This is a genomic window from Streptomyces sp. CA-210063 (assembly GCF_024612015.1).
Classification (GTDB): domain Bacteria; phylum Actinomycetota; class Actinomycetes; order Streptomycetales; family Streptomycetaceae; genus Streptomyces.
This window is the reverse complement of sequence record NZ_CP102512.1, coordinates 1,263,401-1,321,071: the sequence shown is the minus strand read 5'-3', so window position 1 is coordinate 1,321,071 and position 57,671 is coordinate 1,263,401. Positions and strand designations below refer to the sequence as shown.

Below are 57,671 nucleotides of genomic sequence, written 5' to 3'. Positions count from 1 at the left end.
CCAGTCCCAGTAGCGGGCGGGCAGCGGCTCGTCGAGGCCGAGCTGCTTGTCGATCGCCGCCACCTGGGCCGGGCTGGCGTTGGCGCCGAGGATGGTGCGGCCGGGGTCGCCCGGGACCAGGCTGGTCAGGACGAACGTCAGGGCGGAGACGCCGAACACCACAGGGAGGGCGCCGATGAGCCAGCGGAAGACGATCCTGTGCATCTCACCTCACTCCTTTCCGGAGCCGGGCGGCCCCCTGGTCAGGCTGGCCGGGCAGGGGGCCGCCCGGAGCGCTACTTGGTGGCGTAGAAGGCCAGCGGGCTGGCGAAGGGCGCGCCCGCGCTGACCTTCACCCCGCCGATACCGGGACGGACGTAGTAGTTGACGGGAGTGAACGCGACCGGGGCGAACCAGGCGTTCTTCACCAGGTACTCCTGCATCTGCCGGTCGAGGTCGGCGCGGGCGGCGGGCTCGGCGGCGGCCGCCTTGTCGAACAGCTCGGTCAGTTCCGGGGAGGTGCTGCCGAAGCCGTTGAAGACCTTCGAGCCGGGCATGAACAGGTCCAGGCCCTGCAAGTACATCGGCGCCTCGGTGAAACCGCCGGAGACCGCCGGGTACTTGCGGTTGGTCTGGTTCTCCACGAAGGAGGTGATGCTGGTGACGGCGGTGACCTTCACCTTGATGCCGACTTTTTCGAGCTGTCCGGCGATGGCCTGGGCCATCGTGTCGAACCCGACGAACGTCGCCGCCAGGACGGGAAGTTCGAAGCCGTCCGCGTAACCGGCCTCCTTCAGCAGCTCCTTCGCCTTCGTGGGGTTGTAGGCGTAGTGGTCCGCCAGGTCCTCCGAATAGCCGTCACCACCCTTGATCACGGTCTGCACGGTCGGTGTGCCGCTGGATCCGAGCAGGGCCTTGGTGACCGCCTCCCGGTCGATGGCGTAGTTGATCGCCTGCCGGACCCGCACGTCACCGAGAGGCTTGGACACCTCGCCGCCGCGGTCGATCAGGCTCAGCCCCTGAAGGATCACCGGCAGACCGACGGTGCTCATGCCCGCGGACTTGGCGGAGGAGGCGGAGGTGTAGTCACCCTTGTAGACGTCGACCTGGCCGGTCTTCATGGCGTTGATCGCCGTCTGGCCGTTCTGCACGATCTTGATGACGATCTTCTTGTAGTTCTGTTTGGCCTTGTCGTAGTAGTTCGGGTTGGCCGTGTACGTGTAGTGGTCGCCGGCCACGCTGTCGGACGGCTCGTAGATGTAGGGGCCCGCGCCCTGGCTCGTGGCGGTCGGGGTGAGCTTGGACGCGGCGGCCAGGCCCTTGGGGCTGATGATCTGGCCGATGCCGTACGACTGGGTCAGCAAGGTCGGCAGGATCGGGTTCGCCTTGGCGAGCTTGATGATCAGGCCCAGGTCACCCGAGGTCGTGATCGTGGCGTCCGTCAGGTAATGGGCCTGGTTGCCCTGGGCCTTCTTCGCGTACTCCAGGGAGGCTTTCACCGCGTCGGCGGTCACGGGTGTGCCGTCGGCGAACTTCACCCCGGAGCGGAGCGTGACCGACAGTTCTGTGTTGCCCGTGCCGACGTACTTCCAGGACTTCGCTAGCGCCGGCTCCACCTTGCCCTCGGGAGAGAGGTAGAACAGCGACTCGTACGACAGCATCGTGAAGTCGACGAACCCGAGGTCGAGACGGCCGGGGTTCATCGACGGCGGTGACTGCTGCTCGGCGACGGTGAGGGTGTCGCCGGCTACCTTCGTGCCGCTGCTGCTTCCGGAGCCCGCGGCGGTGCCGCCGGTCCCCCCGCCGCAGGCCGCCACCGTGAGCGACAGCACGGTGGTCAGGGCGGCGAGGCCGAGGCGGGATACGCGGGAAATCCTGTGGAGGCCTCTTGGGGCGGCCGGGCGCGCTGAGGCATTGTGGGACGTCATTGTCTCTCCTTGCTCTGAGCTCGGCGGGAGCGCGGCCGAGGGCTCGGCCGGCCGGGACGGGGTCCGGCCGGCCCGGAGGTCGGCTGCGCGCACCACGGCACGACGGCCGTGAGGGGCAGGGGACGAACGGCCCGAGCGGTGTGTGCCGATGCGGACGACCGGAGTCATCCGTGCCGGCGGCGGCCTGTGGGGGTGCCCGCCTGCGCCTGTTCGCGGGAGTGGGGGAGTCGGCCGACGAGCCGATGAGGGAAGCGTTGCGTCGCGGGAACCGTCGCGCCATCACCGGCGGGGCCGTGTGGGGCGGACGGTTACGGATGAGCGGCGACGAACCGGAGGTGCTCCCGCTGCTCGCGAGCATCGTGTTCGGGGTTACTGCCGCACCGGGGGCTGGCCGGTGAACCGGGACGGATGCCGACCCGGTGCTGTAACCCTGCTGAAACGGTGCGGCGATGTCTACCGGTCGTACAAGGTGAAAACGGTGATAAGTCCGCAAGATAAGCATGCGGATCGCGTGATGTGCGACGGATTGTCGTCCTGCAGGGGCGAAGAGATGCCCAGTCAGCTCAGAAGACCGTCAGCCCAGCAGACCGTGCAGCGCGTCCGCTGTCGTGCGGATCAGGTCGGTCCAGCCCAGGAGTGTCTCGCGGGACTCCAGGTATGTGATGGACGAGATGCTGACGCCGCCCACGATGGCGCCCTTGGCATCGCGGACCGGGGCGCCGAGGCAGCGTACGCCGATCTCGTTCTCCTCCTCGTCGAGGGCGAAGCCCTGGGCGCGCACCCGGTCGAGCTCCGCGCGCAGGGCATCGAGGCCGGTGATGGTGTGCTCGGTGCGGGCCGGCATGCCCACCCGGTCCATCAGCACGGTCAACTCGTCGTCGCTCAGGCCGGACAGGATGCACTTACCGATCGAGGTCGCGTGCAGCGGAAGGTGCATACCCACGCGCGAGGCGGTCTGCACCGGCCTCGGGCTGGTCACCTTGATCAGGCAGGTTGCGGTGTCCCCGGTGCGCACACCCAGGTGCACGGTGTTGGCGACCCGACGGCCGAGCACCTCCAGCTCGGCGCGCATCACCTGGTCCTCCTCGCAGCCCTGGGTGACCCGGGCGGCGAGGGCGCGCAGCCGCGGCCCCGGGCCGTAGCAGCCGTTGCCGTCGGAGGCCAGGAACGAGGTCGTGACCAGGTTCTGCAGGATGCGGTGCGCGCTGGCCTTGGGCACCCCGGCGGCTGCCGCGATGTCGCCCAGTCGGTGCGGGTGGCCGGGGGCGACGGCGGCCTCCAGCAGGTTCAGGGCCTTGTCGGTGGCGTTGCCCGCGAGCGAGCTGCGGCCCCCGCGGCCCGCCGTCTGTGAGTCCTCTGAAGTTTCGATCCCGGCCATTGACAGGCTCCCGTCGCAGGGTTTCACTGATGGCGTTCCAGCGTTCCACTACAGGATATATCATTCCACGTAATAGAACGCCGCTCGGATGGGCGAGGCCGGAGGGCTGCCGGCGCCCGCCTCGGAGGATCCCGGGCCACATCTGAGAACCCACCGATTGGACACAGCACCGTGGTTGAGAAGGTTCACAAGGTACGCACAACGCCGGAGCAGATGGCAGAGATCGAACAGCAGTGGATCGACGAGGTCCGTGAGGACCAGGAGCTGACCACGTTCGGTCTCTACCCGCAGCCCTCACGCGGAAGCGCGGACGCCCAGGGCAGCTACCAGCTCTATCTTCCGCCCCAGTACGAGACCGAGCCGGAGCGACGCTTTCCCGTCATTTACTGGCTGCACGGCGGGTTCGGCAATGCCCGCCAAGGTTCCGAAATGGTTGCGCGGATCGACAAGGCGATTCGGAACGAGGTGATTCCGCCGACGATCGTCGTCGTTCCGCAGATCCTGCCGATCGGCTGGTACGTCGACTCCAAGGACGGCGCCCGCCCCCTCGCCCAGATCACCGCCTTCGATCTGGTCCAGCACATGGACGACACCTACCGGACGATTCCCGAGGCAGCCGCCCGCACCGTCGAGGGCTTCTCGATGGGTGGCTTCGGCGCCCTGCACCTCGGCCTGAAGTACCCGAAGGTCTTCGGCAAGGTGTCGGCGGTCGCCCCCGCGATCCTGCGCGACCTCAAGGACGAGCCCGAGGACCGGGTCAACAACACCTACTTCGGCGACCAGGAGTACTATGACCTCTGCCACCCCTGGAGCCTGGTCCTCGCCAACGCCCCCGAACTGCGGCGCACCAGCCAGGTCCGCCTGCTGTCCGGCCGGCTCGACACCCGGCTGGCGCCCACCATCCGCGACCTGGACGCACGCTTCACCGACCTCGACGTGGCGCACGACTTCTTCGAGTTCCCGGATGCCGACCACGAGTACGCGGACATCATGGACGGCTACGGCGACAAGTACTACGCCTGGTGGCGCACCGCCTGACGGCACCTCGACGAGGGGCCGAGCGCACGACGTCGTCCCCTGTTCCGCCGACGGGCCGGTACCCGTCGGGGCGGAGTCCGAGTGCGGCGCCGCACGCATGCCGCCGTCGAGGCGACCCTCGCCGGAGCCGGCCGACGTGCCCGGCCAGCTGCGTGCACGCCTCCTCGCCACCTGGCCTTGCAGTCCCCGATCAGGCCCGGGCCGTCGGCCCCTCCCGCGTTCCGCGGGGCGGACAACCCACCGCCCTGTGCCGGATCCGGGTATGGCTCGTGCTCGCACTCCGCCCAACTCCCTCGCGCGTCCCGTGTACTGCGTCATCGGTCTGAGCCGAGACGCGCGGGTTCTCCGACGCGCCGTCTCCTGTCGCCACGGTCTGCCGTGCCCGGAGCGCTTCCCCGATCCCCCTGGAAGGAACCACCGCATGACCTCTCCGCGCCCCACGGCGCGCACGGAGTACGGCCTCGTCTCCGGGACGGTAGCCCTGCTGCCCGGCGTCACCGTGTACAAGCGGGTCCCCTACGGGGCGAGCACCGAGGGCCCACGCCGCTGGCGCCCCCCGGTACCGCCCGCTCCGTGGGCGGGGACACGGCCCGCCGACACCTTCGGCCCCATCTGTCCGCAGCCGCCCTCCGAACTCGCCGACCCGGGCCTCGCCCGCGGTGAGGACTGTCTGAACCTCACCATCTGGACCGCCGGGCAGCCGGACGAGCGCCTCCCCGTCCTGGTCTGGCTACACGGCGGTCGCTTTCTCTACGGCTCCGGCGCCGACCCGCAGTACGACGGCTCCGCCCTCGCGGCAGGCGGCCTGGTCGTGGTCACCGTCAACAGCCGTCTCGGCACCCTTGGTTACCTCGCGACCCCCGAACTCAGCGCGGAATCGGCGGACGGCTCCTCCGGCAACTACGGCCTGCTCGACCAGATCGCCGCCCTGCACTGGGTCCGCCGCAACATCTCGGCGTTCGGCGGCGATCCGGGCCGGGTGACGATCGCCGGGCAGTCGTCGGGTGCCGCGTCCGTGATGGACCTGGTGTACTCGCCGCTCGCGGCCGGTCTGTTCCACGCGGCGATCGCGGAGAGCGCCGTACTCCACCCCAAGGACCCGGCGATCGCCACCCTCGCCCCCTCCCACCGCACCCTCTCCCAGGCCGAGTCCGACGGCTCCGCCTATGCCCGCGAGCGAGGCGCCACCACGCCGGACGAACTCCGCGCCCTCCCGGTCGACGTACTGGTGGCGGGCAGCACGGCGAAAGACCCCTATATCCCCGGGGACCCGCCGCCCCCGCTGTTCCGGCCGGTCGTCGACGGCTGGGTGCTGCCCCGCACCTACGCCGAGACACTGGCCGCCGGCACGCAGAACGACGTCCCGCTCATCGTCGGCAACAACCGTGACGAGAGCGGCGCGGGACCGGGAACCCGGCTGACCCTGGCGACGTACGAACGCAGCGCTACCCAGCGCTACGGGGACTTCGCCAAGGAGTTCCTGTCCCTGTATCCGGCGACGACCGACGCCGAAGCGACCGCACAACACAACCTGGCCCGCAGTGACGCGGCGCGCACCAGCACCCATCTCTGGGCCGGCGAATGGGCGAACCACGCCAGGAGTCCCGTCTTCACCCACTTCTGGACCCGCACCCCGCCCGGCCCCGAAGGTGAGCAGCGCGGCGCCTTCCACGGCTCCGAAATCCCCTACCTGCTCGGCTCGTTGCACGCGCTGAACCGACCCTGGACCGAGGAGGACCGGCACACCGCCGCCCTCCTCACCGGCTGCGTCAGCCGTTTCGCGGCAGTCGGCGACCCGAACGGCCCGGGACTGCCCGCCTGGCATCCGACCCGCCCCCAAGTGCGGCAGGTCTTCGAGACCGGCAACGGCTGGGCGCCGATCCCGCTCGCCGAACCGGCGCGAGCCGACTTCCACCAACGGTTCCTCCAAGCGCAGACCACTGCCTGGTGAACCACCTCCGAAAGGAACCATGCTCATGCGACTGACCCCGCTGACCAGCCTCACCTCCGAGCAGACCGAACTCCTCGAAACCATCGTCGGCCCCGGAGTCGAACCCCCGCCGCCCTTCCTCGTCTGGGCCCGCAACATGGAACTGGCCCAGTGGGTCGAAAACCTCGGCCGCTACTGCCGGGGCGAGTCCCGGTTCCCGCAGCGCCTGCGCGAGTTGAGTGTGCTGATCTGCGCCCGCCACTTCGACAGCCAGTCCGCCTGGAACGCCCACATCCAGCAGGCTGTGGAGGAAGGTGTCCCGGCCGAGTGCCTGGACCGCCTCGCCCTCGGTGAGGACCCCGACTTCAAGGCCGAGGACGAGCGCGTCTTCCACGCCTTCGCCCACGAGATGCTCTACAACCACTTCGTCACGGACGAGACCTACGCCGCCGCCCTCTCGCTGTTCGACGAGGAGGGTGTGCTGGACCTGATCGGCTGCATCGGCAGCTTCAGCATGTCCGCGATGATGCTCAACACCTTCCACGTCCCGCTCCGGCCGCATCTGCCCCGGCCGTTCACTGATGTCGACGGCTTCCGACGGGTCTCGAACGGGAAGGGCGTGGCCTGATGCCGCATTCCCCCCTGCAGTTGCTGGAGGGCCTCTTCGACCAGGAGGACATGCGGGCGGCGGCGCACCGTTTCGTCCTCGGCGGACCCTTCGGCGCGGAGCCGGCCGAAGCCTCCGCCGAGCGACTGGCCCACTTCGCCGATGTCGGCGGCCTGCTGATCGAGACCTCGCACAGCTACGCCGGCGGCCGGGCCGAGGCGGCGGTCGGCGAGTGGCTGCGCAGGAACCCGGGCGTTCTCGGGGTGGCCACCAAGGTCGGCCACGACACCACCGGCGGGGACATCCCGCTGAGCCGCGCCACCGTGCACGAGCACGTACGGTCCGCGCTGGAGAACCTCGCCGTCGAGACCATCGACGTCCTCCTCTACCACTGCGACGACCCCTCCCGACCCATCGCCGAACTCGCCGACACCCTCGTGAGCCTTGTGGAGGCCGGATACGCCCGCCGCGTCGGGGCCTCCAACTGGCAGGCGGAACGGCTCTCGGCTCTCGCCGTCGAGCTCGCCGGGCGGGGCCACATCCCCGTCGCCAGCTACCAGTTCAGCCTCGCCGAACCCGACCCGGCGCTGCTGGGCGGCAGCCTGCACGCCGACAGCGCCGTACTCGACGTCGTACGCGAACACGGCCTGCCCCTGTTTGGCTGGTCCTCGCAGGCCCGCGGCTACTTCGCCCGCACCGAGCGGCGGCAGGTCAACGGCAGACCGGACCCGTACGACACCGAGGACAACCGCGCCCGACGCCGCCGCTGCGTGGAACTCGCCGAACAACTCGGCTCGCGGCCCGAGACGGTGGCCCTGGCCTGGACCCTGCACCACCCCGAGGTGTGGCCGTCCATCGGCCCGCGGACAACCGAGCAGATCGACAACTCGCTCCAGGCACGCCGCCTCGCCCTTACCGGCGAGCAGGTCAACTGGCTGCGACACGGCGGCCGGTGAGCTCCGGGCACCCGACCGTCAGCGCACGGACCCACTTCCCGGCATCGACGCTGTCGTCAGTGTGACGTGACGTCCGTGCGCCGACGGTCGGGTTTGAAGGGCAGCGCGGTGACGGTTGCCCTGATCTCGCGCTGGGGTGTGCCCGGACCGCCCCAGAGCACGGCCACCTCGGTTCCCGGGGCGGCGGACGCCTGCTCGATGACGCAGAGCGAGATGGTCTGCCGCAGGTTCGCGCTGATCGTCCGTCCTGTGGCCACCCCTACGGGAGAGCCGTCCCTGAGGACCTGGTCGAAGTGAGGACCGCGCCCCCGAGGGATCTCCATCTGGTCGGGCACTTCACCCTCCTCCAGGAGCGAGGTGAGTACCCCGGCCACGTCCCGCTTATCCCAGACCAGACCCATGAGAGTGCGCCCGGGACCGCCGTCGCGGGCGTCCTTCACCAGTGCGTCCCGCCCGAGAAAGTCACGCTCGGGAACACCCTTGCGGAATCCCCATCCCAGTTCGGCCGGCTTGCGGAAGTAGTCGGTGACACCGTTCGTGGGTACGAAGCTCCCTGTGGGCATGCCCCTGCGGAACTGCCGGGGTGCGCCGGGCGAGAGGATGGCGGCGGGCAGATAGTCGAGACCGTTGGTCGCGATGCCGGCTTCGATGTGCTGCACCGGCTGCGAGCGCAGGCCCAGTTGCCTGATCCCGAACTGCAGGCCGCTCTGCACGACCGCCGCCCAGATGCCGTTCGCGTGCTCCGCCGGTCCGTGGAGTTCGTAGCCGAGTTCTCCCGAGATGCCCGTACGGAGCACGCGTACCGGCACTCCGGAGACCTGCGCCATCCTGCTGCGGCTGAACCCGATGTCGCTCAGGGGCTCGCCGGTGGCCTTTTCCACGGTGTGCAGGGACGCCGGTCCCTGGATGCCGAAGATGAACCGGTCAGGGCTGATGTCGACAGCCTCCGCGTCCCAGTCGCCCTGGCTGAACTGCCAGAGCAGCCAGTCGCAGTTGCCCGCGGTGTAGACGAACTCCTCCGCACCGAGCCTGCACAGGACACCTTCGGAAGCCACCCAGCCGTTCTCGTCCAGCTGGACGTGGTGCTTGATCTGGCCGATGTCGAAACGCGCGAGGTTCCGCATGCCCAGCCGGCCGAGAAACCCGAGAGCCTGCCGCCCCCGTACGACGACCTTGTGCAGGGCACTCCAGTCGCCGACGTAACACGACTCGACGTGTGCGGTGGTCTCCTCCACCCATCCCGCATACTCCGTGGGGATCAGCATCTGAGCGAAGCGGCTGAGCGAGCCATGGGCGTTGGCGACGTCCTGGGCCGCGGCGGCAGGGCTGAACAACGGCGGGCGCTCGGTGACGAACGGTGCCTCGAATCCCAACCGGAGGGTCGTCTCGTAAGTGCTGCGCTGATGAGTGGTCAGGTCCATTCTCGGCTCCAAGTTCCGCGCACGATCCGCCCCTCGGTCATGGCGGCACGAAGGGCGGTTCGATGGCCGCGACGCCGCGTGCGTTGCTTCGTCGCCCTGAGGGGGCTGAAGCATGGTCCGCCGGAGGGTCACGGTGATCGTGTGGGTTCCGGCAGGCGTCGCTAGATCGTTTTAGTGGACGGTAGCAGGTGACTGTCGACGATTTCGAGTTCCGTGCGGGTGAGAATTTCGGCGCAAATTCTCACCCGCACCGAGGCGGGAGAAGGTGACTCAGCGGGTGCGGCGGAGAGGCAGCGGAACGTGCATGAGGTCCGGCCCCACGAGCATCGAGCCGCCGAAATGGGCGCGGGCGAATCCCAGGGGGCCCTTCCGCGAGCCGCGCATGCCCGTCGGCGCGGCAGGGGCTTGCAGGGCCCGGGGTCTCCGTACCCGTCAAGGAGAGGAGACCGGCGCGTCGCGCGATCGTCGATGTCTCACCAGGGCGGCTGGACTTCGAAGTACCGCTCGTGGAACGCTCGTCGCGCGGCGCTCGCGTCCGGCAGCGGGCCGAAGTCGTCGCCCAGCTCCATCGTGGTGAACGCACCCGGGCGAGATGGTTCCCAGCGGGCCAGTCCTCGGCCGTTGGGGTCGCCATGAGTGGCGAAGTTGACGACGTACCCGGACATGGTGTCGGCGATCCGCCGGTCGTCGTCGGTCCACGGCAGGTCGGTGGCGTACAGGTTGTCGAAGATGTAGTTGATCTCCGAGCCGTGGTAGGCGCCCTGCGTCTGGCCAGGAGGGGCATGCGTCCAGAAGTATGTGAACACCGGACTCTTGGCCCTGCTCGCCCATTCCGTGGCCCACAGAGAGGTGGAAACACGGGCGTTGTCGCGGGCCGAGGCGTTGGTCTGGTCGTCAGCCTCGGCATTCGTGGCAGCGGGGTACAGGGCGAGGAACTCGTCGGCCAGGTCGCCGTATTTCTTGCTCGCCATGGCCTGGTACGAGGCCGGCGTGGCCCCTGGGGCGGTCGATGCGCCGCTCTCGTCCTTGTTGTTGCCGGTGATGACGGGGACATCGCTGTGCAGGCCGCGACTGAGGGACTCCTCGTATGTGCGGGCCAGGACGTATCCGTCGAGCACGGGGCGGAACAGCGGCGGGTTGCCGTTCATCGGGCCCTCGACCGTGGTGTCGTTCTCGTCGAGCCCGTCGAGCAGTTCCTCGATGCTGAGGGCCCGCATCTGTGCCAGGGTCGTGGCCTTGTGCTGGGCGGCCCAGGTGAGGCCCTGTCGCTCGGCGCCGGCCAGCGTCGGGCGGTAGGACTCGGCCAGGGCCGCGATCTCGGGATCGTGCGTATCCCGGGCACCACTCTCCGAGATGCCCCGGTGGAACAGCCCTTTCGCCAGCGGCGAGTTGATGAGTTCCAGTACGGAGGCGGCTCCCGCCGACTGACCGGCGATGGTGACTCGGTCGGGATCGCCGCCGAACGCCTTGATGTTGCGCTGGACCCACTTCAGGGCGGCGATCTGGTCAAGCAAACCGTAGTTGCCCGAGGAGCCGTGCGGGGACTCGGCGGTCAGCTCCGGGGTGGACAGAAAGCCGAAAGGACCGGTGCGGTAGTTGAACGTCACCACCACCAGGCCCTTCTCGGCCAGGCCCGCGCCGTCGAAGGTCGGGTCCGCGCCGTAGCCGGAGGTGAACCGGCCGCCGTAGATCCACACGAAGACCGGGCGCCTTTCGTGCGACGACTCGGCGGCCGTCCAGACGTTGAGATTCAGACAGTCCTCGCTCATCGGCGGCTTGGGGGGCGCGCCTGGCATGTTCCCCTGCGGGCAGATGTCCCCGACGGTGTCCGCGACACGCACCCCGGACCAGGAGGGCGCCGGCCGCGGCGGTCGCCAGCGGTTCGGGCCGGCGGTGGAGGCGGCGTAGGGGAGACCCTTGAACACCGTGACCGACGGGCGCACCGCCGGCATGCCGGAGACCAGTCCGCTGTCGATGCGAACCGAGTCGGACATTTTCCTGGCCGAGCTGGGCCGGGACGATCCCCCCGCGCGCATTGTCGCGTGGGCGTTCGTGCCCGCCGCGGTGACTGTGGCCACGGCTGCCGCCGAAGCGAGCGACGCTCCCAGGAACGTACGGCGGCCGAGCCCTGTCGCCTGATGGGTGTGACTGTGCTCCGAAGTCAATGGATTCCTTCCGAGACGGTACGGAGACGCCGACCACGGTCAGACCAGGTGCCCTCACAGTCGTCCACGAGCCTGGGGCAGGGGGAGCGCGGTGCGCCGTGGCTAGTGTGCCGATGACGCCGGGACGCGGACAAGACGATGGTTCCAGAAGCTAAGCATGCGAACGGTGCATCAGGCGTGCCCTGTGGGTGAGGCCACCCGTCCGACCTGGCATCCTGATGCCTTTGGAGCAAGACAGTTGGTAATTTCCCGCGCGAACGAAATTGTTGACATGATCGGATGGCGTTCTGAGTTCGCGAGCGCAAGCAGAGCAGGTGTTCTCTACGCGCTCGATGGCCTGCTCCGACCGGCGAATGCCAGGTTGGCCAAGCGCCGCCGGTTCCCCCCGTGGGACACGCGCGGACTCCGTGCCACAACCGGGGCAGGCCCCTTCCGGGTCACCGTCCGCGCTGCGAAGGCCACTGCGGCATCGTCCACCACGCTCTCCTCGACCACTACCGCGGACTCGTTCCCTGACCACCGTGCTTCTGAGCGGCGTTCAGTCGATGCGGATGATGCCCCGGCCCAGTGCGGCCGTGACGGCACCGGTGCGGTCGGCGACGTCGAGCTTGGCGTCTATGTGCAGCAGATGCGTTTTCACCGTTGCCTCGGACAGACGCAGGGCGCGGGCGATCTGCTTGTTGCTCTGCCCGCGGGCCAGGGCGGACAGAACTTCGAGTTCCCGGCCGGACAGGCCGACGCCCCGGTCGCCGCGTATGTGGGCGAGGACTTTGGCGGCCACCGTGGGGGACAGCGCCGCTCCTCCCCGGGCGGCGGTGCGCACGGCCTCGCACAGCTCGTGTCGTCCGGTGTCCTTGAGCAGGTAGCCGACCGCGCCGGCGTCGATGGCGGCGGTGATGTCGGCGGTCGCGGTGGTGCCGTCCATGCCGGGCATCTGCAGGTCCATCAGGACGACGTCGGGTGCGAGTGAGGCGGTCTGGTGCAGTGCCTCGGCACCGTTGGCGGCTTCGCCGACGACCGTGAGGTCGGGCTGGGTGGCGAGCACGGCGGCCAGCCCGTCGCGGACCACGGGGTGGTCGTCTGCGAGGAGGACCCGGATCGGGGGGTGAAGGGCTCATGGTGCGGGGGCCATGGGCGGGGAAGCGGCCGCGGGTGACGGTGCGGAGACCGAGGGCTCGACCGGGATGGAGACCGAGGGCTCGATCGGGAGCGGCACCGTGACGGCGAGGGTCGTACCCTCGCCCGCGGTGCTTTCCAGCGTGAACGTGCCGTCCAGGGCGGCGATACGCTCGCGCATAGTGGTCAGCCCGATGCCGGCGTGGCGTGCGGCCGCTGTGAAACCGGTGCCGTCGTCCTGGATGTCGATGGCCAGGGCGTCGCCGAGGTAGGACAGCGTGACCGACACGCTCGCCGCACGGGCGTGCCGCCGGGCGTTGGCCAGCGCCGCCTGCGCGACCCGCAGCAACTCGCCCTCGCTGCCGGCAGGCAGGGCGACCGGTCGGCCGGTCACGACCGTGTAAGCCTCGATGCCTGTCTCCTCCGTCAGCCGGGCGGTGAGCTCGCGGACCGCTTCCGCCGGGTGCGTGCGGTCCAGCGGCGCAGGGCGAAGGGCCTGCACGAGGCGGCGGCTCTCGACCAGGTTGTCCCGGGCCGTCCGCATGGCCTGCTCGACGCGGCGGGCCGCGGGGGAGTCGGCTGGCAGGTCGTCGCGTGCGGTGTCCAGCAGCATGGAGATGGATGCGAAGCCCTGGGTCAGGGTGTCATGGACCTCTCGGGCCAGGCGCTGACGTTCGGCCAGGGTGCCCGCCTGACGTTCCGCCGCCGCTCGTTCCGCCTGGGTCGCGGTGAGTTCGTCCAGAAGCCGCTGCCGGTTGTGACTCTCGTGGTCGAGGGTGGCGACGTAGCAGACGATGGTGACCGCCACCGCGGTCGCGAGCACGCAACCCGTGAGCATTCGCACGTCGGCGGAGCCGTCCATGGTGAAGCGCTGCCACGACCAGGCGCCGCCCAGCACCAGCACCCCGCCGGCCGACCACCAGGCCCGTCGCAGCCAGTAAGGGGCCAGCACGGCCACAGCGACCGGGAGCAGCGCGGGGTCCACCACGGACATGGCCACCCACGTCGCCAACGCCCCGACGAGGTAGGGCAGCGGAGGGCGACCGGTGCCGCCGCGCAGCGCGATCCAGTACGCGTACCAGGCGGCGAGTCCCACCGCCGGGCCGATCCGCGGCAGTGCCGTGCCGGTCGTCAGGTCCGTCCCGGCCAGCGCCCCCAGCACGGACAGGGTGAGCACGACGGCGAAGAAGGCGTGCTGGCCCATGGCCTTCCACCGTGCCCTCTCCCAGACCTGTTGCAGTGCCATGGGCCTGAGCGTACGCGCAGCCGAGTAGTCGGAGGATCAACCGGCCGGTGCGAACGCATCCACCGATCGGTGGGCGGATGCTGCGTCGATCGGTCGATGTGCGAGGCCCGGTCGGGCGGCGAAGATCAGCCCGGCACCCGGCCGCCCGAGCTCCACCGCACCCCGTGAGGAACCACCAGTGCCCCTGGCCTTCATTCCCAGCCCGTCCATCGGCGAGATCCACCTGGGCTCGCTGCCGCTGCGCGGCTACTCACTGATGCTGATCCTCGGAATCGCCGCGGCGGTATGGCTGGGCGGCCGTCGCTGGGCCGCCCGCGGTGGAGAGAAGACCGTCGTGACGGATGTGGCCCTTTGGGCGGTCCCGTTCGGTGTGGTCGGCGCCCGCCTCTACCACGTGGTCACATCCAGCGAGCCGTACTTCGGCAGGGACGGCGATCCGCTCAAAGCCCTCTTCATCTGGGACGGGGGCATCGGCATCTGGGGTGCCATCGCCGGTGGGGCCGTCGGAGCCTGGATCGGCTGCCGCCGCAACGGCGTCCCGCTGTCCGCGTTCGCCGACGCAGTCGCCCCTGGCATCGCTTTGGGGCAGGCCATCGGCCGCTGGGGCAACTGGTTCAACCAGGAACTCTACGGGCGGGCCAGCACCCTCCCCTGGGCGTTGGAGATCGACCCCGTGCACCGGCCCGAGGCCACCTCCGACCTGGCCACCTACCACCCCGCCTTCTTGTACGAGTCGCTGTGGTGTCTCGGGGTGGCCGCGCTGGTCATGTGGGCGGATCGCCGCTTCCGGCTCGACTGTGGCCGCACGTTCGCGCTGTACGCCGCCGCCTACTGCGTCGGCCGCTTCTGGATCGAGTACCTGCGAGTCGACGAGGCCCACCGCATCCTCGGCCTGCGCCTGAACGACTGGACCGCCCTGCTGGTTTTCGCGGCCGCCTTCGCCTACCTCATCGCTGCGACACGGCGGGCGGCCGACAGCCGTGGCGATGCCGACGCCGGCCGTCTTCTTCCGCGCTTGGACGCGACCAGCAGTCCCAAGAGCTGACCATCTCCCCTTTCAAGAACTGGAGTTGCCATGTCCGCTGTCTCCGAGACACTTCCTGCACGGCGGGGCCCGCTGGTGGTGGCGGGAGGTGTTTTCATCGCCTTCCTGCTCGCCTCCTTGGTGAACGCGTTGATCGCCGTGCTGGCACACGCGATGAGCGCGCCCGACGACTTCAAACCGTTGGAGCTCCCGTCGTATGTCTTCATGACCGCCCTGGGTCTGCTGGCGGGAGCCGTCGGATGGGGCATCGTCCGCAGGCGTTCCCAGGATCCCGAACGCCTGCTCCGCCGACTCGTCCCATCGGTCGTCGTCATCTCCCTCGTTCCGGACTTCTTCCTGTTCGACGAGGGCGAGGTGACCGGTGTGGCGGCGCTGCTCGTGATGCACCTCGCGGTCGCGGTGATTGCGGTGCAGGCGTACCGCAGGGTCATGCCACTGGGCTCGCGCGGTGACCGTAGTGACCTTCGGGTTACGCACGAAGAACCCGCCGGCAGCCCTCCCAAGTCATGAATCCTGCAGTGATCGCTTCTCGTGATCACGCTGACTCGGTTGCACTCGGATTCGGTCGCGTTCTCGCCCTGAAACCCGACCTTCGTGGCCTTCACTCGGATACGACGGCGACACCGGTGATCTCTCGGTCCGCGCTCACGCACTCGATCTGACGTCGACCGTAAAGTCGCGCCGAGTGTCGTTCCATACATGGCCACTGTCGGAGAGGGCCGTCGACGAAAGCCTCGCACCGGTACCCAGCCCGCTGCTGGACGCTGCGCCTCGGCATCCGCCGCCCGTGCGTCCATCCAGTGGCACCGCGACCGGACCGCGAACCGAAGGCACTACCCCACCTGTTCGAGGACTGGGAGACCGAGACCATGCGCGCCCACGGCTGGGTGCGCGCCCCGCAGCCCGATGGCGCCGCCCAGCCCACCCGCCCACCTGAGCCTCATACCGCGCGGGCAAGGCTGAGGCAGGTCCGGGCAGCACGGCCCCCGGGGATCAGTCAAGAAATCCCTGGTGCCCGCGAGGCGGTCGGGCTTCCTTCCACGCGGGGTGGTTCCTGTGCCGTCAGGAGCCGGTGCCGGGCCAGTCGGCGTTCGCGCTGCCGTTCGGGGTCGGCTACGGGTGCGGCCATCTGCAGGCGCTGCGTGTACGGGTGCCGTGGCTGGTCGCACACCTGGCGGGCGTCACCCTCCTCGACGATCTCGCCGTGCAGCAATACCGCGATCCGGTGGCTCATCCTGCGCACCACCTCGAGGTCGTGGGTGATGAAGAGGTAGGCGCATTCGGTGACTTCCTGTATCTCCAGAAGCAGGTCGAGCACCTTGGTCTGGGTGGACAGGTCGAGCGCGCTGGTGGGTTCGTCGCAGATGATCAGCTTGGGCTGGAGAGCCAGAGCCCGGGCGATGGCGATGCGCTGCCGCTGGCCTCCGGAGAATTCCTTCGCCAGCCGCTGCCCGGCGTCGGCGGGCAGACCGACCCGGTCCAGTAGTTGGCGCACCTTGTCGCGCCCCGCCTGTCGGCCCTGCCCGAGCAGGGGTTCGGTGAGGATCTCCTCGATGGTCATGGAGGGGTTGAGGGAGGAGTAGGGGTCCTGGAAGACGACCTGGATCTCCTGGGCGGTGCGGCGGCGCTCCTTCGTGCTCATGGCTGTCAACTCGACACCGCCGAGGCGGATGGAACCGCCAGTCACGGGCGCGAGACCGAGGGCAGCACGGCCGACCGTGGTCTTGCCGGAGCCGGACTCGCCCACCAGGCCGAGGGTCTCACCAGGCCGGATGTGCAGGGATATCCCTTTGAGCACCTCGACGGGTGTACTCCGCCATCCGCGGCCCGGGTAGGCGACACGCAGATCCGAGATGCGCAGCAGTGCGTCCTCTTTCATGCCGACCTCGTCCAGGGCTCGCGGGCGACGGAGCCGTCCAGCATCGAATTCAGCAGCATCTTCGTATAGGCGTCCTGGGGCGTCCGGAACAGGCCCACGGTGTCGTTGGTCTCCACCACGGCTCCCTGCCTCATCACACTGACCCGGTCGCAGATGTCGGCGACGACGCCGAAGTTGTGCGTCACCAGGATCATGGCCATGCCTCGTTCCCGCTGGAGGGCACGTATCAGGTCGAGCACTTCGGCCTGCACGGTGACGTCGAGTGCGGTGGTGGGTTCGTCCGCGATGATCAGGTCGGGGCCGGCAGCGACGGCTCCGGCGATCAGGACGCGCTGCGCCATGCCGCCGGAGACCTGGTGCGGATAGGAGTCGAAGGTGCGTCGCGGATCCTTGATGCCGACCTGCCCCAGCAGTTCGGTCAGCTCCCGGCGGGCCTCAGCCTTGCTGACGTCCTTGACAGCTCGCAGGCCGTAGCCGAGTTGCGCGCCGATGGTGAACGAGGGGTCGAGGTTGGACATCGGCTCCTGCGGCACGTAGCTGATCCGCCTGCCGCGCACCTCTCGCAGGTTTTTCTCGTCGCGCAGGTCGAGGCCGTCGAAGGTGATCGCGCCGCCAAGGACGACCGCGTCACGCGGCAGGATGCCGAGCACGGAGAAGGCGGTCTGGGACTTGCCCGACCCCGACTCGCCGACGAGGCCGAGGATCTCGCCGCGGCGCACGTCCAGGCTCACCCCATGGACGACCGTCTTGACCTGCGCGTCGGCGGTGGGATACCCGACAACCAGGTCACGCACGCTCAGCAGCGCATCTGCGGCCTCTGCGACGCTCTCGGCCGGCGCCGGACGGGCGGCCCGCAGCCGTGCGACAACCTTCGGCCGGAGCGGCTGCGCCTGGGCCCGCCCGGTCTGCAGGACGTCCCGCAGGGCGTTGCCGAGAAGCACCAGGCACAGGGTGGTCGCGGTGATCAGCAGTGCGGGCCAGACGACGTTGAGCCGGGCGATGTAGATGTTGTTGAACGCGTCCTGGAGCATTCCGCCCCAGGAGGGCGAGGTCGGGTCGCCGAGGCCGAGGAACTCGAGGCCGGCCTGGATGGCGATGCCGGCGCCCAGTACGAACGAGCTCTGCACGGTGACAGGTGCCCGGACCGCGCGGAGCACGTGCCGGGAGATGATCCGGGCATCGGACAGGCCTGCCACCTTGGCCGCGTCCACGTAGAGCTCCTGCCGGACGCCAAGCACCAGGTTGCGGACCAGCCGGTAGTAGGACGGTGCGATCAGCACACCGAATATCGCCATCGCGATCAGAACCGACGGCCCGATCACCGTGTACAAGGCGATCAGCAGCACGAAGCCGGGCAGGGCCATGACCGTGTTGGACACCCACGAACCGACCGTGTCGAACCGGCCGCCGAAGTACCCCGCGATCAGGCCGGCGGTGACGCCGAGCGCCAGCGACACCACCAGCACCACCACCGATGCCGTCAGCGTGCCGAGTGTGGCGTGCATCAGCCGGGACAGGACGTCCCTCCCGGACTGGTCACCGCCGAGCAGATAGCCCCCGCTCAGCGGTGGAGCGTTGGTCAGCTGCAGCCGCGCTTCATTCGGGTCGTGCGGGGCGAGGAAGGGTGAGGAGAGGCCGAGCAGCGCGATCAACGCGAGAACCACGGAGCTCAAGAGACCCAGAGGATTGCGCAACAGGCGTCTGATGGTCATGACAGGCGTGCCTTCGGATTCAGCCAGCCCACCAGCAGGTCGACGGCGATGTTGATGACGATCACGACGGCGATGCTGAACAGCACCGATCCCATGACCGCCGGGATGTCGCCCTGGAGGGCGGAACTGTCGGCGAGCAGCCCCATACCAGGCAGTGCGAACATCCGCTCGATGATCACGACGCCGCCCATCAGGGCGACCGTCTGCAGCGACAGGATCGTCATGCCTGGCCCAGCAGCGTTGCGCAGTACATGGCGGAAGATCACCGCCCGTTCGCTGATGCCCCGGGACCGGAGCGTTCGGACGAAGTCCTGACGCAGGACATCGATGACCGCTCCGCGGAACTGCTGGGCGGCGCCGGCGATCGAACCGATCAGCACCGCCAGCACGGGCAGTACCAGGGACTGAGCCCAGCCCATCGGATCGACGTCCGGCGACACGTAACCGGTGGCGGGGAACAGGGGGACAGCGATGGCGAAGACGAATATCAGCGCGATGGCCACCACGAAGTTCGGGACGGCGGCCCCCAGCACGCCGGTCACCTGTAGGAAGCGGTCGACGGCACCACCGCGCACGGCGGCGGTCACCCCGATGAGAACGCTCAGGATCAGGGTGAGCAGGAGCGCCGGCAGGATGATCGCCAGCGTCACGGGAACCCGGGTGGCCAGCATGTTCGTCACCGGCTCGCCAGTGAAGTAGCTGGCGCCCAGATCTCCTCGTGCCAGGCCGCCGAGCCACTTGGCGTACTGGACGGCCACGGGCTGGTCGAGACCGAGCTCCGTGACCTTCGCGGAGACCTGGGCCTGGGTGGCGCTCTGGCCCAGGACACGCCGGGCGATGCCGGTGCCGTCGCTGAACACCAGTGCGTAGGTGATCGCCGTCACCACGATCGTGAGGACGATGCTCGACAGCGTCTGCCGCACCGCGAACCTGAGCATGGCTCTTCCTTTTCCGGGCCGTCAGGCCGACGGCTTGAAGCTGTGCAGATACGGGACGACGCTGCCGACGTACGGCTTGGCGGACGTCTGCTTGTCCGTGGCGTAGAAGTTGGTCGGCAGAACCCACGGGCAGAACCAGGCCTGCTCGACCAACCATCTGTTGACGGCCTGGGCGTTCTCCTTGGCCGCGGCGCCGTCGAGCACCTGCGCCTTGTCCAGCAGCGGCTGCAGCTCGGAGTCCGAGGCGTGGTTGACGTTCCATATCGCCCCCGGCATCACGGCCTGCACGACGTCCCACAGGGGGCTTCGTGACTCAATGGCCAGGAAGAAGATCGGGTACTTGCCACTGAGCAGTTCGGCGAGGACCTGGTTGGCCGGGAGTTCGACGCGCTTGGCCTTGATGCCCAACAGAGCCATCTGCTGCACGATCAGCGGAGTGGCGAAGTCCTGGCCGGGGATCACAGGAAGGTCGAAGCTGAAGCCCCGCTCGAACCCGGCTTCTTCCATGAGGGCCTTGGCCTTCGCGACGTCGTATGGATAGTGATCGACCATGTCGGCCAGGTAGGCGTCGCTCTCGGCGTGGAAAATCTGGTTGGTGACCTTGCCATTGCCCTGGAAGAGGGCTTTGAGGATCGCGGGGCGGTCGAAGATCATGTTGATGGCCCGGCGCACCTTCACGTGCTTCAGCGCGGGGATGACCTTGCCGTCCGGGTCGCTGAGGAAGAGCCCGGCCCAGTTGACCGAGTTCTCCAGCAGGACCAGACCAGAGCCCTTCACTTCGGCACTCGTCTGGGATGTGACCGGCGAGCAGTCGACCTGACCCGACTTCAACGCGTTGACGCGGGCGGTGATGTCGGCCATCTCTCGCATGATGACCTTGTGGTAGGGGTACGCGGCCTTGTCCCAGTGGTCCTCGTTGCGTACGAAGGTGTACGTCGACCCCATGGTGGTGTTGGCCACGTCCAGTGTGTAGGGACCGGAGCCGACGGGTCTGGTGTCGCGGTCCTTTGCGGTGTGCGACTTCTTGCTGGACAGGATGCCTGGGGCCAGGCAGAGGAAGGTGGGGAGCAGGCCGTTCGGCTTGGGAGTGGTGAGCACCACCGTGGAGCTGTCCTTGACGGTGACAGTGACGTCGGCCAGCCGACTGGAATCGGAACCGCCACCGTTCTTCATGTGCTCCAGCGATGCCTTGACCGCAGCGGCGTCCACTACCGTTCCGTCGGTGAACTTCATCCCGGAGCGGAGCTTCAGTGTCAGTTCCGTGTTGTCGTCGTTGGCGGTGAAGCTCTCGGCCGCGCCGGGCGAGATGGTGCCGTCCGGCTCATACCTGAGCAGGGTGTCGAAGCAGGCTTGCCAAGGCAGCACGACCGCATAGCCGCTCGCCTGCTTGGCCGGGTCGAACGAGCCGTACGGGAAATCGAGCGCCAGCGTCAGCACTTTCGACCCGGTACCGCCGCCAGTGCCGCTCTCAGAAGTGGAGCAGCCGGTTGCCGCTCCCGTCAGCAGGGCTGCGAAGCTCAGTCCCAGCATGCCCTTGCCGAACGCACGGCGATCCATGTCGACCATGAGGTGCTCCTTTGCACGGTGGGAAAAACAGGAAGTAGTCGGGTCCCGCAACGCCGAGCGGACAAGGCGGTTTCGCGGAACGGCCGGACTCCAGGCGGATCACGCAGGGTTCGGCATGCCGACCGCATGTCCGTCACTTACGCCGGACATGCGGACATGCGGATGCGCGGATTGTGTGGGGTTTGGCTGTTGCGTGAGGAATTGAGGCACTGAGGATGTCCCAGGCGATGGGCGGTGCCGCTCGTCGAACATTTCAGCCACCTCGCGGACGGTGCGCGGTAGCGGCCCGGTCCGTGCGAGATGGCCCGTAACTTAGCTGTGGCGGGTGGCTGAAACAAGCCCCTTCTGAAACGTTTTTACCACCCCAGTCGTAACGTGACCTTCACGCGGGCTCCCTCTCAGGTCAGCGCATGTAGCCGCCCGCCGGGCCCCTCCGGTCCTCATGGGGTGCCGGGTTCCGCGCCGGAACAAGGGCAGTGACCTTGCAAATCGCTGCCCTGGGGAAGGCGAGGAGCCAGCCTCGCCGCACAACCGGAGGCCGCGAAGCCGTCAGTCCACACCCGATGGACAGCGTGCGCCTGGGTGAGGCCGTTTAGAACGATTCAAAAGCCCTGGGCGGGTCGGACGCCCCCTCTAGTGCAATGACCCTTTCCATACCTACCAACTGGTTGGGAAGTGTGCTCTACTGTGCCACAGCTAGGCGGAAACCGGCCATGCCGCTGCCCGTATTTCCATGGGCAACGTCGCTACAGGAGGTGTGTCCATGCCGCGCAGTCAGCTGGACCCGGCCAGGCCACCGCTGCCGCGCCGGACATTCCCCTTCGCGCCGGAAGACTGCCCTGGCCGGTCTCGCCCCCTGCCCGGACAACTCCCTGCCCTGGGGGAAGGTGAGGAGCCGGCCTCGCCTCACAACCGGAGGCCGCGAAGCCGTCAGAGGCCTGCTTCGACACCCTGCTGCGGCACTGGTCTGGGATGTGACCGGCGAAACCGTCGAAATGCCTTGTGATCGGCCTGCTCATCGTCTTCCTCACGGTCGGCGGTCGGCCACTCTCCGAGCGCACCCGTTGATGCGAAGCGAGGGTGGTACCGGGCGGACGCGCTTGCCCGCCGCGCCCGTCCGACCTGTGTCCGCCCCGACCTGAACCCGTCGTGACTCGGCGTACCCCATCGGAGCCTCCCTCTCATGATCGACCACATGGCAGCCTCGTCCACCCCCGGCGGTGCCGTGCCGTCCGCTCCTCGTCCCACCCCCGTGGTTCTGCGGCATCCCGCCTGGCAGGCGCACTGGATCGGACCGAAGCCCCCGCAGCCCAACACCGGCGCCGGACTGGCGCCACCGGATTCCCGCGCCCCCTTCGCCCGGTATCTGTTCCGTACGTCATTCACCCTTGATGCCGTGCCGGACGTCGTCCCCGCCAGAATCACCGCCGACTCCCGCTATGTCGTCCTGGTCAACGGCCGGGAGTCCGGGCGCGGCCCCATACGTTCCCAGCCCCGGCGGCTGACCTACGACGACCTGGACCTCGCACCGTTCGCGGTCCCCGGAGAAAACACTCTGGTGGTTCTGGTCACCTATTACGGGCACGCCAACGCCTTCTGGCAGCCCGCCGCCGCGAACGCCACCCTCGGCCGGGACGCAGTCCTGCTCTTCGAAGCCGACCTGGGCGACCGGCTGCTGGCGACCGATGGCAGCTGGCAGGTGCTGGACCCAGGTGCCTGGCAGCTGGCTCCCTCGTCCGGCATCGACGGCATACCCGTTGAATGTCTCGACGCCCGCGAGCTGCCCGCTGACTGGAAAACCGGCGCATCGGACGCCGCCTGGCACCCCGCGCAGCTCGTCCCCGCCACCCACCTGGGCTCCATGGCCCGCACACAGCCGCCCACCGACCCGTACGGACCACTGCTGCCCCGTCCGATCGGACCGCTCGACGGCGACCGGCTCACGGCGACCGCTGCCACGGTGGCCGCACCCGTCGTGACCCCGGACGACCCGCACCCCGTCATGCGGGTCCGCGCGTATCTGTCCGGACCAACGGGACCAACCGGGCCGGTCACGTCCCGGGCCGCCTTCCCGCTGGAGCTGAACCCCGGCCCCGGCAGGTCCCAGCACCTGGTCGTTGACATGGGGCGGATCGTGTGCGGCCTCGTCACCCTCGACCTTGACGCACCCCGGGGTGCTCGCGTCGACCTGATGTACCGCGAGGCGCCACATGCTCCCGGCGTGCCGGAGGCGCTGTCGGTCCCGAACATCGGCGCCCGCTACACCGCTCGAGGCTTCGACGACAGCTTCGAGGCCGTCGAAGTCAACGGATTCCGCTACATCCACGCTCTGGTCAGCGCGGACGGACCGGTCCGCATCGACAGGATCACGGTGCGCGAACACCTCTACCCGCGCGTCGGCAACGCGTACTTCAAGAGCAGCGATCCGGAACTCGACGCTCTGTACACCGCCGGGGTGCGCACCGTGGCACTCAACTCCCATGACGCCTTCACCGACTGCCCGACCCGTGAGCAGCGCGCCTGGGTAGGCGACGGCGTGGTGCATCAGATGGTGCACCTGACCACCTCCACCGACTGGCGGCTGGCCTGGAGGTACCTGGAACTGGGTAACTCACCCCGCGCGGACGGCATCCTTCCAATGAGCGTGGTCGGTGAAATCGAGCAGGGCGGCGGCACCACCATTCCTGACTGGTCACTGCACTGGCTGCACGGTGTCCACAACCTCTACCGGTACACCGCCGACCGCGACCGGCTCGCGGAGCTCGCTCCCACCGCACGGCGGGTCCTGGCCTGGTACCTGCCCTATCTCACTGCCGACGGCGTGCTCAGCGATGTACCGGAGTGGAACCTGGTGGACTGGTCGAGCGTGTTCGCCACCGGAGCCAGTTCCATCCTCACCGCCCTATGGGCGCGTGGCCTTCGTGAATACGCCGATATCAGCACCCTGCTCAACAACCGCGGCGACGCGGCTTGGGCGGCCGGCCTGTGGGAGCGGGCCCGTGCCGGGTTCGACATCTTCTGGGACGAAGGGCGCGGTACCTATCGCGACCACATCGTGCGGGGCACACCCCAGCTCGCCACCTCCCAAGCCGCAGGCGCCGCAGCGATCGTCTCCGGTCTCGCACCCGTGGACCGCTGGAACCGGATCATCGATCGCGTCATGGATCCCGCTCGGCTGGTCACCCGGTCCTGGATCGGAGGTGACGGCACCTACGACGAACAGAAGATCCTCGACGAACTGCGAGGTGTCCGGCGAGTCGACTGGGACGCGGAGGAAGAAATCGTGCGGGCCGAGCCTTTCCTCAGCTACCTCGTCCACGACGCGGCAGCCCTCACCGGAAGGACCGCCGATCTGGTCCGCTCCCTACGCAGCTGGAGCGTCTTCCTCCACGACGGATACGACACCTTCGGTGAGTGCTGGGGCTGGGGATCCCCCGTCCATGGCTGGAGTGCCACCCCGACCCGCGACCTGGTCACCCACATCCTCGGAGTCACGCCTGGCGAGCCGGGTTTCGGCCGAGCTCGCATCGCCCCCGCCTACCAGGTGCTGGAGCGGGCCGAGGGCGCGGTGCCGACCCCGGCCGGCCTGCTGTCGGTGTCCTTCGACACGGCCGGCGTCGAGGTGGACAGCCCAGTGCCGTACGTACTGGTGCTGCCCGACGGAGAGGAGGGTGAGCACGGCCCCGGGCGCATGCGGCTGGCCTTCGCCTGACCGGCTGCGGACCGCAGTCACAGGCGTACGGCCGGACCCGAATCTAGCCGGAGCGGACGGCAGAGCACAGCGCGCGCAGTTGCCTCATGACGGCCGCCGGGTCCACCTCCTCCGGACTGACCAACCACTGGTTCTCCGCGCCCTCGATGGCGCCCAGGAGCAGGGCCGCGAAATCGTCGGGGTTCAGGACGGAGGGCAGCTCACCGGTCTCGATGGACAGTCGCACCGCATCGGCCAGCTCGGCGCGCAGCGCCACATACCGTTGGGCAACCCACTCCCTGGCCGGATGCGCCTCGCCGGACGCCTCCGCGGTCAGGATGTGCGCAAGCTGGACCAAATCGCGATTGGCAAGGATCAGCCCGGTGAGGTGCTCCAGCTCTTTGAGCAGCTCCAGAAGTGTGAGGCCGGACGTGCGGGTCGTGCGACGCAGCTCGGCGTCCCGCTGCTCGAGCAGGGCCAGGAGTACGGCCTGTTTGCTCGGGTAGTGGTGCAACAGACCGGCGCGGGTGAGCCCGGCCGCCGTGGCGATGTCGTTGAGGCTCCCCGCACGGAATCCCCGAGCGGCGAACACCTCAAGCGCGGAGCCGAGGATGCGGAGTCGCGGATCGCCCGGGGCACCGCTCTCGCGGCCGTTGTTGCTCACAGGTGCATCCTATGGCGCCGTACCCGGGGGTTTGCCCGGTCCCACAGTCCCAGTCACCCTGCGCGAAACCCCAGCTCTTCTCGCTCCCGGCCCACACCGCACCACCCACATGACGCGTCCCGCAGACACCATGCTCCCGGGTACGGAACGGTCGAAGGGTTCGAGGCCCAGCGACACTGGGTTCTACCAGCGCATCCACTGAGCGAGAAGCGGGCCGCATTGGCACGTCGCGCGTCCGCCTTTTCGCCGTCGTGCCTATGGCGTGCCCTTGGGCCCGCGGACAACCACTGTCCACAGCGGTGCCAACGCCCTGAAGCCCGGCACCGTCTAACCGGGACGGCGACCGCAGTGCCAACCGGGCTCTGCGCACGATCGTGCTGGTCCGCATGCGGCACACCAGCGCACCCGGGAGTACGTCGTCATAGGTTCAAGTCCTCACTGAGAGGGTTCCCGCAGGAAGGTCCTGCTCGGTCCAGATGCATTTGCCCTCGCCGAGGAAACGCGTGCCCCAGCGTCGTGAGAGCGCGGCCACCAGGCACAGACCCCGGCCGCCCTCATCGGTGTGACCGGCGCGCCGGATGCGCGGGGTGGTAAGGCTGCCGTCGTAGACCTCGCAGATCAACGACTGGCTGCGCAGCAGACGCAGGCGTACGGGGCCCTTTGCGTGGCGAACCACATTGCCGACCAACTCACTCACCAGCAACTCAGTCGTCATTTCGAGCTCTTCCAGCCCCCAGGTGGCCAGCTGCGCGCGAACGTACTGGCGGGCCTGGCCTGCCGCCCGGGGGTCCACCGACAGGCTGTACGAGGCGACGTCGCCGACGGGCGTGCTCCGGGTATGGGCGATGAGCAGGGCCGCGTCGTCGTTCGTCCGCTCACGGTGGGGCAGAAGGGCCAAGACGATGTCGTCGCAGAGGGCGTCGAGCCGGCGTGAGGCGTCGGCCCGGGAGTTGACCGAGAAGTACGACGTCCGAGCCATGGCCTGCTTGAGGAAGTGCTGCAGTTCTGCCAGCCCTTGATCGACGGCCCGGTCGGCGGACTCCACGAGACCGTCTGTGCAGAACACCAGGAGACTTTCCTCCGGCAGCTGCAGTTCATGGACCTCGAAGGGGGGTTCGGCGGCGCCCAGCGGTGGGTTGACAGTCAGCTCGGGGGAGTGGACCGTACCGTCCGCCTGGACGATGACGGGCGGGAGATGCCCGGCCAGGGCCAGCGAACAGACCCGGGTGACCGGGTCGTAGACGGCGTAGGAGCACGTGGCGTAATAGTCCTCACCCAGGTCGCCGACGATCTCGCTGAGATGGCCGAGCAGTTCGTCGGGTTCCAGTTCCAGATCGGCGAGAGTGCGGACCGCGGTACGCAACCGTCCCATGGTCGCGGCCTCGGAGATGCCATGACCCATGACGTCCCCGATCACCATGGCGACCCTGTCGGAGGAGAGCCGGATCACGTCGTACCAGTCCCCGCCCACGCTCTCGCCCCGGCCTGAGGGCAGGTAGCGGGCGGCGGCGACGACGGCGGGCAGGTCGGGCAGCGTCCTGGGGAGCAGGTCACGCTGGAGTCGTTGGGCGCGAGTGTGCTCGGCGTCGTAGAGACGGGCTCGCTCCAGGGCCTGTGCGACCAGACCGCTGACAGCGGTCAGCAGGGTGCGTTCCCCCTCGCTGAAGGAGCGCGGTCGGGCGAAGGAGACGACGCAGCAGCCGATGGCGTGACCGGATGCGATGAGTGGGAGGAACGCCCATGCGTGTTTGGTGGACCTGGTTGTCAGGCCCTCCAAGTTCGGGTAGCGCTTGATGAACTCCGCCGTGGACTCGATGAAACTGGGCGTGCGGGTGCGGAGGGGGTCGGTGACCGCGGTGTTGGCGGCCAGCGGCACTCCGTCGATCAGGCGAAGGAAGTCCTCCGTGTACCCGACGGAGTCGAGCACGCGCACGCGCCCGCCCTCCAGGATTTCGACCACAAGCCCGTCGGCACCGAACGGTGGCAGGACATGCTCCGCGACGGCCCGGACCACGTCCTTCGACGACACTGCTTCCGTGAGCGCGACTGTCAGCTGACCCATGCGCGCGGTTCGCCCGGCCGCGGCTTGCTCTTCGGCCGTGCGCCCGGCTCCACGCAGCCGCAGTTCGGTGACGTCGGCGAAGGAGATCGTCAGTCCTCCACTCCCCAAAGGGACCAGCCGTGTTTGGTAGAAACGCTGATCAGCGGGCCAGCGAAGATCGAAGTCGACCGGAGTTCTCTCGGCGGACGCTCTTCGGCACTGTGCTTCCAGACCAGCCACGTGGCTGGCGGAAACATCCCACAGAACGCTCCCGATGGCTGTCCGGCCAACGCCGAGGACACGCTCAGCCGCTTTGTTGAGAAAGGTGATACGCCAGTCGCCGTCGACCGCCACGAAGACGTCGCTCATGGCGTCGAGGGTTCGGGCGACCCCATCCCGCCGATTTTGCGCCCCGGTCGGAGAGAGAGCGGGGACTCCGTCCAGGTGCCCCGCGGCCCACTCAGCCACCGAGTGCAGGAGGGATCGCCGTGCCGGTTCCGGCTCGCCGGGCGCCCCTGTGAAAACGGACAGTGCGCCGACGGGCCCGTCCGGGCCCGGCAGCGGCACCGACGCGATGCCGGCGGCCCCGATTTCCAAGCTGTCCGCGTCGAGCCAGACATAGCCGGCGCGGCGCATGGCACGCGCGGGTGGGACGTCCTCGTCCACCGGGATGGCGGCCCAGCGCTCGGCGGTCCTGGGGGCAAGGCCACTGACCGTGACCAGACGCAACGGTCCGCCTCCGGTATCGCACCGGTGCATGAGACCGCCCAGGCCCCTCAGGCCGGCGGTCGCCTGCTGCAGGGCGAGCTCGAGGGCCTCGGTGTTGGACAGCCCTTCGGCGGCGGACGCCAGCAACACCAGTCGTACGGGGTCAAGCCCCTCGGCACGGCTGCCGCGCCCGGCAGAATGAGCCGACACGTCGCCTCCCGGTGTCTCTGTCTCCCGAGCTTGCTGCCATCACCGTAGTCCGTAATGGGCTCGCAAACCTGCTCAAACCCGAATGAAACCAGCGATGGATCGATGGGACGGCGACCTACGCGGTCGTCACGCCACCCACCCCGGTCGGCTACAGCCGCGAGTGCGAGGTCCTGGCAGTCGGTGCCGACTCGCTGCCCGCTGCCCGGTTGTGCGCGGCTGACAATGCAGGCAGGGGCCGGGTTACCCCGGCCCCTGCCTGATGTTCGGTTGTGCCTCGCCGGGCAGGTGCGCCGTGTCGGCGAGCCTTGGTGTTACGGGCCTCCCGAGGCTGCGAGAACGGGGTGTTCCGGTTGCCTGTCCGGCGGCGGTCTAGTTGTCGGTGAAGGTCGGCGTGGTTGTCGGCTTGATCACGACCTGGTTCGGGTAGGCGGTGACCAGCGAGTCGGTGACCGAGGGCGGGGCGTCGGTCGCGACCACCACCCGGTCGCTCATCCCGTCGTAGTAAACGTCCACGCCGTAGTTGGTGGTGTCGCTGCTGGCGCCCGCGATCTTGCTGACGGCTGCAGTCTGGATGTTCTGGATCTGAGCGAGGGTGAACTGAGGGCTCTTGGCGGTGGTGGGGGCGGGCCAGCTGGCTGGGACATGTCCGGACTGGTCGGTCCAGCCGGGCGGCTTCTGAAGGTTGTTGATGTCGCCGGTGTAGTCCTTGGGGAAGATGATCACTGGTCCGATGGTGGGGTCGTCGAACGCGGTGAGCGCACAGTTGTAGTCGGCCAGGGCTTGGACCTGCTTCCACTGCAGTTGCGTCTTGACATCGCCGACACCCGTCGCCGGCGTCGCGGCCGTGGCCAGCGAATTGGCCTGGGTGGTCTGGTGCGGCGCGCACTTGCCGGGCACCGCGGCGTCGCTCTTGATCACCAGCTTGCCGGCGTACTGGGTGGCCAGCGGGTCAGTGACCGAGGCCGGGGCGTCGGTCTGCGCCACCACCCGGTCGCTCATCCCGTCGTAGAAGATGTTGAGGCGGTAATTGGTGCTGCCGTCTGCCGGTTGCACCGCTGTGATGACTGCGTCCTCGATGGCCGAGATCTGGCCGACTGTGAACAGCGGGCTCTTCGCGGTCGTGGGGGTGGGCCAGGAGGTGGGGGTCTGCCCGTACTCGTCGGTCCAGTTCGGCGGCTTCTGCAGGTTGTTGATGTCGCCGGTGTAGTCGGAGGGGAAGATGATGACGGGTCCGATGACGGGGTCCTGGAAGACCGCGATCGCTTGGTTGTAGAAGGCCAGGGCCTGGACCTGCTTCCACTGCACCTCGGTTTGGGTGGCCTGGGCGAGCGTCTCAGACGCGGACAGGGCCCGGTTGTAGACGCGGAAGTCCCGCATCCGCCCGTGGAAGTACAGGTCCGAGGAGTACAGCGACCGGCCGATGTAGTTAGCGGTCGTCGTTCCGCCGCCGATTGAGCCCGGGGTGAGCGTCACGGCGGTGTTGCGGGCTTTCTCTACGCCGTTCTCGTACAGGATGCCGGTGTTGCCCGTCTGCGTGTACGTGACGTGCTTCCACATACCGCGCGCCAGTTGGTAGGAGGATCCCGGCCGGGTCTGCTGCTCCGCAGCGGAGTTGCTCGACGTGATTCCGGTGCGGAACTGGTTCCCGGTGGAGAACAGGTAGCCGTTGCCACTGGTGCCGCTGGAGTTGCCGAACCCGTACAGGAAGTACGGCTTGCCCATGGTCCGGTCGATCCACACGTCGAAGTCGACCGTGATCGAGTTGAGCCCGGCCATGATGTTGTCCGGGACCTTCACGTAGGTATTGGAACCGTTGAAGCCCAGCCCCTCGGCGCCCTTCCAGTCGGCGGTGCCGTTGACCGTACCGTTACGGCCGTTGCCCGAGGAGTCGTGGGCGACCGTGCCGGAGGTCTCGTCCAGCTTGTAGCGCAGCAGCAGGCCGCTGGTGGTGTCGGCATGCGCCGGTGCGGCGGTGGTCAGCGCCATACCGGCGACCGCCACCAGGGAGAGGGCGGCGGCGAGACCGGCGGACATCCGCCGTCGCGCCGGGGTCAGACCAAGGACGGCTGCGCCCACAGCACCGGCCGGATTCTTTCTTGGCATCGTCTTTCCTTTCAAAGTTTGTACTCAGCTGTCCACTTCAACGGACGCGGTGCTCGGCGTTCCCGCCCGTGCTGGCCCGGCGAGGGCAGGGAGGGAAGTGCCGTTCGACACCCGCCGGTGCCTTGTCCGGACAGGGCAGCAGTCGCCGCGCCGGCCTGGGCTCCTGTGCAAGCGCCTTGCGCAGGAGCCGCAGCGGCGGGAAATCAGCGGCCCTTCGATGTAGAGAGGACGTAATGCGCGTACTGGGCGGCCGTGTAGAGGACGATCGACACGGCTTCGCCAAAGGTGCCCCGTCGGACAGCGTGCAGGGGGTGGGGGTCGCGGTAGCCCTGGGGCATGCTGAGGAGCCAGTTGAAGCGGCCGCTCAGATGGCCCCATTGATTTTCCTGCGAGACGAGTTGCGGAGGTATGAAGTGGACGGCGTCGAAGCCTATGACACCGGCGATGTTGTCCCGGATAGGGCGGAACCGGGCGGCTTCCGCGATGAACTGGGCCATCCTCAGCACGCCTCGCGCCATGTTCTGGTTGTTGTTGGCGTTGTAGAGGTACCAGGCGGCACCGTTGATGCTGTCGCGGCTGATCGCCATGTTCGCACGGTGCTCGTTGGCCGCGGTCTCCATGCTGACGTAGTTCTCCTCGAACGGGGTGCGAATGGCATCCCTCGCGTCCCTGTAACCGCCGTCATGCATGCGTTCGCGCTCCTGCAGCGGGGGCGTACGGTTACCCATGTAGTGGTAGTCGTTGTGCTCGTCCCACCAGCCGAGGATGTAAAGGTTGTCCCGCCGCAACTGCAGGCGCACGAAGTGGTCATTGCCCCACATCTGGATGTCCACCTGCACGTACGCCGCGTGGGTGTTGAGGTTCACGCTGGACCTGGTGTGGTCCACCAAGTAGGCGTTCCCTGCACCTTGCACGAAGGTGCGGCCACCGTCGTTGACTCTTGCGCGAATGGAGTTGATGAACTGGACATAGCGGTAGCCGTCGTCGGCCCCGATATGGAACATGGGGTTGCCGTCGTTGGCATACGCGGACTGCATTGTCCCCAGAGGGCCGACCAGCGCGGCGACCATCCCCAGCACCAGGGCGGCCAGGATGGAAACCATCGTCCGGGGCTTGGCGGTGATCCCAGAGATGAGGCTTTTGGACCGGCTCGGTGGCGCGGCCTTGTGTTTGTTCGGCGCGGCCTTGTCAAGGGCCTCGACTGGTTCAGTCATGTTGCTGTCCTCTACATGGGTGCAAAGTGCCGCATTCCAGCGGAAAGCGGTCGGTCGCACGGACGTTGGGGGAAGAAAACGGGGCGGGCCCGCTGTTGGCGGTGGGGTTTCTGGGCCGGGTGGCGTAAGCGGCCGGCTGACGGCTTCTTCACGCACCCCGGACTCAGGGAAAGCCCTCCGCCGGCCCGGTGTGGCCGGTGTGGCCCGAGGGGAGACAAGGGCCGGGCCGGCCGCACCGCGGGGGCGGGTTCAGCCGTTGGCCGTCGCTCTGCCACGGGTCAGCCGGGCGGCGATGACGCCCAGGACCAGGACCGCCGGGACGGTGAGCTCCAGCCACATCGCCGTGTCCTGGTCCCCGCCGATGAGGGTGGTGAAGTTGGCCAGGATCAGCCAGATGGCACCGGCGATGCCGAGCGCACCCAGGACGGGGGCGATCAGCGTGTTCCAGGGGCGAGTGTCCAGCCGTTCCCGGCGGAAGAACACGACCACCGAGACGGAGGTCAGGAAGTACAGAAGCATGACCCCCAGCACGCGCTGGGGGCGGCGGTGACCACCAAGCCGACGGCCGCCACAGCGATGGCGCCGGCAAGAAATGATCTTCGGGAAGGCGTCCCCGTGCTTCGGTGTGGGTCATGCCGACAGACTCGGTGCGGGGGTCCTTCCGAAGCCATGGGTATTTGTGCGGCCCCCCCACCCCTGAGCACGGGTATTTCTACGGGGTTGTCCTACGGGGTGGGTGCCTGGTTCGCCGTCCACCAGGACGCGATCCGGGCGCGGGAACCGAAGCCGAGCTTGGCCAGGATGTTTCTCGACGTGGCCGTGGACCGTGCGCGGCGAGCGTCCGAACGCGGAGGCGATCTGCCGGTTGCTCATGCCTTGGGCCACCAGTTCGGCCACTTCCTGATCCCGCGGGGTCAGCGGGCTCCGGGCAGGGGCGCGGCGGTCGGCTCGGAAGCGGTGCGCAGGGCGTAGGCGATGGCCTGGGGCCGCGGTGGCGCCCGCCCTCCGCGAGGGCCTTCTCGTACGCCGCCGGACCCAGGACCCGCACGATTTCCTCCTCGCACTGGCCGTGCTGCTCGGACATCAGCCCCGTTCACCGCCGGAACATCGGGGGCGCGGGCCCTGCTGTCGGCGGGCTCGCCCACGCCGGAGGTCCGGCGTACCGGCGTCGCGCGGGCACGCGCCGCTGCCGGACTCTCGAAAGATCAGCGCCGCCACCACTTCCCGGTTGTCTGCGACCGGGCCACCCGCGCGGGCCGGCCGCGTGCCCGGTCCCCGCTGTCGGGTTACCGCGAGACCTCAGTCACAGCCTTCACCCGAGGTCTATGGTCCGGTGAATAATGTTCAGAGGCATAGATGTGACTGCGTCCGTTCCGCTGCTTCCAGTACGGCGACGCGACTGAGCCCATCGCCCGCAAAGAAGCGTGCTGCCACCGCAGACAGGCGTCCTCGATGCGCCAGGTCTGGCTGCGGATGTTCCAGGATGGATGCGCGCTCGAAGGCAAGGTGGGAAGTGACCATCCGAAGCAATCTGCCCGCCGCTCTGAGCACGTTTGTGGGCAGGCGTCGGGACCTTGCGGAAGTGCACCGCCGGTTGGGGACGACGCGGTTGCTGACGCTCACTGGTGCGGGCGGGGTGGGCAAGACACGGCTGGCGCTGGAGGCCGCCGCGGCATCGGAGGCGGACTTCACCGACGGGGTGTGGCTGGTGGATCTGGCGCCGGTGCGGGACCCCGCGTCGGCGGCGACCGCGACCGCAACCGCAACCGCACTGAGGTTGCCGGACCCGGGCACCAGACCGGTCATCGACCAGCTCACCGCCTTTCTGGCCCAGCGCAGCGCGTTGATCCTGCTGGACAACTGCGAGCACCTCGTCGACGCCTGCGCCGAGCTGGCCCATGCGCTGCTGTCGGCCTCCCCTGAGCTGCGCATACTGGCGACGAGCCGCCGAGCGCTGGGTATCACCGGCGAGCGCGTCCTGCCCGTCCCTCCGCTGGCGCCGGACGAAGCGGCGGAACTGCTGTGCGACCGGGTCACGGCCGTACGCCCGGACTTCCAGGTCACCGACGGCAACCGCGCCCAGATCCGCCGACTGTGCGACGGCCTGGACGGGCTGCCGCTGGCCATAGAACTGGCTGCGTCCCGGCTGCGGAGCCTCACCGTCGAGGAGGCGGTGAACCGGCTGGAGGACCGCTTCGGGCTGCTCTCGAGCGGCAGCCCGGTCGCCCGGCCGCACCAGCGCACGCTCCGCGGCCTGATCGACTGGAGCCACGAGCTGTGCACCCCGGCCGAGCGGCTGCTGTGGAGTCGGCTGTCGGTCTTCCTCGGAGACTTCTGTCTGGACGCGGCCGAGGCCGTCTGCGCGGGTGACGGCATCGGCCGGAACGAGGTGCTCGATCTGCTCGACCGGCTGGTCGTCCAGTCCATTGTCGTACCCACCGAGCGCGAGGGCCGACCGTGCTACCGGCTACTGGAGACCGTCCGAGAGTACGGGCGGGAGCGACTCGCCGAGTCCGGCGAGGAGCAGCGACTACGGCGACGACACCATGCCTTCTATCTGGCCTTCGCCGAACGCCTCGACGACGGCTGGTACGGACCCGGCCAACAGGAGAGCCTGGCCCGGCTGCGTGCCGAGTACGCGAATCTGCGCGCGGCACTGGAGTGCGGCGGCGACCCGCAAGGCACTCTGGCGCTGGCTGCCGCGCTGCGCTTCCACTGGTGCGGCGGCGGCTTCCTCGGTACGGGACGCCGCTGGCTCGACCGGGCGCTCGCGGCCGCACCCGAGCCCACCCTGGCCCGGGCCAGGGCGCTGTGGGTCGCCGCCTGGGTGGCGGCGCTGCAGCACGATCACTCTGCGGCGCGCCGGTGGCTGGACGAGGCCGCAGAGTTGGGCGAGCGGCTGGACGACCGGGTGGTGGGCGCCCACGTTCAGAGTCTGCGCGGGACGCTGGCGTTGTGGGGCGGCCGTCTGGCGGAGGCCGTGCCCCTGCTGGAGGCGGCGGCGGCCGCTCACAGGGAGACGGGCGATGACATCGGGGCGGTCTACGCGCTGATTCAGATGGCCACTGCCCAGTCCCACCTCGAAGATCCGCGCACCACGGAGACCTGCGGGCAGGCGCTCGCCCTCGCCGAGACGCATGACGACCGGCTGGTCCGCGCGCATGCTCGGTGGACGTTCGGCTACGACGCCTGGAGGCGCGGCGACCTGGAGGAGGCCGTAGTTGTGATCCGGGCCACGCTGGAGAACGAGCAGGGCTTCAACGACTATGTCAGGGTCGCGCACATGCTGGAGCAGCTCGCCTGGGTCACCGCCGCACGCGGCGACCGCGAGGAGGCGGCACGGCTGTTGGGTGCCGCGCGTGCCCTGTGGCGGGACACCGACACCCCCCTTTCGACGTTCGGCCCGCACCTGGTCGAGCAGCACGCCCAATGCGAGGAGGGGATCGTACGGGCCATGGGCGCGGCGGCCTATGAGAAGGCTCTCGCGGAGGGCATGGGCCACCGCGGTCCCGACGAGGCCATCGACTACGCCCTGCGCACCCGTCCCGAGCCGACCGCCACCGCCCCGAGCCCGCTGACCCCCCGGGAGCGGGAAGTGGCCGCGCTGGTGGCCGAAGGCATGAGCAACCGGCGCATCGCCACCGCGTTGGCGCGCTCCCCGCGCACGGTCGACGGCCACATCGAGAACATCCTGGCCAAGCTCGGCTTCGGCTCCCGCGCCCGGATCGCGTCCTGGTGGACAGCGAACCAGGCACCCACCCGGTAGGACAACCCCGTAGAAACACCCGAGGCAGGGGCAGGGGCAGGGCCGTAGAAGTTGCGCAGGGGATCCTCCAGGTGATCGTGGCCATCTGCGAAGCGACCCGCTTCCGGAACCAGGCGCGGGATACCGTAATGGAATTCGGTCAGGGCGGCACGTTCACACTGAACGCGCAGCACATTGACCAGCACAACAACTGGGCCAACATCAGCCGGGCGTTCCTGATCGCGGTCGTCGCGGGCGCGGTCGTCCTCGCGGCTCCCATCGAGGTCGGTGGCCTCGTCCTGGCGACAACGGTGGCGGTCTCGCAAATCCTGATGACGGCCTATCACGCGAACGTCAACAGTAGAGGCAGACAACTCACCTCCTCCGAGGACACCACGCTGTACGTCGAGGCCGAGGGCTTCGGCGACTATCCGACCTTCCAGGCCGCGGTGGACGTCGCTCCCTCCGACGGGATCCAGCGCATCCTCCTTCTCGCCAAGGGCACCTACTACGAGACGATCGTCGTCCCGGCGAGCAAGCGCAACCTGTTGATCAAGGGGAACACCGGCAATGCCGCCGACGTCGTCATCACCGCCGAGCGGGCCCACGGGATGACCAACCCCGCGACGGGGGCGCCGTACGGCACCGAGGGCAGCGCCGTACTCACCGTCAAGGCGCCCGGCGTCACGGTTTCGAACGTCACGATCCAGAACACCTTCGATCCGGCCAAGCACCCGGAGATCGACGCTTTCTCGACCCAGGCGGTCGCGTTGGCCGCCGAGGGCGACCGGCAGACCTTCACCCAGGTCAGGATCATCAGTACGCAGGACACGGTCCTCGTCAAGTCGCCCGACCCCACGGCCCAGAACCGGCAGTACTTCGTCGGCAGCTACATCGAGGGCGACATCGACTTCATCTTCGGCAACGCCACCGCCGTGTTCGACCGGTGCAACATCGCCCGCGCAACTGGGTCGGCGGTACGTTGCTGGCGCCGAACACCGACTACCGGAAGAAGTACGGGATCCTGATCACCGGCAGCGAGATCTTCACCAACGGCGTGCCGGACAACACGATGTACCTCGGCCGACCGTGGCACAACACGGCGGACGCCTGGCCCCAGGCGGTGGTCCGTGACACCAAGATCCACACGGGTATCACCTTCGCGCACCCCTGGACCGACATGACCCCCGACTACCCCTGGTCGTGGGCCCGGCTCAAGGGGTACCACAACACCGTCGTCTCCTGCTCACAGGGACTGTGCGCCTCCAGCGCCGCCTCCGTGGGTGCCAACAGTCCCCAGTTGACTGATTCCGAGGCTGCCGACTACACCGCCCAGAAGTACCTGGCCGGCACCGACGGCTGGAACCCGGTCTTCTGACCGGGGCGATGGGACGGGCACACTGCCCTGGCGGCATCATCACCGCCCCGCGGGCGGAATCGCGGAGGGGCCGGGACGGCGCAGTCCCGGCCCCGCCGTTACGTCTTCCTGAAACGTCTGGAGGGCCGTAGCGCCGGTCGAACACCCGGCCGGATTCATGGGGTCGGCGCGCGGTGCACGTCGGTGACGTAAGGGGGTGCTCACAGAGCCTCCCTTGAGACTCGCCGGCTGCGGAAGGCGTGCGCGACCGGGACGAGGGTCAGGTGGTGGTGCCACCCGTTGAAGGTGCGGCTTCGAAGTGGGCCGGCCCGAGGGCCTGTTCACATCCCGGTAGTCATGCCCGATGCGCCGGTGGACTTTGGCGGCCGCACCAGCGAGGTCAGCGACGGAACGCGAGTACGTGCGCTTGCAGCCGGTGCAGCCGGTGCAGCCGGTGCAGCCGCTGCGGCCCTTGCCCGGACGGAGCCTTCCCCCCGGAGACCGGCCGTGCCGCCGCCCGGCCGGCAGCGATGACAGCTCCTTCACCGTCTCCCGGCCTTGGGCCAAGGCCCTCCGAACGGCCGCGCGATCCAAGGTGATGCCGCCGCGAACACACAGAGCTGTGGCCACCCCGCGGTCCGGGGGTGGCCACAGCTCTGTGTACGGGCGGTCAGGCGAGGGTGACCTCGACCGGCAGCTTCTTGATGCCGTTGACGAAGTTGGAGCGGACCCGGGGGACGTCGCCGGCGAGGCGGATGCCGGCGAGGCGCGGGATCAGTTCCTCGAACATGATGCGGATCTCGGTGCGGGCGAGCAGGTTGCCCAGGCACAGGTGGGGGCCGCCCTTGCCGAAGGTGAGGTGGTCGTTGTTCTGGCGGGTGACGTCGAAGTCGTACGGGTTGCCGAAGACCTCTTCGTCGCGGTTGCCGGAGGCGTACCACATGACGACCTTGTCGCCCTCCCTCACCTGCTTGCCGCCGAGTTCGACGTCGCGTGTCGCGGTGCGGCGGAAGTGGTAGACGGGCGTGGCCCAGCGCAGGAACTCCTCGACGGCGACCGGGATGAGGGAGGGGTCTTCCTGAAGCTTGGCCAGCTGCTCGGGGTGCTGGATGAGGGCCAGCATGGAGTGCGAGATGGTGTGGCGGGTGGTCTCGTTGCCGGCCACGACCAGTAGCAGGAAGTAGTTGTCGAAGTCCTGCGCGGAGAGCGGGACGCCGTCGCGCGGGGTCTCGTTGACGAGTCTGGAGATCAGGTCGGTGCCGCTGCCGCCCCGCCGCTGCCGGACCAACTCCCGTCCGTACTCGAAGACCTCCAGCGAGGCCGGGCTGCGGAAGGGTAGATCCTTGTACTGCTCGCTCTCCTCGCTGTGGAGGAGGACATCGGCGTAGTCGGGGTCCGTGTTGCCGATGATCCGGTTGCCCCAGTCGATGAGCTGCTGGTTGTCCCCCGGGGGGACGTCGAGGAGGCGGGCCAGGACGTTGATGGGGAAGTCGGCGGAGACGTCGGCGACGAAGTCGAACGTGCCCTTGGCGAGGGCCGTGTCCAGGGTCCTGGCGGTCAGGCCGCGCAGGAAGTCGGCGTACTCGTTGATGACGCCCTGGCCGAACTGACGCTGCAGCAGGCTGCGCATCGCGCGGTGGCGTACGCCGTCCAGTTCCAGGATGGAGGCGCGCTTCTTGATCTGGTCGTCGTCGAGTTCTTCGAGGTTGACGAACTTGGTGGAGGTGAAGGTCTGCGCGTCGCGTCCCACGCGGGTGATGTCCTCGTGCCGGGTGACGGCCCAGAAGCCGTGGTTGGGCTCGGGCTCCGGCTGCCAGTGGACCGGGTCCTGGTGGCGCAGGGTGTGGAACATGCGCCAGGGGGTGACGCCGTCGAGGAACTTGTCGTTGTCGGCGAGGTCGACCTCGTCCAGCGGCATCGGGTCGTCGGGGGCGTGGTGTGTGTCGGCGGTGTTCAGGGTGCTCGTCATGGTGTGCTCCTGGCGGGGTGCTCAGAGGTGGTAGGAGTACTCGGCGAACTCCCAGTCGGTGACGTGTCGTTGGAAGCGTTCGGCCTCGTCGCGCTTGTAGGCGAGGAAGGACGTGGTGAAGTCCTTGCCCAGCAGTTCGGTGAGCGCTTCGTCGGCTTCGAGGGCGTCGAGCGCGGCGGTCAGGTTCATCGGCAGGACCTTGGACTTCTCCGTGTCGTAGCCGTAGCCCTCCAGTGGTGCGGGCGGCTCCTTGCCCTCCTGGATGCCGAGCAGGGCGGCGGCGGTGAGAGCCGCGATCGCGAGGTACGGGTTGGCGCTGGCGTCGCCGAGCCGTAGCTCCAGGCGGGCGCCGGAGCCGCGCTCGGGCGGGACGCGGACCATGGCGCTTCGGTTGTCCAGGCCCCAGTTGATCAGCCAGGGCGCGAGGGTGTCGGGCCCGAAGCGCTTGTACGAGTTGACGGTCGGGTTGAGCAGCGCGGCGAGCGCCGGGGCGTGCGCGAGGAGGCCGGCGAGGGCGTACCGGGCGTTGTCGGAGAGACCGAAGGCGCCGGCCGGGTCGTCGAAGACGTTGCGGCCGTCGGCGTCGACGCAGGAGAAGTGCAGGTGGAAGCCGGAGCCGCCCGAGTCGTTGAAGGGCTTGGCCATGAAGGTGGCCAACTTGCCTTCCGTACGCGCCAGTTCCTTGACGGCGGCCTTGAAGCGGAACGCGCGGTCGGCGGCGTCCAGGGCGTCGGAGTGGGTCAGGTTGATCTCGTACTGGCCGCCGTCGAACTCGTGGTTGCCGGTGATGACGCCGATGCCCAGGTCGCGCAGCTGACGCAGGGTACGCAGCAGGTGGTTGTCGGGGTCGGCGCGCAGGCCGGCGGTGTAGACGGTTCCGGTGACGGCGGGGCTGCGCCGCCAGCCGTTCGGCGCGGTGGCGTCCTCTTCAAGGAGGAAGTACTCCAGCTCCGGGCCGACGACCGGGCTCAGACCCGCGTCCGTACATCGGGCCAGCACCGAGCGCAGCAGATCGCGCGGCGACTCCGCGGCCGGCCCGCCGGTCGCCGGGTCGGTCGTGTCACCGAGACACCACGCCACGCCGGGCTCCCAGGGCACCCGTGCGAGGGTGCTCAGATCCGGTCGCACGGAGATATCGGGCAGGCCGGCCTCGATGCCGCCCTCGATCGCGACGACGTCCCCGCGCGGGGTGGTGTGGTAGACGGCGCGGCAGAAGGCCAGGCCGTGCTCGCAGGCCGACGGCAGGTGGTCGAGCAGCACGTCGCGGGCCCGGTCGGTGCCGATGAGGTCGGGGTAGGTCACCCGGACCACGTCGATGCCCTCGGCGGCGAGCCGGTCCTGGTGCCGGCGGACGGATGGGGTGTCGTGAGCGCTCACCGATGTCTCCTCGGCGGATTCGGGGCACCTCTCGGGCCTCGGGCCCGGGGGGAGGGTGGCGGAGCGAAGACTGGACCCGGGGCGCCGGGCGATGGCGCGGTCGTGAAGCCCCGGTCAATCATTTGAAGCCAAACGGTATGGAGGCGGTCCGCCTTCCCGCAAGGGGGTGCACCAAAGAATTTATCCATCCGGATAGGTATTGACCAGGGCGTGGCGGCTTCCTATGTTGTTTGAAGCCAAACGAGTCAGGGGTTCGGCTCTCCCGTACCCCTTTGGCCAAGGGCCCGGCCACAGGCCGGGCCCTTCCATCCCGCCCCCTGCCCCTCTCTCTCCCTCTCTCTCCCTCCCGCTCCGGCGCACCCACCTTCCAGGAGGACCGGCCATGAAGGTCGTCGTCGACATGAACAAGTGCAAGGACCACGGACAGTGTGTCTTCGCGGCCCCCGACGTCTTCCAGCTGGACGACAACGGACGGCTGGCCTACGTCAGCGACCCGGACGACACCCTGCGCGACGAGGTCGAGGAAGCCGCCGACGTCTGTCCGCTGCAGGCCATCCGGATCGAGGACTGAGCGGCGTGACGACGCAGCGCATCATCGTCGCCGGGGCCTCCATGGGCGGCCTGCGCGCGGCCGAACAACTCCGCGGCGCCGGGTGGACCGGCGCGATCACCGTGATCGGTGACGAGCCCCACATGCCGTACAACCGGCCGCCTCTTTCCAAGGAAGTGCTGGCAGGGAAGGCGCCCTTCGAGTCCCTGGCCTTCACTCCCAAGGCGAGCGCGGCCGACGTGGAGTGGCGGCTCGGTACGAGCGTCACGAGCGCCCGCCTCGCCGAGCGGGTCGTCGTGCTCGACAGCGGCGAGGAGCTGCCCTTCGACGGCCTGGTCGTCGCCACGGGTATGCGTCCCCGGCGCCTGCGCTGCGAGGGTCCCGCGTTCGGCCGTCACACCGTACGGACTCTCGGTGACGCTCAGGCCCTGCGGGCCGAGCTGGTCCGGCCGGGCGCCCAGATCGTCGTCATCGGTGCCGGGTTCATCGGCTGCGAGGTGGCCGCCACAGCGGTCGCTCTCGGCGTCACGGACGTCACCGTGGTCGACCCGCTGCCGCTGCCCATGGTCGGACCGCTCGGCGAGCTGCCGGCCCGCGCGCTGCTGCGGCGGCACGAGGAACGCGGCGTGCGCTTCGCCCTCGGTGCGGGCGTCTCCGGGTTCGAGGGCGAGGAGCACGTCACCGGGGTCGTACTGAGCGACGGGACGGTGCTCCCGGCCGATGTGGTCGTGGAGTCGGTCGGCTCCGTCGCCAACACCGAGTGGCTCGACGGCAACGGTCTCGACCTGACCGACGGCGTGCTCACGGACGAGCAGCTCCGGGTCGGCGGACTGCCGCACGTCGTCGCGGTCGGCGACGTCGCCCGCTTCCCCAACGCCCGCTACGACGGCGTACCGCGCCGGGTCGAGCACTGGTCGATCCCCAGCGACACGGCGAAGCATGCGGCCAAGGCACTGGTGGCTCATCTCGCGGGTGCGCAAGCCGGCTTGGCGCTGTTCGCGCCGCTGCCCACTTTCTGGAGCGACCAGCACGACTTCCGGCTGCAGTCCTTCGGTTCCCCCGTGCTCGGCCTCGCCGACATCCGCGTCCTGGACGGCGATCCGGGCGGCGACCTGCTGGTCGGCTACCACACCGACGGCGGGCAGCTCGTCGGAGTCGTCGCCCTCGGCGGCCACGCCGCCGCCACCGGCGCCGCCCGCTACCGCGCCCAGCTCCTCAAGCAGCCCGCTCTCACCGCGTAAGGAACCAACGTCATGGCCAGCGTCCGTGGTTACTTCCACCCCAAGACGGCGACCGGTTCGTCGTCCCTGATCCCCTCGCCCCCCTGGCACTACTCCGGCGACCTGCTCACGATCGAGTACCGCACCGATCCCGCACGCGTACGGGAGTTGCTGCCCGAACCGCTGGAACTCGCCGAGGAGGACCCGGGCGCGGTCGCGCTGATCTGGGCCGACTGGCAGTCCTGTTCCGGTACGAAGGAGGAGCTGCTGGACCCGGTGCGCTCCCAGTACAAGGAGGCCTTCGCGGTCGTCCGCTGCTCGTACAAGGGGCAGACGTACTCGCGCTGCGTCCACATCTGGGTCGACAAGGACTTCGCGATCGCCCGCGGGCTGCACCAGGGCTACCCGAAGAAGCTCGGTTCGATCCACCAGACGCGCCCGCACCCCTACGGTCCGGCCCCGCGCATCGAGGCCGGGGCCCGCTTCGGCGCGACCCTCGCCGCCGCCGACCGACGCCTGGCCCAGACGGTGGTGACCCTGCGCGAGCCGTCCGAGACCAACGGCTTCGTCAACGGCCACCCGATGGCCCACCACCGCTGGCTGCCTTCCATCGAGAACGGCAAGGGCCTCGCGCTCGACGAGTTGATCGAGACCGGCGCCGCGTCCTTCGAGGCCGGACAGCCGTGGGTCGGGGACGCGGAACTGGAGCTGTTCGAGGCGCCGACCGAAGAGCTGGCCCGGCTGGAGATCCGGGAGCCGATCGCCGCGTACTACCGGCAGGTGGGCGTCGTCTGGGACGGCGGCCGACTGCTGGAGTCCGGCACCTCCGAGGCCGAGTAACCCCCTTACGCATCAGAAGACCTGGAGACCGGACATGACCGAACACATCACCACGGTGGCCGGGGTCGCCGTCGACACCCGGCACTGGATCGGCGGTGAACGCGTGGCGTCCGTCGAGACGTTCACCGACGTGTCGCCGATCGACGGGAGCACCCTCGGGGAGATCTCCCGGGGCACGGCGACGGAGGCCGCGGCGGCCGTCGACGCCGCTCGCGCCGCCTTTCCCGCCTGGGCCGCCACGTCGCGCGCCGAGCGCGCCCGCATCCTGCACGCCATCGCCGACGGAGTCGAGAAGCGCATCGAGGACCTCGCCAGTGTCGAGACGCTCGACAACGGCGCCCTCCTGCGCTCCCACCGCCGAGGCGTGATGCCGCGCGTGGCGCACAACTTCCGCTTCTTCGCCGACTGGCTGCTGAAGCTGGAGCACGAGGCATTCGACACCCGCGGCCACACCAACCACGTGAGCTGGGACCCGGCGGGCCCGTGCGTGCTGATCACGCCGTGGAACGCCCCGCTGATGCTGGCCACGTGGAAGGTCGCCCCGGCGCTGGCCGCCGGGAACACGGTGATCCTCAAGCCAGCCGAGTGGTCCCCGCTCACCGCTTCACTGCTCGCCGACATCGCGGCCGAGGCCGGGCTGCCGGCCGGTGTCCTCAACGTCGTGCAGGGATACGGCGCCGAGGTCGGCAACCCTCTTGTCTCGCACCCGGACGTCCGCCGGATCAGCTTCACCGGTTCCGTGCCCACCGCCCGGCGCATCGCCCGGGCGGCCGCCGCCAACCTCACCCCCCTCAGCCTCGAACTCGGCGGCAAGTCGCCGCTGTTGGTCTTCGCCGACGCGGATCTCGACCTCGCCGTGGACCTGGCGGTGGAGCAGTACGACAACGCCGGACAGGTATGCCTGGCCGCGACCCGCATCCTTGTCGAGGAGACGGTCTCGGACGAGTTCACCCGCCGGTTCGTGGAGAAGGCGAGCCGGCTCAGGCAGGGCGATCCGCGCGACGAGGCCACCGACCTCGGCCCCAACATCCACCCGCGCCAGCTGGAGAAGATCGACGGCTTCGTGCGGCGCGCGCTGGAGGACGGGGCTCGCGCGGTCATCGGCGGCAAGCGCAAGGACGGGCTGTACTACGAGCCGACCCTCCTCACCGATGTCGCCCAGGACTCGGAGATCGTGCAGGAGGAGGTCTTCGGTCCGGTCCTGACGCTCCAGACCTTCGGCGACGAGGAAGAGGCCGTGTGCCTCGCCAACGACACGCGCTTCGGTCTGGCCGCCACCCTCGTCACCGGCGACCACGAGCGTGCCGAGCGGGTCACCGCGCGGCTCGTCGCGGGCACGGTCTGGGTCAACTGCTTCTTCGTACGCGACCTCCAGGCGCCCTTCGGCGGCTCCCGCCACTCGGGCGTCGGCCGCGAGGGCGGCACGTGGAGCTTCGACTTCTACTGCGACCTCAAGAACACCGTCACCGCGCCGAACGGATGGCAAGACCATGGGTGAAATCGTCGGGGCGGGCCTGCTCGCCCACGTCCCCACCATCGTGCTGCCGGAGTCCGACCGGCTCGAGCTGAACGAGGGCAAGGAGATCACTCTCGTCACCGGCTTGCGACAGCTCCGCGAGGACGTCTTCGACAGTGACGACTACGACACAGTCGTGGTCCTCGACTCGCACTGGGCCACCACCGTCGAGTTCGTCGTCACCGCCCAGCAGCGCAGGGCCGGACTGTTCACCTCCGAGGAACTGCCGCGCGGCATGTGCCGGATGCCGTACGACTTCCCGGGCGATCCCGAACTGGCCCACAACATCGCCCGGTTCGCCGACAAGCACGGCACCTGGATCACCGCCATCGACGACGAGTACCTGCCGGTCTACTACGCCACCACCAACCTGTGGACGTTCCTCGGCGAGGGGCTGCCCGACAAGCGATGGGTGACCATCGGCGTCTGCCAGACCGGTGACATGGAGGACCACCTGCGGCTCGGCCGCGCCCTCGCGGACGGTATCGCCGCCACCCCTGGCCGCCGCGTGCTGCTGATCGCCTCCGGTGCGCTGTCGCACACCTTCTGGCCGCTGCGCGAGCTTCGCGACCACGAGTCGAGCGACCCCGGCCACATCTTCACGCCCGAGGCCCGCGAGGCCGACTACGAGCGCATCGCCTGGTTCAAGGAGGGCCGCCACGACAAGGTCCTCGACACCATGGACGAGTTCTGGAAGTACAAGCCCGAGGCCCGCTTCTACCACTACCTGATGATGGCCGGCGCCCTCGGCGAGCAGGCATGCGTCGCCGAGGCACGTCAGTACGGCGAGTACGAGAACTCCATCGGCACCGGCCAGGTCCACCTCTGGTTCGACCGTCCGGCCGACGGCTGGACCGGCACCGGCACGCCCGCATCCGCCTCCCCGCACAGCCGCTCCTAGAAAGGCCCGCCATGCCCGAATACCGCCGTGTCCTCCTCGACGGAGCCGCCGTCGAGACCATCCGTGACGGTGACGAACTCGTCGCCGGGGACGGCCGCCGGGTCAAGATCGAGGACGCCCAGCACCTGCCGCCGGTCGTGCCGTCCAAGGTCGTCGCCGTTCACCTCAACCACCGCAGCCGGGTGGACGAGTTCCAGATCCAGCTGACCCCGACGCCGACGTACTTCCACAAGCCGACCTCGGCCCTCAACTCCCACAAGGGCGCCATCGTCCGCCCCGAGGGCTGCAAGTGGCTCAACTACGAGGGCGAGGTGGCGATCGTCATCGGCCGGACCGCGCGCAACATCTCCCCTGCCGAGGCGGGGGAGTACATCGCCGGTTACACCGTCGCCAACGACTACGGCCTGCACGACTTCCGCGACACCGACGCCGGCTCGATGCTGCGGGTGAAGGGCTCCGACACCCTGTGTCCGCTCGGCCCGGGCCTTGTCACCGACTGGGACTTCCACGGCAAGTACCTGCGCACGTACGTCAACGGCGAGCTCGTGCAGGACGGTTCGACGGACGAGATGGAGTGGGACATGCACTACCTCGTCGCCGACATCGCCCGCACCATCACCCTCCACCCCGGGGATGTACTGCTCTCCGGCACCCCGGCCAACTCCCGGCCCGTCCAGCCCGGTGACGTCGTCGAGGTCGAGGTCGAGGGTCTGGGGCGGCTCACCAACCACATCGTCACCGGCCCCACCTCGATCCGTACGGACGTCGGAGCCCAGCCCACCGAATCGGAAGAGGTCCTGTCCACCGCGCTCGGCGGCGACTGGGAGTTCCGCGGTATCCGGCCCCCCAAGCGCTGATGCCCCCGGCGGACGGAACCGCACCGGTCCTGCCGCGACGCGCCCGGTGCCGTGCTTCGCCTGCCGGTCCCGGGCGGGCCGGGCGGATACGAGGCCGCCGTACGCGTACGGGCCGGTAGGGTCGCACCCATGACCGAAGCCGCCAAGACCCCCGAGGGCCGCAGGCCGCGCAAGCGGCTGAACTACGGGGAGGGCCGGGAGGCCCTGCTCAACGCGGCCGTGCGGGTGGTGGCCCGGGGCGGTCTGCGCAAACTCACCTATCGCGCGGTGGCGGAGGAGGCAGGGGGCACTCACGGTCTGGTCGTCCACCACTTCGGCACCCGCGACGCGCTGATCGAGGAGGCGCTCGCCCACACCGTACGCACCAGCCTGAGCGTCAGCGCGGTCGAGCCGGGGACCGGCAAGGTGTCGGACTTCTCGGCCGGAGTGTCCGAGATGGTCACGGCCGATCCAGACACCCAGGTCTTCCAGTACGAGCTGCTGCTCGAATCCCGGCGCAGGCCGGAGCTGCTGCCGCTGATCCGCGGGCTGTACGACGAGTACTTCGACGCCACCGAGCGCGAGCTGTCCCGGATACTCCCCGAGGGCGCGAACCGGGGATGACGCGGCTGGTCTTCGCCGCCCTGGACGGTCTCGTCCTGCACCAGCTCGTCCTGGGCGGCGGACCCGAGGTCACCGACGCGGCCATCGAGGAGCTCCGCTCCCTGCTGCGGTTGCTCGACGCCGACGCAGACGGCGAGAGTGCGGGCGACAGCGGCGACTGACTCGCCGACCTGCCTGTTGTGAGGCCCCGGACGCTTGGCGACCGGGGCCTCGTTCGGCTCGCCTGTCACCTCGGTCACGGCCTCGCAACAAGCGATGCAGTGGCCCAAAAATCACCCTGCAACCCCTTGTCATCTGGATAGTTCCAGCTCACTATGAGGCAACTCGTTTGGCTCGAAACGAAACCTCTCCCCCTTCCAGGCAGGTGATCCGCGTGGACAGTCAGACGGTCGAACCAATACAGACCGTGCAGAACGCACCCACTGCAGGCCGGCTCAAACCCAACTCCCTCGGTGTTCTGGGAATCCTCTTCTTCGTCCTCTCCGCGCAGGCACCGCTGACCGGCATAGCCGGCGCCGTGCCCATCGCCGTCGCCATCGGCAACGGCGCGGGTGCGCCCGCCGCGTATGCCGCGGTCGGCGCCGTCATCCTGCTGTTCTCCGTCGGCTTCGTCGCCATGGGGCGCCATGTCGTGGACGCCGGCGCCTTCTACACCTACATCGGCAAGGGGCTCGGCCGCCCCATCGGCTCCGGGAGCGCCGGCGTCGCTCTCTTCGCCTACTGCGCGGTACAGGCCGCCATGTACGGCCTGTACGGCTTCATCGTCAGCGGCCTGGTCGAGCAGTACACGGGGCTGAGCGCGCCGTGGTGGGTCTGCGTCCTGGTCACCATGGTGATCGTCCAGATCCTCGGTGCCGCCGGGATCGAGATGGGCGCCAAGATCCTCGCCGTCTTCGTCCTGGCCGAGTTCAGCATCCTGCTCGTCTTCGCCCTGGTGACCTTCTTCAAGGGCGGCGGTCCTGAGGGGCTGGGCTTCGCTCACAGCTTCTCGCCCCACGCGGCCCTGCAGGGGGCGCCGGGCGTGGCGCTGATGTTCGCCGTGGCGTCGATGTTCGGCTTCGAGGCGACCGCGATCTACGGCGAGGAGGCGAGGGAGCCCCGCAGGACCGTGCCCCGGGCCACGTACCTGTCCGTCGTGGTCGTCACCGTCTTCTTCGCCTTCATCTCGTGGATGCTGGTCTCCGCCCATGGCGCCTCGAACGCCACCGCGGCCGCCGGGCAGGCGCTGGAGAGCGGCGACGCCACGTCCTGGGTCTTCGCGCCGATCACCGCACAGTTCGGCGGCTGGGTGGGCGACGCGCTGCCCATCCTGCTGGCCACCTCACTCTTCGCCGGCGTCCTCGCCTTCCACAACTCCGCGAACCGCTACCTGTTCTCGCTCGGCCGCGACGGCCTGCTGCCGCGCGGGCTGACCGCGGTCAACCGACGCCACTCGCCCTGGGTGGCCGGCGGCGTGCAGAGCGTGATCTCGCTCGCGCTGGTCATGCCCTTCGCGCTGCTGGGCAAGGACCCGGTGCTGCATCTCTTCTCGTGGTTCAGCGGGGTCGCGGTGCTGGCGGTCATGCTTCTGTATTTCCTGACCTCCGTCTCGGTGGTCGTGTTCTTCCGCCGGGAACGGTTGGACACTCGCCCCTGGAACACGCTGATCGCCCCCGTCCTGGGTGCGCTCGGCATCGCCGGTGCCATCTGGCTGATCCTGGCCAACTTCACCACCCTCATCGGCGGGGACCAGGGCACGGCGATGTGGCTGGAGCTCACCGTCCCGGCGGTCCTGGTCCTGGGCGTCATCGGCGCACGGCTGACCCGTGGCAGGACGACGGCCGACGGCTGAACCCGCCCCCGCGGCGTGGCCGGCCCGGCCCTTGCCCTCCCTCTCGGACCCCGGACCGGCCGCACCGACCTCACCTGGGCGGCGGAGGATTTTCGCTGAGCCCGGGGGCGTGAAGAAGCCGTCAGCCGGCCGCTTACGCCACCCGGCCCACGGAGCCGTCCACCAGCTCCGGGCGTCGGGACCGGCGGCCGGCTCCATGGCCCGGCTCCGTGAAGAGTTCGTCCGGGTCGACGCCATCCCGTACAGACTGGTCCGCGCCGCCAAAGTCGAGGCAGCCGCGCGTCATCGCCTGGTGGTCTCAGGACGCAATCGCACACCCAGAAGGCGCCCCGCCTGGGACGCCCGCAATATCCGAGCGCGGTGTCCCTCGAAGGTGGCCGACCCCCGAGCGCCGAAGAAGACGCCGAGCATCGGCACGCCGAGATGGTGAGCCTTGCCGTAGCGGCACGAGTTCGCCTGCGAATGCCCATAACCCCTTGATCGCCCATGACATATCGTTTGGGCTCAAACGTAATACTGAGAGCTGGAGGCCACGCATGCTGGACATCACCCACAACGAATGGCTGCGCCGGGCCGAGGCACTGGACCTGTCCGGCGTGCATCACATCGACGGCACCGACGAACCCGGCGGGGGGCAGTCCTACGCGGCTGTCTCGCCCCGCGACGGGCAGGTGCTGGCGCACGTGGCCGACGCCGGGACTGCCGAGGTGGACGCCGCAGTGGCCGCCGCGCGCCGGGCCTTCGACTCGGGGCCGTGGCCACGCCTCGCACCTGCCGACCGGGGCCGGATCCTGCTGCGCATCGCCGATCTGCTGGAGGAGCAGCGACACCGGCTGGCGCTGACGATCAGCCTGGAGATGGGCAAGCCGATCACGGACGCGTACGACATCGAACTGCGCGCCGCGATCAACACCTTCCGCTGGTACGGGCAGCTGGCCGACAAGCTCACCGACGAGTCGCCGCACACCGCGCCCGACGCACTTGCCCTGGTCACCCGTGAACCGGCGGGCGTCGTCGGCGCGGTCGTCCCCTGGAACTTCCCCCTCACGCTGGCGAGTTGGAAGGTCGCTCCGGCGCTCGCGGCCGGCTGTACCGTCGTGCTCAAGCCGTCGGAGAACTCGCCGCTGTCCGCGTTGCTGCTCGGCAGACTGGCGACCGAGGCCGGGCTGCCGCCGGGCGTACTCAACGTCGTCACCGGCGACGGGCCCACCGCCGGACGGGCGATCGGCCTCCACCCGGACATCGACGTGCTGGCCTTCACCGGATCCACCGCCGTCGGGCGGCACTTCCTGCGGTACGCGGCCGACTCCAACCTCAAGCGCGTCTGGCTGGAGCTGGGCGGCAAGTCACCCAACATCATCCTCCCGGACGCACCCGACCTGGAGAAGGCCGCCGCCACCGCCGCCTGGGGCATCTTCTTCAACCAGGGCGAGATGTGCACGGCCCCTTCGCGGCTGCTCGTGCACTCCTCCATCGCCGAGCGCGTCACCGACACCATCGTGGCGCGGGCCCGGGAACTACGGATCGGTGACCCGCTCGACCCGGCGACCGAGATGGGGGCGCTGGTCGGTGAGCGTCACCTGCAGCGCGTACTGGGCCATATCGGCACCGGCCTCGACGAGGGCGCGCGGCTGCGAGTCGGGGGCGGCCGTACACTCGCCGGCACCGGCGGCAGTTACCTGCAGCCCACGGTCTTCGACCACGTGGACCCGGGCATGCGGCTGGCCCGTGAGGAAATCTTCGGCCCCGTCCTGTCCGTGCTCACCTTCGACGACGTCGACGAGGCCGTCGCGCTCGCCAACGCCACCGAGTACGGCCTGGCCGCCGGGCTGTGGACCTCCGACCTGTCCACCGCCCACCAGGTATCGCGCGCGCTGAAGGCCGGCACGGTCTGGGTCAACTGCTACGAGGAGGGCGACCTCACCGTGCCCTTCGGCGGTGTGAAGCAGTCCGGCAACGGACGCGACAAGTCCACCCACGCCATCGAGAAGTACACCGAACTCAAGACCACCTGGATCCAGCTGTGACGACGCCCGCGCGACCGCTGATCGCGATCCCCGCCCGCTTCGCCGCCTCCACCTCCGCCCTGCGCTACGCCGCCGAGGTCAACGCCCGCGCGCTGGTCGAGGCAGTCTGGCGGGCCGGCGGCGAACCGGCCACCATCCACCCCGCCGAGCCCACCGCCACCGGCGTGGCCGCCCGCCTCGCCCGCTTCGACGGCGTCCTCCTCCCCGGCGGCGGCGACCTCGCCCCGTACCGCTACGGCGCGACCGACACCCACGACAGCGTGTACGACGTCGACGACCTCCAGGACGGCTTCGACCTGGAAGTCGCCCGCCAGGCCATCAACTTGGGCCTGCCCCTGCTCGCGATCTGCCGTGGTCTCCAGGTCGTCAACACCGCCTTCGGCGGCACCCTCTACCAGGACATGGGCGGCCCGGACCGCGAGCACCGCCATGTAGTGCATCCGGTGTCGATCCGGCGCGGTTCGCTGTTGGAACAGGCCACCGGCACCGAGAAGGTGGAGGCATCCTGCTACCACCACCAGCGGGTCGACCGTACGGGCGCCGGCCTCACGATCACCGCCCGGGCCGCCGACGACACAGTGGAAGGGCTCGAACTGCCCGGAGTTCCCGGCTGGTTCGCCGCCGTCCAGTGGCACCCGGAGGACACCGCCCACGAAGACCCCGCCCAGCAGGGACTGTTCGACGTCCTCGTAAGCGCCGCACGCGACCGCCACTGACAGCACGAGAACCCACCGCCGTGGCCCTCGCCGGACGCCGCAGCGGACCTGCCGCCGCTGCCACCGCGTCACCGGGAACGCGGGCTCATCGTCGAAGTGCCCGACGGCGGCCACACCTTCCCGCACCTGCGCCGGGCCGCGAACGAGGGCGGGTGCTCCTTGTGGCACAGCTGACGCGGCGCTGGGGCATCTGCCAGCCCCTTTCTCCCTCTGAGTCGTCGCCCGCTGTGCGGGCTCCGCTTCACGCCTTCGGCTTCGGACGGCGACCACTGCGACGTAGGGCGGGCTCGGCACCGTTCAGGAGTGTGCGCCGACGCTCCTCGCCGTGCTCCTCGACCTGGAGCACAATTCGCCGCAGTCCGTCGGCGACGCTGCGGCACTCCTCGTCGCCGAGCTGCCCGGCGACGAATGCCTCCTCCTCGTTGAACTGCGGAAACAGCCGCCGCATCAATTCCTCGCCCTTGTCCGTGAGGCTGAGCAGAACCAGCCTCCCGTCGGTGGGATGACCGCTCCGCCGCACCAGCCCCCGTGCCTCCAGCGTGCGCGTGACCCCGGTGAGCGTGCCCTTGGAGATCCCCGCTTCCTCAGCCACATGCCGGGTCTCCGACTCGCCCCAGACCCAGACCACCCAGAGCACGACGAACGCCGTCCAGGTCAGGTCGGATCCGCGGAGTACGGAGTTCTCCAGATGCTGCCGGACCGCCGAGGCCGCCCGGTAGATGTTGGCCACGACAGCCATCTGCTCGTGGCGGATCGGGATGCCGCCGAGCTTCGCATCGGCCAGCTTCTCGGCTTCGGTGATGGATCGATGGCCGGGCACGGGCACACCCCTTCGACGTCTCCGCGACGCACTGGATCGACACTATCGTTCGGACTCAAATTGTACGAAGCGCCGAGTGGGGGAGCGATCGGCCTTCAGCCGCCGATGTGCCCATGGGCGGTTTCGCTCTCCGTCTGGGGTGGTGGTCTAGCCGGCGGCGAGGTTGCGTAAGTGCTTGGGCACAGCGGAGGTAGACCGGGATGGCTAAGGGGCGGTGACGGTGTGCAGTCCCGCGAGATCTTGGGCGGTCTGGCTTCAGTAAGTGCTGGAGGTCACCAGGAGATGTTGGACAACCGCCGTCAGTTCCGGGTGCGAGCGGCCATCAACGGATTCGGCGGCATCGGACGCACGTGCTGAGTGCACTGCTCAAGCGCGACAGAACCTTCGAGCTCGTAGCCGTGAACGACCTCACTGGGCCCGCCACCCTGGCTCGGCTCCTCGCCTACGACAACACCATCGGTAGGCTCGGGAGTCCGGTGACCGTCGACAGGGACGCGCTCGTCGTCGACAGCCGTCGGATCACGGTGTCGGCCGACTGTGAACCGGCGCGAATGCCGTGGGCCGAGCTCGACGTCGACATCGTGCTGGAGGCGACCGGCCGTTTCACCTTGACCAAGGCGGCTCGTGCCCACCTCGACGCGGGCGCGCGCAAGGTCCTGGTCAGCGCTCCCTTGGGCGCTGCCGAGAAGCGCGGCACGCTCAGATCATGGGGTGCCGGTCTGCAATCCCGCGATGAGTCCGTCGAGTATCCGCAACTGGCGGGTGGGTGTGGTCAGGCGAGCGGCGAAGATCGCGTTGATTTGGAGTCCCATTAGTGTGGCCATCACAAGGTCCAAGAACGCATCGAGATCGCAGGACGGGTTGATCTCTCCCGCTTCAGCCGCAGTGCGCAGATACGAGAGCATCTGATCGCGCCAGCGCGATATTGCCTGGTCGTAGACGTCGATCAGTTCCTCATCGGCTACCGCGTAGTTCCAGAAGCCGATGACGACGCGGGCCTCATTGAGACGCTCGTCGTCCAGGGGCATGATCTCGATGCAGAACTTGCGGAAGGCGTTCACGCCGTTGGCGCCGGCGATGGTGCGGGCGGCCCGCTGCTCGGTGGCTGCGTTGGCGCGCTCCAGCGCGGCCCGCAGAATCGCTGCTTTGGTGGGAAAGTATCGTGTGAGAGCACCGTTGGTGAATCCCGCTTCGGCGGCGAGATCCCGCATGTTTAGCGCCGCGAATCCTCGCCGCGCGACAAGGCGCCATACAGCTTCGATGATCTCTTCACGCCGCGCGTCGTGGTCCACGATCTTGGGCATGTCGACACCTTACCAACGGGTAGAAGCCAGCATGCTGGTGGCTGTGGTCAGCACCATTGCGGCCAAACTGGCAGGGTTCAACGGCTGGGCAAGGTGCCGTGTCGGTCCCGCATGAAGCGGTGGACGGCCGTACGGCTCAGCGACGCTGGATTTGGTCGGCTGGCCGAGCTTGCGCAACCCGCGGGCCTCACGGTGGATGAGTCTGGGGGTCGTGTGACCCGCAGGTCCAGCCCTGTGACCTGGTGAACCTCTTACTCCACCTTCTCGCGGGAGGGGCGCGGGGCGAACAGCTGTCACCCGCGGTGGCCGTGACAGCGATCCGCAGGGCGGCCCCCTTCCCGGCAACCGGTTAAGGGATTACATTGGAGCTATTAATCTACAATTGTAGACGGAAGGCTCTGGTGCGGCACCAGCCGGTACGCGGCATCGAGGTCCTTCGAATTCGGTACCGGTCAGCTCGCCCTGGCACCTGACCCCCGGCGCCCAGGTAGGCGTCCAGCCCTCGTCATGACCATCACGACCTCATAGGACAAAACGTGCCTGATCTCGCGCCAGATGAATTCCGCCGCCAGGGCCACCAGTTGGTCGACTGGGTCGCCCAATACCGAGCCTCGCTCCCCTCCCTGCACGTGCAGCCGAAGGTCTCACCGGGCTCCGTGAAGGCTCAGCTTCCTCGTGAACTGCCTGAGCAACCGTCCGAGGCGCTGGGCGATGATCTCGTCGCCCTGCTCAACGACGTGGTCGTTCCCTCGTCGCTCCACTGGCAGCACCCAGGATTCTTCGGCTACTTCCCAGCGAACGCGTCACTACTGTCGCTCCTCGGTGACATCGCATCGGGCGGGATCGGAGCGCAGGGAATGCTCTGGTCAACATCGCCGGCCGGGACGGAGATCGAGCAGGTCCTGCTCGACGGCCTGGCGGACGCGCTGGGCCTTGGTCGCGAGTTCACTTTCGCCGAGGGCGGAGGCGGTTCCCTTCAGGATTCGGCCTCGTCGGCATCCTTGGCTGCGCTGCTGGCCGCGCTGCAGCGCAGCAACCCGGACTGGCGCGACCACGGCGTGGACGGCACCGAGACCGTGTACGTCACTGCCGAGACCCACTCGTCACTGGCCAAGGCCGTGCGTGTGGCCGGGCTCGGCGCGCGGGCATTGCGGATCGTCCCTTTTACGCAGGGCACGCTGTCCATGTCGGCGGATGCCCTGGCAGACATGCTGGCCAAGGACGCAGCCGCCGGAAAGAGGCCGGTCATGGTCTGTCCGACCGTGGGAACAACCGGCACGGGTGCCATCGACCCCGTCAGAGACGTCGCCCTGGCAGCGCGTGAGTACGAGGCGTGGGTGCACGTCGACGCCGCGTGGGCGGGAGTCGCGGCGTTGTGTCCCGAGTTCCGCTGGCTCCTGGACGGCGCGGACCTCGCCGACTCGTTCTGCACCGACGCACACAAGTGGTTCTACACCGCCTTCGACGCCTCGTTCATGTGGGTGAGGGATGCCCGAGCGCTGCCGACAGCACTGTCCATCACGCCCGAGTACCTCCGTAACGCCGCGACGGAATCGGGCGAAGTCATCGACTACCGCGACTGGCAGGTCCCGCTGGGCCGTCGTATGCGTGCGTTGAAGATCTGGTCGGTGGTGCACGGCGCCGGACTGGAAGGCCTGCGCGAAAGCATCCGCGGCCACGTCGCCATGGCAGACTCCCTGGCCGGCAGGATCGAGAGCGAGCCGGGCTTCGCCCTGGCCGCCCCGCCCTCACTGGCACTCGTATGCCTGTACCTCGTCGACCGGGACGGCCGCCCCAACGACGCCGCCACCAAGGCGGCAATGGAGGCGGTCAACGCCGAAGGGCATTCCTTCCTCACGCACACATCGGTCAACGGTCACTTCGCGATTCGCGTCGCCATCGGCGCGACGACGACGCTGCCCGACCACATCGACACCCTGTGGGACTCGCTTCGCAAAGCCGCTCGCCAGAGCGGTGCGTGACCTGAGAGCTACGTCTGGGCCACCCGTTGTGGCAAGGCAAGCCCGCATCCTCGTCTCGCCTTGCCGCACGCGGCGCGCTTCGGAGAGTAGGGCCAACTGGCGAATCAGCTGGTGTCAGTTCCGCCCCGGCCGTACACGCGACGGGACGATCCGTCGGTCGGCCGACCGGGAACTGACCAGCGTGGGCCGGCAGGCGACGAAGTGGGCGCCTCGGGCAGCCGGCGAGTAGGTACCGGGCCCGGCCCGGGGTGTCCGGACGTCCAGCGCCGGAGCGATGGCGACACGTTTGACAGGGCCGGGCCGGGGGTGGCGCAGATTCGCGGTGCGGGCGGACGGGCCACGCACCCGTCGGGGATTCAGAACTGGCTGGGCGGGATGGACTGCTGTTGTGTGATGCGGTCGATGACGGAGGAGTCGGCGAGTGTGGTGGTGTCGCCGGATCGGCGGTTCTCGGCGATGTCGCGGAGCAGCCGGCGTGTGATCTTCCCGGAGCGGGTCTTGGGCAGTTCGGGAACGACCACGGTCCGGCGCGGTTTGGCGATGGGGCCCAGGGTGGCGCCCACGTGGGCGCGGAGTGCGTCCATGACCGCTTCTTCGTCCGTGCCGGTGTCGCCGCTGTCGCGCAGGATGACGAAGGCGATGACGGCCTGGGTGGTCTGCGGGTCGGTGACGCCGACGACGGCGGCCTCGGCGACGGACGGGTGGGAGACGAGCGCGGACTCGACCTCGGTGGTGGAGATATTGTGCCCGGAGACGAGCATGACGTCGTCTACGCGGCCGAGGAGCCAGATGTGACCGTCGGCGTCTTTCTTGGCGCCGTCCCCTGCGAAGTACAGGGGAATTTCTGTTTCCTCACCGGAGGGCAGCACCGTTGAGCGGCTGAAGCGTGACCAGTAGGTCTCGACGTAGCGGTCGTCGTCGCGCCAGATGGAGCGAGGGGCATGGACGGCCAGGGTTCGGTGAGCACGAGGTAGCCGCCGCTGCCGTCGGGCACCGGCTTTCGGGTGTCGTCCACGACTTCGGCGCTGATGCCGGGCAGCGAGGTCATGGCCGATCCCGTTTTGGGGTGCACCGCCGACATCGGCTGGGGCACCGGCCATTCCTACATCGTCTACGGCCCACTCGCGAACGCCACCACCCAGGTGATCTACGAGGGCACACCGCCCCCCGCCCCACACACACCAGACGCTGGTGGGAGATCGTGGAAAGGTATGGCGTCACCATCCTCTACACCGCGCCCACCGCGATCCTCGGTTTGGTCGCAGTGACCCCGGGGAGGGGCGCGATCATCATGGCGCCGGTCTCGGTCTGCCACCGCGTGTCCACGATCGGGCACCGCCCGCCGCCGATTTTCTCGCGGTACCACATCCATGCCTCGGGGCTGATCGGCTCTCCGACGCTGCCCAGCAGGCGGAGGCTGGAGAGCTCGTAACGGGCGGGGATGTCGTCGCCCCACCTCATACACGTGTGCGGTGCACCAGTAGACGTCGGTCTCCGGTTTGAGGTCGAAGACGGCGTGATGGGTGTAGGCGGCCTGGGTGAGGTAGTCGCCGGTGGCGTGCACGATGCCCTTCGGCTTACCCGTCGTACCGGAGGTGTACATGATGAACAGCGGGTGCTGGGCGTCGAAGGCATCCGGGATGTGCCGGTGCTCTGCGCCTGGACCACGTCGTGCCACCACAGGTCCCGACCAGGGGTGAGGGGTACCTCCTCGCCCGTGCGGCGCACGACCAGGACGTTCCGCACGCTCGGGCAGGTTTCGAGGGCCAGGTCGGCGGTGGGCTTGAGGGGCGTGGGCTTGCCGTGCCGGTAGGAGCCGTCGGCCGTGATGAGCAGCTTCGCCTCGGTGACCTGGACGCGGCCCGCCACCGCGTCTGCGGAGAACCCGCCGAAGACGACCGAGTGGATGGCGCCGATGCGGGCGCAGGCGAGCATGGCGATCAGGGTCCCGGGGACCATCGGGAGGTAGAGGGCCACCCGGTCACCCGCCGCGATCCCGAGCGAGGTGAGCGCGTTCGCGGCGCGGCACACCTCGCGGAGCAGTTCGCCGTAGGTGAGGGTGCGGGTGTCGCCTCGCTCGCCTTCGAAGTGGATGGCCACCCGCTCGCCGAGGGAAGATCGAGGTCACGCCGCTCGCCCAGCATCCGTCCGACCTCGCCGCCGGTGAGATCGTGGCGTGAACAAGGGTGAGGGAGTCCGCTGCGCAAGCGGTGGCCGATGTGGGCACGTCGGCCGAGCGGCTGCGGGCCGGCGGGGCCGGGATCCCCGCGCCGGCCTCGCTGACGAAGGAAGTGCGTGAATTCGAGGGCACGGAGTACGTGCTGGAGCACGGGATCCGCCCCGACTTCGCGCTGGTCAGGGCGGTGAAAGGCGACCGGTACGGCAATTTGTTGCCAAACAAGTCGTCCCGAAACTCAACCCGCTCGCTGCGATGGCGGGCAGAGTGACCATCGCCGAGGTCGAGGAGCTGGTCGAGCCTCGAACCCGGCGAGACCGATCCGGACGAGGTGCATCTGCCGAA

The 57,671-nt window shown here is 68.9% G+C and carries 41 protein-coding genes and 7 pseudogenes (2 of these 48 running past the window's edge); 24 read left to right on the top strand and 24 right to left on the bottom strand.

All coding sequences use genetic code 11. The features are described from left to right. The 3 genes from JIX56_RS05745 to JIX56_RS05735 form a co-directional block, all read right to left on the bottom strand. A protein-coding gene (locus JIX56_RS05745) for an ABC transporter permease (RefSeq protein ID WP_257537672.1) crosses the window boundary here: on the bottom strand, positions 1–204 show its beginning. It extends 735 nt beyond the left edge of the window; 204 of the gene's 939 nt are visible here — the first part of the coding sequence; it begins with the start codon at positions 202–204; its stop codon lies off the left edge, out of view. Positions 205–275: 71 nt separating this feature from the next. Then, a complete protein-coding gene (locus JIX56_RS05740) occupies positions 276–1,907 on the bottom strand; it encodes an ABC transporter substrate-binding protein (RefSeq protein WP_257537671.1) in 1,632 nt (543 codons plus the stop codon). Between the two features lie 574 nt (positions 1,908–2,481). Then, positions 2,482–3,285 carry an IclR family transcriptional regulator gene (locus JIX56_RS05735; protein ID WP_257537670.1) on the bottom strand — a complete coding sequence of 268 codons (804 nt, stop codon included), beginning with the start codon at positions 3,283–3,285 and terminating at the stop codon, positions 2,482–2,484. A 213-nt stretch (positions 3,286–3,498) separates the two neighbouring features. Between JIX56_RS05735 and JIX56_RS05730 the strand changes: the two genes are divergently transcribed. The 4 genes from JIX56_RS05730 to JIX56_RS05715 all read left to right on the top strand — a co-directional run bounded on the left by JIX56_RS05730 (position 3,499) and on the right by JIX56_RS05715 (position 7,816). Then, complete coding sequence (locus JIX56_RS05730) at positions 3,499–4,323, top strand: alpha/beta hydrolase (protein ID WP_257537669.1); 825 nt, start codon at positions 3,499–3,501, stop codon at positions 4,321–4,323. Between the two features lie 421 nt (positions 4,324–4,744). After that, complete coding sequence (locus JIX56_RS05725; RefSeq protein ID WP_257537668.1) at positions 4,745–6,274, top strand: carboxylesterase/lipase family protein; 1,530 nt, start codon at positions 4,745–4,747, stop codon at positions 6,272–6,274. Positions 6,275–6,299: 25 nt separating this feature from the next. Further along, on the top strand, positions 6,300–6,881 hold the full coding sequence (locus JIX56_RS05720; protein ID WP_257537667.1) for a carboxymuconolactone decarboxylase family protein: 582 nt from the start codon (positions 6,300–6,302) through the stop codon (positions 6,879–6,881). Then, positions 6,881–7,816, top strand: a complete 936-nt coding sequence (locus JIX56_RS05715; protein ID WP_257537666.1) for an aldo/keto reductase — start codon at positions 6,881–6,883, stop codon at positions 7,814–7,816. The genes JIX56_RS05720 and JIX56_RS05715 overlap by 1 nt, the downstream gene beginning before the upstream one ends. Before the next feature lie 56 nt (positions 7,817–7,872). On the opposite strand, the gene JIX56_RS05710 is transcribed toward JIX56_RS05715, so the two are convergent. The 4 genes from JIX56_RS05710 to JIX56_RS05695 form a co-directional block, all read right to left on the bottom strand. Then, on the bottom strand, positions 7,873–9,237 hold the full coding sequence (locus JIX56_RS05710) for an aminomethyl transferase family protein (RefSeq protein WP_257537665.1): 1,365 nt from the start codon (positions 9,235–9,237) through the stop codon (positions 7,873–7,875). Between the two features lie 473 nt (positions 9,238–9,710). Then, positions 9,711–11,231 (bottom strand): carboxylesterase/lipase family protein, encoded by a 1,521-nt coding sequence (locus JIX56_RS05705; RefSeq protein ID WP_257537664.1) that lies wholly within the window; start codon positions 11,229–11,231, stop codon positions 9,711–9,713. Between the two features lie 709 nt (positions 11,232–11,940). Next, positions 11,941–12,501, bottom strand: a complete 561-nt coding sequence (locus JIX56_RS05700; protein ID WP_257550749.1) for a response regulator transcription factor — start codon at positions 12,499–12,501, stop codon at positions 11,941–11,943. A gap of 15 nt (positions 12,502–12,516) precedes the next feature. Continuing rightward, positions 12,517–13,764 (bottom strand): sensor histidine kinase, encoded by a 1,248-nt coding sequence (locus JIX56_RS05695; RefSeq protein WP_257537663.1) that lies wholly within the window; start codon positions 13,762–13,764, stop codon positions 12,517–12,519. A 178-nt stretch (positions 13,765–13,942) separates the two neighbouring features. On the opposite strand from JIX56_RS05695, the gene lgt reads away from it, so the two are divergent. Together lgt and JIX56_RS05685 are read left to right on the top strand one after the other, a co-directional pair. Next, positions 13,943–14,809, top strand: coding sequence for a prolipoprotein diacylglyceryl transferase (lgt, locus tag JIX56_RS05690; RefSeq protein ID WP_257537662.1), 867 nt, complete (start codon positions 13,943–13,945; stop codon positions 14,807–14,809). 30 nt (positions 14,810–14,839) lie between these two features. Continuing rightward, on the top strand, positions 14,840–15,319 hold the full coding sequence (locus JIX56_RS05685; RefSeq protein WP_257537661.1) for a DUF6069 family protein: 480 nt from the start codon (positions 14,840–14,842) through the stop codon (positions 15,317–15,319). Between the two features lie 487 nt (positions 15,320–15,806). On the opposite strand, the gene JIX56_RS05680 is transcribed toward JIX56_RS05685, so the two are convergent. From JIX56_RS05680 to JIX56_RS05665, 4 genes are read right to left on the bottom strand one after another with little or no spacing between them, the layout of a single operon-like run. Continuing rightward, entirely contained in the window at positions 15,807–16,688 is an 882-nt protein-coding gene (locus tag JIX56_RS05680; RefSeq protein ID WP_257537660.1) for an ATP-binding cassette domain-containing protein, read from the bottom strand. After that, the gene (locus tag JIX56_RS05675) at positions 16,685–18,400 is read right to left on the bottom strand and encodes a dipeptide/oligopeptide/nickel ABC transporter permease/ATP-binding protein (RefSeq protein WP_257537659.1); all 1,716 of its coding nucleotides are present in this window, start codon (positions 18,398–18,400) and stop codon (positions 16,685–16,687) included. Before JIX56_RS05675 ends, JIX56_RS05680 begins: the two co-directional genes overlap by 4 nt. Continuing rightward, a complete protein-coding gene (locus JIX56_RS05670; protein ID WP_257537658.1) occupies positions 18,397–19,338 on the bottom strand; it encodes an ABC transporter permease in 942 nt (313 codons plus the stop codon). The genes JIX56_RS05675 and JIX56_RS05670 overlap by 4 nt, the downstream gene beginning before the upstream one ends. A 21-nt stretch (positions 19,339–19,359) precedes the next feature. Further along, complete coding sequence (locus JIX56_RS05665; RefSeq protein ID WP_257537657.1) at positions 19,360–20,904, bottom strand: ABC transporter substrate-binding protein; 1,545 nt, start codon at positions 20,902–20,904, stop codon at positions 19,360–19,362. A 1,195-nt stretch (positions 20,905–22,099) separates the two neighbouring features. Here JIX56_RS05665 and JIX56_RS05660 point away from each other — a divergent pair. Then, the gene (locus tag JIX56_RS05660) at positions 22,100–24,616 is read left to right on the top strand and encodes a family 78 glycoside hydrolase catalytic domain (protein WP_257537656.1); all 2,517 of its coding nucleotides are present in this window, start codon (positions 22,100–22,102) and stop codon (positions 24,614–24,616) included. A 43-nt stretch (positions 24,617–24,659) separates the two neighbouring features. Here JIX56_RS05660 and JIX56_RS05655 read toward each other — a convergent pair whose 3' ends face one another. From JIX56_RS05655 to JIX56_RS05630, 7 genes and pseudogenes are all read right to left on the bottom strand, one after another. Further along, positions 24,660–25,259 (bottom strand): TetR/AcrR family transcriptional regulator, encoded by a 600-nt coding sequence (locus JIX56_RS05655; protein ID WP_257537655.1) that lies wholly within the window; start codon positions 25,257–25,259, stop codon positions 24,660–24,662. Between the two features lie 427 nt (positions 25,260–25,686). After that, positions 25,687–28,218 carry an ATP-binding SpoIIE family protein phosphatase gene (locus JIX56_RS05650; RefSeq protein WP_257537654.1) on the bottom strand — a complete coding sequence of 844 codons (2,532 nt, stop codon included), beginning with the start codon at positions 28,216–28,218 and terminating at the stop codon, positions 25,687–25,689. Between the two features lie 369 nt (positions 28,219–28,587). After that, on the bottom strand, positions 28,588–30,321 hold the full coding sequence (locus JIX56_RS47615) for a LamG domain-containing protein (RefSeq protein ID WP_306819824.1): 1,734 nt from the start codon (positions 30,319–30,321) through the stop codon (positions 28,588–28,590). 203 nt (positions 30,322–30,524) lie between these two features. Next, on the bottom strand, positions 30,525–31,535 hold the full coding sequence (locus tag JIX56_RS05640; protein WP_257537653.1) for a ribosome-inactivating family protein: 1,011 nt from the start codon (positions 31,533–31,535) through the stop codon (positions 30,525–30,527). Between the two features lie 249 nt (positions 31,536–31,784). After that, positions 31,785–32,066 (bottom strand): annotated as a pseudogene (locus JIX56_RS05635) (amino acid permease); the annotation flags it as partial. After that, positions 32,036–32,206, bottom strand: a complete 171-nt coding sequence (locus tag JIX56_RS47925) for a twin-arginine translocation signal domain-containing protein (RefSeq protein ID WP_443031785.1) — start codon at positions 32,204–32,206, stop codon at positions 32,036–32,038. The pseudogene JIX56_RS05635 and the gene JIX56_RS47925, both read right to left, overlap by 31 nt. Continuing rightward, positions 32,166–32,408: a hypothetical protein gene (locus JIX56_RS05630; protein WP_257550748.1), complete on the bottom strand. Its 243-nt coding sequence runs from the start codon at positions 32,406–32,408 to the stop codon at positions 32,166–32,168. Before JIX56_RS05630 ends, JIX56_RS47925 begins: the two co-directional genes overlap by 41 nt. Positions 32,409–33,144: 736 nt before the next feature. Here JIX56_RS05630 and JIX56_RS05625 point away from each other — a divergent pair. Genes JIX56_RS05625 through JIX56_RS05615 form a run of 3 tightly spaced genes read left to right on the top strand, consistent with a single transcriptional unit; the run spans position 33,145 to position 36,658 of the window. Continuing rightward, positions 33,145–35,301, top strand: coding sequence for an ATP-binding protein (locus JIX56_RS05625; protein ID WP_306819823.1), 2,157 nt, complete (start codon positions 33,145–33,147; stop codon positions 35,299–35,301). Continuing rightward, the gene (locus JIX56_RS05620; RefSeq protein WP_257537651.1) at positions 35,271–36,308 is read left to right on the top strand and encodes a pectinesterase family protein; all 1,038 of its coding nucleotides are present in this window, start codon (positions 35,271–35,273) and stop codon (positions 36,306–36,308) included. The genes JIX56_RS05625 and JIX56_RS05620 overlap by 31 nt, the downstream gene beginning before the upstream one ends. Further along, positions 36,263–36,658 carry a hypothetical protein gene (locus JIX56_RS05615; RefSeq protein ID WP_257537650.1) on the top strand — a complete coding sequence of 132 codons (396 nt, stop codon included), beginning with the start codon at positions 36,263–36,265 and terminating at the stop codon, positions 36,656–36,658. The genes JIX56_RS05620 and JIX56_RS05615 overlap by 46 nt, the downstream gene beginning before the upstream one ends. 649 nt (positions 36,659–37,307) lie before the next feature. Here JIX56_RS05615 and JIX56_RS05610 read toward each other — a convergent pair. Next, on the bottom strand, positions 37,308–38,606 hold the full coding sequence (locus JIX56_RS05610) for a cytochrome P450 (RefSeq protein WP_257537649.1): 1,299 nt from the start codon (positions 38,604–38,606) through the stop codon (positions 37,308–37,310). A gap of 21 nt (positions 38,607–38,627) precedes the next feature. Then, complete coding sequence (locus JIX56_RS05605) at positions 38,628–39,983, bottom strand: glutamine synthetase family protein (RefSeq protein WP_257537648.1); 1,356 nt, start codon at positions 39,981–39,983, stop codon at positions 38,628–38,630. A 382-nt stretch (positions 39,984–40,365) separates the two neighbouring features. Between JIX56_RS05605 and JIX56_RS05600 the strand changes: the two genes are divergently transcribed. From JIX56_RS05600 to JIX56_RS05555, 10 genes and pseudogenes are all read left to right on the top strand, one after another. After that, on the top strand, positions 40,366–40,554 hold the full coding sequence (locus JIX56_RS05600) for a ferredoxin (protein ID WP_037898529.1): 189 nt from the start codon (positions 40,366–40,368) through the stop codon (positions 40,552–40,554). Between the two features lie 20 nt (positions 40,555–40,574). Further along, positions 40,575–41,774, top strand: a complete 1,200-nt coding sequence (locus JIX56_RS05595) for an NAD(P)/FAD-dependent oxidoreductase (RefSeq protein WP_257550747.1) — start codon at positions 40,575–40,577, stop codon at positions 41,772–41,774. Between the two features lie 12 nt (positions 41,775–41,786). Beyond that, positions 41,787–42,593: an acetoacetate decarboxylase family protein gene (locus tag JIX56_RS05590; RefSeq protein ID WP_257537647.1), complete on the top strand. Its 807-nt coding sequence runs from the start codon at positions 41,787–41,789 to the stop codon at positions 42,591–42,593. 34 nt (positions 42,594–42,627) lie between these two features. Beyond that, positions 42,628–44,091 (top strand): aldehyde dehydrogenase, encoded by a 1,464-nt coding sequence (locus JIX56_RS05585; protein ID WP_257537646.1) that lies wholly within the window; start codon positions 42,628–42,630, stop codon positions 44,089–44,091. Next, positions 44,084–45,010, top strand: coding sequence for a 3,4-dihydroxyphenylacetate 2,3-dioxygenase (locus tag JIX56_RS05580; RefSeq protein ID WP_257537645.1), 927 nt, complete (start codon positions 44,084–44,086; stop codon positions 45,008–45,010). Before JIX56_RS05585 ends, JIX56_RS05580 begins: the two co-directional genes overlap by 8 nt. A gap of 11 nt (positions 45,011–45,021) precedes the next feature. Next, the gene (locus tag JIX56_RS05575; protein ID WP_257537644.1) at positions 45,022–45,867 is read left to right on the top strand and encodes a fumarylacetoacetate hydrolase family protein; all 846 of its coding nucleotides are present in this window, start codon (positions 45,022–45,024) and stop codon (positions 45,865–45,867) included. A 129-nt stretch (positions 45,868–45,996) separates the two neighbouring features. Beyond that, positions 45,997–46,631, top strand: a pseudogene (locus tag JIX56_RS05570) (TetR/AcrR family transcriptional regulator). Positions 46,632–46,843: 212 nt separating this feature from the next. Beyond that, positions 46,844–48,301 (top strand): APC family permease, encoded by a 1,458-nt coding sequence (locus tag JIX56_RS05565; protein WP_257537643.1) that lies wholly within the window; start codon positions 46,844–46,846, stop codon positions 48,299–48,301. Between the two features lie 536 nt (positions 48,302–48,837). Next, on the top strand, positions 48,838–50,328 hold the full coding sequence (locus tag JIX56_RS05560; RefSeq protein ID WP_257537642.1) for an aldehyde dehydrogenase: 1,491 nt from the start codon (positions 48,838–48,840) through the stop codon (positions 50,326–50,328). Beyond that, the gene (locus JIX56_RS05555) at positions 50,325–51,044 is read left to right on the top strand and encodes a gamma-glutamyl-gamma-aminobutyrate hydrolase family protein (protein WP_257537641.1); all 720 of its coding nucleotides are present in this window, start codon (positions 50,325–50,327) and stop codon (positions 51,042–51,044) included. The genes JIX56_RS05560 and JIX56_RS05555 overlap by 4 nt, the downstream gene beginning before the upstream one ends. Before the next feature lie 241 nt (positions 51,045–51,285). Here JIX56_RS05555 and JIX56_RS05550 read toward each other — a convergent pair whose 3' ends face one another. Then, a complete protein-coding gene (locus tag JIX56_RS05550; protein ID WP_257537640.1) occupies positions 51,286–51,864 on the bottom strand; it encodes a MarR family winged helix-turn-helix transcriptional regulator in 579 nt (192 codons plus the stop codon). 282 nt (positions 51,865–52,146) lie between these two features. Here JIX56_RS05550 and JIX56_RS05545 point away from each other — a divergent pair. Beyond that, positions 52,147–52,550 (top strand): annotated as a pseudogene (locus JIX56_RS05545) (glyceraldehyde 3-phosphate dehydrogenase NAD-binding domain-containing protein); the annotation flags it as partial. Positions 52,551–52,568: 18 nt separating this feature from the next. Here JIX56_RS05545 and JIX56_RS05540 read toward each other — a convergent pair. Then, positions 52,569–53,168, bottom strand: a complete 600-nt coding sequence (locus tag JIX56_RS05540; RefSeq protein WP_257537639.1) for a TetR/AcrR family transcriptional regulator — start codon at positions 53,166–53,168, stop codon at positions 52,569–52,571. Between the two features lie 536 nt (positions 53,169–53,704). Here JIX56_RS05540 and JIX56_RS05535 point away from each other — a divergent pair. After that, on the top strand, positions 53,705–55,150 hold the full coding sequence (locus tag JIX56_RS05535; protein ID WP_257537638.1) for a pyridoxal phosphate-dependent decarboxylase family protein: 1,446 nt from the start codon (positions 53,705–53,707) through the stop codon (positions 55,148–55,150). Between the two features lie 356 nt (positions 55,151–55,506). Here the strand turns inward: JIX56_RS05535 and JIX56_RS05530 are convergent. Further along, a pseudogene (locus JIX56_RS05530) lies at positions 55,507–56,219 on the bottom strand (AMP-binding enzyme); the annotation flags it as partial. Between JIX56_RS05530 and JIX56_RS05525 the strand changes: the two are divergent. Beyond that, positions 56,209–56,399, top strand: a pseudogene (locus tag JIX56_RS05525) (AMP-binding protein); the annotation flags it as partial. The pseudogenes JIX56_RS05530 and JIX56_RS05525 overlap by 11 nt on opposite strands. Before the next feature lie 14 nt (positions 56,400–56,413). Here JIX56_RS05525 and JIX56_RS05520 read toward each other — a convergent pair. Continuing rightward, positions 56,414–57,259 (bottom strand): annotated as a pseudogene (locus tag JIX56_RS05520) (AMP-binding protein); the annotation flags it as partial. Between the two features lie 113 nt (positions 57,260–57,372). On the opposite strand from JIX56_RS05520, the pseudogene JIX56_RS05515 reads away from it, so the two are divergent. Further along, positions 57,373–57,671: pseudogene (locus JIX56_RS05515) on the top strand (CoA-transferase) (its annotated part continues 58 nt past the right edge of the window); the annotation flags it as partial.

Bases quoted from the DNA above. Each gene is read 5' to 3' on its own strand.
- JIX56_RS05740 (WP_257537671.1), bottom strand. From the start codon at position 1,907: ATGACGTCCCACAATGCCTCAGCGCGCCCGGCCGCCCCAAGAGGCCTC.
- JIX56_RS05735 (WP_257537670.1), bottom strand. From the start codon at position 3,285: ATGGCCGGGATCGAAACTTCAGAGGACTCACAGACGGCGGGCCGCGGG.
- JIX56_RS05730 (WP_257537669.1), top strand. From the start codon at position 3,499: ATGGCAGAGATCGAACAGCAGTGGATCGACGAGGTCCGTGAGGACCAG.
- JIX56_RS05725 (WP_257537668.1), top strand. From the start codon at position 4,745: ATGACCTCTCCGCGCCCCACGGCGCGCACGGAGTACGGCCTCGTCTCC.
- JIX56_RS05720 (WP_257537667.1), top strand. From the start codon at position 6,300: ATGCGACTGACCCCGCTGACCAGCCTCACCTCCGAGCAGACCGAACTC.
- JIX56_RS05715 (WP_257537666.1), top strand. From the start codon at position 6,881: ATGCCGCATTCCCCCCTGCAGTTGCTGGAGGGCCTCTTCGACCAGGAG.
- JIX56_RS05710 (WP_257537665.1), bottom strand. From the start codon at position 9,237: ATGGACCTGACCACTCATCAGCGCAGCACTTACGAGACGACCCTCCGG.
- JIX56_RS05705 (WP_257537664.1), bottom strand. From the start codon at position 11,231: ATGTCCGACTCGGTTCGCATCGACAGCGGACTGGTCTCCGGCATGCCG.
- JIX56_RS05695 (WP_257537663.1), bottom strand. From the start codon at position 13,764: ATGGCACTGCAACAGGTCTGGGAGAGGGCACGGTGGAAGGCCATGGGC.
- JIX56_RS05685 (WP_257537661.1), top strand. From the start codon at position 14,840: ATGTCCGCTGTCTCCGAGACACTTCCTGCACGGCGGGGCCCGCTGGTG.
- JIX56_RS05680 (WP_257537660.1), bottom strand. From the start codon at position 16,688: ATGAAAGAGGACGCACTGCTGCGCATCTCGGATCTGCGTGTCGCCTAC.
- JIX56_RS05675 (WP_257537659.1), bottom strand. From the start codon at position 18,400: ATGACCATCAGACGCCTGTTGCGCAATCCTCTGGGTCTCTTGAGCTCC.
- JIX56_RS05670 (WP_257537658.1), bottom strand. From the start codon at position 19,338: ATGCTCAGGTTCGCGGTGCGGCAGACGCTGTCGAGCATCGTCCTCACG.
- JIX56_RS05665 (WP_257537657.1), bottom strand. From the start codon at position 20,904: ATGGTCGACATGGATCGCCGTGCGTTCGGCAAGGGCATGCTGGGACTG.
- JIX56_RS05660 (WP_257537656.1), top strand. From the start codon at position 22,100: ATGGCAGCCTCGTCCACCCCCGGCGGTGCCGTGCCGTCCGCTCCTCGT.
- JIX56_RS47615 (WP_306819824.1), bottom strand. From the start codon at position 30,321: ATGCCAAGAAAGAATCCGGCCGGTGCTGTGGGCGCAGCCGTCCTTGGT.
- JIX56_RS05640 (WP_257537653.1), bottom strand. From the start codon at position 31,535: ATGACTGAACCAGTCGAGGCCCTTGACAAGGCCGCGCCGAACAAACAC.
- JIX56_RS47925 (WP_443031785.1), bottom strand. From the start codon at position 32,206: ATGGCTTCGGAAGGACCCCCGCACCGAGTCTGTCGGCATGACCCACAC.
- JIX56_RS05630 (WP_257550748.1), bottom strand. From the start codon at position 32,408: ATGAGCAACCGGCAGATCGCCTCCGCGTTCGGACGCTCGCCGCGCACG.
- JIX56_RS05610 (WP_257537649.1), bottom strand. From the start codon at position 38,606: ATGACGAGCACCCTGAACACCGCCGACACACACCACGCCCCCGACGAC.
- JIX56_RS05600 (WP_037898529.1), top strand. From the start codon at position 40,366: ATGAAGGTCGTCGTCGACATGAACAAGTGCAAGGACCACGGACAGTGT.
- JIX56_RS05590 (WP_257537647.1), top strand. From the start codon at position 41,787: ATGGCCAGCGTCCGTGGTTACTTCCACCCCAAGACGGCGACCGGTTCG.
- JIX56_RS05585 (WP_257537646.1), top strand. From the start codon at position 42,628: ATGACCGAACACATCACCACGGTGGCCGGGGTCGCCGTCGACACCCGG.
- JIX56_RS05580 (WP_257537645.1), top strand. From the start codon at position 44,084: ATGGGTGAAATCGTCGGGGCGGGCCTGCTCGCCCACGTCCCCACCATC.
- JIX56_RS05575 (WP_257537644.1), top strand. From the start codon at position 45,022: ATGCCCGAATACCGCCGTGTCCTCCTCGACGGAGCCGCCGTCGAGACC.
- JIX56_RS05560 (WP_257537642.1), top strand. From the start codon at position 48,838: ATGCTGGACATCACCCACAACGAATGGCTGCGCCGGGCCGAGGCACTG.
- JIX56_RS05540 (WP_257537639.1), bottom strand. From the start codon at position 53,168: ATGCCCAAGATCGTGGACCACGACGCGCGGCGTGAAGAGATCATCGAA.